Origin of the sequence: Streptomyces olivaceoviridis, assembly GCF_014650115.1 — a bacterium.
Classification (GTDB): Bacteria; Actinomycetota; Actinomycetes; order Streptomycetales; family Streptomycetaceae; genus Streptomyces; species Streptomyces olivaceoviridis.
This window is the reverse complement of record NZ_BMUI01000010.1, coordinates 55654-112512: the sequence shown is the minus strand read 5'-3', so window position 1 is coordinate 112512 and position 56859 is coordinate 55654. Positions and strand designations below refer to the sequence as shown.

Genomic DNA, 56859 nt, shown 5'->3' with positions numbered 1-56859 from the left:
CCAGGACGACGGCCCGGCCGCGACCGACAGCCGCGCCACCCACCCCACGGCCCACTCCCGAAGTGCCGCCGCCCCGGCCCCGGCGCGTGACCAGGCGACCCCGTCCCCGGTCCCGTCGCCGGTGCGCACGGGAACCCCGTCCCCCGTCCCCTCCCCCGTACGCACGACGAGCCCCGCCCCGGTACCGGCCACGCCTTCCCCGGTGCCCGCCACCCCCGGACCGGCCGCCCCGAGCCCGGTGCCGTCCACCGCCGCTCCCGCGCCCCGGCACCCGGCACCCGCTCCGGAACACGCGCGTCCGGCGCCCGTACCGCACCACCGTCACGCCACGCCGGCACCGGTTCCGCAGCAGCACTGAGGCAGGGCCGGTGCGGGGGAGCCGTCGCGCGGCGGCTCCCCCGCACCCGGCTCCGGGAGATCCATGACGACAGCGACACCACCGGCGGCGGCCGTGCCCTGGGAGCGGCCCGCGTCCTGGCGACGCCTGACAGCAGCGCTGCGGGCCCGCCTCCTCGCCCGCACCCGCGGGGGTACGACACAGGCCGCGCCCGGCACCGAGCCCCGTACCGGCGCCCGGACCACCGTGGAAGCCGGACAGCCACCGGGCATCGAGGAGTTGTACCACCACCGTCGGCTGTCCCTGGTGCGCCTGGCGGTGCTGCTGGTGGACGACCTGCCCACGGCCGAGGACGTCGTCCAGGACGCGTTCACCGCGCTGTTCCGGCGGCACGGGCACCGGCTCGCGCGACTGGACGACCCGGAGGCGTACCTGCGGACCAGCGTCGTCAACGCGGCCCGCTCGGTGCTGCGCCGGCGCAGGACCGCACGGGCGCACACCCCCGTCCCGGAGGGACACGCACCCGCCCCCGAGGAGGACGTGTTGCTGCACGAGGACCACCGGGAGGTGCTGGCGGCGCTGGGCACGCTGACCCGGCGGCAGCGGGAGGTGCTGGTGCTGCGCTACTGGTCGCATCTGACCGAGGCCGAGATCGCGACGACGCTCGGTCTGTCGCGCGGTGCCGTCAAGTCCACGGCCAGCAGGGCGCTGGACGCCCTGGGCCGGCGTCTGGAGGGGCTGCGATGAACGAGTCCGGTACGGGGAGCACGGCGACGCCGGTGGAGGAGCGGCTGCGGGCCGCACTGGCCGCGCGGGCGCACTCCGTCGGCCCGGCCGACCTGCGGCCCCTGCGCCCGCCGACCGGGCCGGTGCGGTCCCGGCGGGTCCTGGTGCGCCGGGCGGTGGCGGGCGTGCTGGTCCTGGCCGCCGTGGCCGCGCTGGTGTTCCTCTCGGTGCGCAGGGAATCGGCCCGTCCGGTCGAGCCGGCCCGGTCCCCGCATCCACCGATCGGCACCCCGACCCCCGTCCCCAGCCCGGTGAGCCCGTCCACGCCCCAGCCGTCCCCGAGCGCGCGACGACCATGAACCCACCCGCGCCGCTCCTCCACGACGGAACGCGGGGCGCTGGGCCGGGCGGCATGAGCGGTGGGTGACGGAGCCGCCGCCCCAGAGAAGCCCGCGCCCCGGCCGGCCCGGCGGCAGGAGGTCGCCGGGTCGCCGTCCATCCGGTCATGCGATGACCCGTCCCGCGCACGACCACGTTCCTCCGGCATCGAGGTTGACACCCGGGAAACGACCTTCCTACCCTCTTCCAGGAATTCGAACGATATTCGATATATCGAACAACCGTCTCTACTGCTGCACGGCGAGGCTTGCTCGCGCCGGCTCCGCTGGTTCCACTCATGCACCCGCACCGCACGTATCTCCGGAACGCCACCGTCGGAGCAGCGTGGCGTCCGTTGTCGCAGAGGAGGCTGTCATGTCGGAACTCCCCCGCCGCGATGTCCTGCGGTTGACCGCACTCACCACCGCGATACCGGCGTTCCAGGCCCTGTTCCCGACGGCGGCCGGCGCGGCGACACCCACGGCGGCCGAACGAGCGGCTGGAACTTCCGCAGCCGGCGCCGTACAGGGTCGCCGTCTCCCCACGCCCACGCCCACACCCTCGTCCTGGATCGTCAAACCCTTCGACAACACACGTGTGACGCTCGCACCGAGCCTCTTCACCGAGAACCGCGACCGGGTCCTGCGCTTCCTGCGCGCCTACCCGGCCGATCGCATGCTCGCCGTCTTCCGCACCAACGCGGGACTGGACACCCACGGCGCCCAGCCGCCCGGCGGCTGGGAGACCGCGGACGGCAATCTCAGGGGCCACTACGCCGGGCACTACCTCAGCGCTCTCTGCCTCGCGTACGCCGGAACCGGCGAGCAGGTCTACAAGGACAAGGCCGACTACATGGTCGGCGCGCTCGGCGAGTGTCAGGACGCACTGGCCGCGCTGGTCGGCACGGACGACCCCGCGGCGCCGAGCCGCGCCGGCTACCTGGCCGCGTATCCCGAAACGCAGTTCGCGCTGCTGGAGCAGTACGCCACCTATCCCAGGATCTGGGCGCCCTGGTACACCTGCCACATGATCATGCGCGGCCTGCTCGACGCCTACCGACACACGGGCAGCGAGCGGGCGTTCCGGATCGTCCAGGGCATGGGCGACTGGGCATACAGCAGGCTCGGTCACCTGCCCAGGACCCAGCTCGACCGGATGTGGAAGATCTACATCGCGGGCGAGTACAACGCGATGCCCGTGGTGATGGCCGACCTGTACGCCCTCACCGGCGACGAGAAGTACCTGACGACCGCCAAGTGCTTCGACAACACCTACCTGTTCGAGGCCGCCGTGGACGACCGGGACACCCTCGACGGGGAACACGCCAACCAGCACATCCCCCAGTACCAGGGGTACTTGGAGATCTACGAACAGACCGGGGAACAGCAGTACTTCGCCGCCGCCAGCAATTTCTGGGACATGGTGGTACCGCACCGCACATACGTCGACGGCGGCATGGCGGGTTCGGGGGAGATGTTCGGTGCCCGGGACGTCATCGCCGCGACCATCCAGCGGGACAACGCCGAGACCTGCTGCGTGTACAACATGCTCAAACTGAGCCGAAGCCTGTTCCTCCACACGGCCGACCCGAAGTACATGCAGTACTACGAGCGGAGCTTGTACGGCCAGATCCTCAGCTCACGACGGAACACGTCGAGCGACACCGACCCGTTGCTGACCTACTTCGTACCGGTGAATCCGGGCGCCCGACGGTCCTACGGAAACCTCGGCACCTGCTGCGGCGGCACGGGACTCGAAACCCACGCGAAGTTCCAGGACTCCGTCTACTTCGGCTCCACGGACGGGTCCACCCTCTATGTGAACCTCTACCTCGCGTCGACCCTCGACTGGCCGGAGCGCGGACTGACCGTCACCCAGTCCACCGACTACCCGACCGACCCGGCCGGCACCAGCACCTTGACCATCACCGGGAACGCACGGCTCGACCTGAGGCTCCGTGTCCCCTACTGGGCCGAGCGCGGCTTCACCGTACGGCTCAACGGAGTCCCGCAGCCCGTCGCCGCCGCGCCCGGCACCTACGTCTCACTGAACCGATGCTGGCGGACCGGGGACCGGGTGGAGATCGCCGCGCCGTTCACCCTGCGCATCGAACGCGCTCTGGACGACCCGGCGACCCAGGCCGTCGCCTACGGCCCCGTACCGCTCGTGATCCGGAGCTCGGCCACGGAGTACCAGAACCTCACTCTGTACCGGGACTACCCCCTCAGTCGTGACCTGAGCCGGGTGATCCGCCCCACGGGGGAGCCGATGACGTTCACCGCCAACGGCCTGACCCTGGCCCCCTTCCACATCAACACCACCGCGAGCTACCACATGTACTTCAAGCGCGCCGAACCCGAGATCGTCTTCGGCGCCACGGACACCGGTGTCGAGAACCGCACCAACAGCGCGGGACTGACATTCCTCGACGAGGTATGGGATCGGGGCCCGTTCCGCGACCGGGGCGGACTGGTGCGGGCGGTGACCGACGTCGCCGACGAACGCACCGCCGCGGGTGACCTGACGCGGACCCAGCGCCGGGTACTGATCGAAGCCGCTGCCCGAGCGCAGTTCCCCTCCTGACCCTGTGCGCCGGACGCGCCCTCGGCCGAAGGTCCCGACGACTCGGCCCACGCGTCCGGCGCGGTCGTCCGGGTCGTCGGACGTCCTGCCGCCCAACTGCTCCCGGTACGAAGCCGGCAGAGCGGCACCGCCCCGGATGTTGGTCGCGGGGTCGTCGCCCGCTCGGCCATGGGCGACGCACTCCGGATGCGAGGCGGTGCGGCGCATGGCACATTGGGTGGGAGGGCCGTGCGCCAGGCCCTGTGGCCGCCGGTGCCCGAGGACTTCGGATGACACCGCTCAGCAGGTCATCACTCGTACCGTCGCCGCTGTCGCGGTCACGCCCCGGCTCAAGAACTGTGGGTATGGGTATGCACCGAACGCACTCGCTTCGTTACTCGGCTGCCGCGGCCGGCATCTCGTTCGCCGTCTCCGCGCTCCTCCCGACGCACGCCTACGGCATGGGTCTGCCGACGGCGGCCTCCCCGGCCGCTTCCAAACCCACCATCGTGCTGGTCCACGGCGCCTGGGCCGACGCCTCCAGCTGGAACGGCGAGGTCAAGATCCTCCGCGGTGAGGGCTACCAGGTACGTGCCATCGCCAATCCCCTCCAGAACCTCACCACCGACTCACAGACGATCGCCGACTTCCTCAAGACGGTGCGCGGTCCGGTGGTGCTCGTCGGACACTCCTACGGGGGCAGTGTCATCACCAACGCCGCCGCGGAGACCAAGAACGTCAAGGCCCTGGTCTACGTGGACGCCGCCGCGCCCGCCGTCGGTGAGACCAACGGATCCCTGAGCGGCTCCAACTCGGCACTGAACGCGCCGCCCAGCACGCTGTTCGACACCGCCGCGTACCCTCAGGCGACGTCCGGGGCGAAGAACCTGTATCTCAAGAAGAACATCTTCGTCAGGGACTTCGCCAGTGACCTGCCCACCAACCAGGCCGAGAACCTGTGGGCGACGCAGCGGGCCGCCTCGACGGCCGCGTTCGACACGCCGTCGAAGCACGCGGCCTGGAAGACGATCCCGTCCTGGTACTTCATCAGTTCGGGCGACCGGATCATCACCCCGCGGTCGGAAGAGCGCATGGCTCGTCGCGCCCACGCGAAGACGACCGTCTTCCGGGGCGGGTCACACCTGACCCTGATCTCGCACCCTGACGCGGTGGCCAAGGTCATCAGCACAGCGGCCCGCTCCGTCGGCTGACCCGTCACTCCCACCAGTACGCCCGGCCTCTGGGGGTGAGGACGACCAGGCGTGCCCGGCGCGGGGTGATGACGTCGCGGAAGGCGGGGTCGGTGAGGAGGATGACCGGGGCGATGCTGTGGGGGGTCGGAGTACCAGCGGTGGCTGTGGGAGCAGCCTCTTGCGACGCCGGACAGACGTCCACCGCTCACCGCCATCGACTCCGGGTACCCCCGAGCAGTCCGGATTGCGAGCGATGCTCTCACATCTATGTGAGCTGGGATCGTGGCTAACAGCGGCTAACAGAATGGGTCAAGGTTCGTCCAGCGACGCTGTCCGCGTCCGGTGAATCGGCCCATCGGGGCCCACAACGTAGGACAGGCCGCCGCCGTTCGATCCGATGACCAGACCGTGGACCTTCTGATCCTTGCCTACGTCGGCAACGCCGTACTCCTGGAGTCGCAGAAGAACGTCGCTTGGCGCGTCGAGGAAGTAGCCGTTGCCGACGTCCGCCCAGGTGACGTCGCCGATGCTGTCGTAGAAGGTGGCCAGGTCAGCCGGGATGAGGCTCACTTGGGCAAGCGCGCGAGCCGCGGCTTGATCGGCGCGGCCGGCCGGCCGGACCTCGTTGGTGCCAGGGGGAAAGCCGTGCCGGCGCTCGAACTCGCCTGTGCCCGAGCCGAAGCTCAGCTCATTGGGCAGGTATTCCCACTGGTTCCCGGTGTGCAGCACGTACAGGAATCCCGCAACTACCGCCCCGGACACGGCCCTCATGCCGAGCCGACTCACAGTGTTAGCCATTGCCAGCAGAAATGATCAAAAGAATTTCACGTAAGCCACCTGCGAGCGTACCGGCCGACGCATGGTCACAGGCCGCTGTCAGCGAGTTGGCCCGCACGCCCCTGCCATACGGCGACAGGCGGCCTACAACATCGCGACAGGGCACAAATCGAAAGGATTACGGGAAGAGCAGCGCCAACCGTATGAACCTGTAGGCCACGGGACGGGAAGTGCGCGCATTCCGGCGTAACCTTCAGGCGCTGAGTTCCGGGCCGCGCTCACGCTCATGCCGAAGCGGCTCAGTCGGCGGTAAGCGCACACCAGAAATGGAATTCCTGGTGCTGTACATGGCGACGAGCCCAGAAATCAGTGAAGCCGGACATCAGCCGGGACTTCACGCTGCGGGCGGACAAGCCGCGACAGAAACGCCATACCAGGGAGCAGAGAGCACGTGGCAGTACACAAGAGGCGGAACTTCTTGGGAATCGCCGGAGGTGCCATGGCCGGCACGGCGGTCTACGGAGGGGCGAACCTGCTGGCCGGCGGAGCAACCGAAGCCCAGGCTTCGGAGGACATGTCCGCGCGGCTGACCGGCGGCGAGGGGCACGACCTCAAGGGCGCCTCGACGCCACAGGTCACCGAGCTCAGGCCGTTCAGGGACAAGCTGCCGATCCCGCCCACCCTGAAGCCCTCGAACCGGGGCACCACCGAGGTGCGCCTCGTCGAGAAGAACGTGCGTCTGCACTCGCAGCTCCCCGCGACCCGCATGTGGACGTACGGGGGCTACTTCCCCGGCCCGACCATCGAGGCCCGGCGCGGTCAGAAGGTCCGGCTGGCCTGGCGTAACGAGCTCACCGGCACCATCCCCGTCAAGGGCGTCTTCGTGGAGCCCCAGGGCACGCCGCCGGGCTACCCGGCGCTGAACACCCCCGGTTCGGATGGCGCGAAGGAACGGCCCGAGGTGGCCGCGCTGACCGCCTGGACCTCCGTCCACCTGCACGGCGGCCGGCAGCACGCGATCTCCGACGGCGTGCCGGACTCGGGCGTGACCCGCGGCAGCGCACAGCTCGCCGAGTACACCAACGACATGGCCGCGGCGCACCTCTTCTACCACGACCACGCCATGCCGGTGACCGCCCTCAACGTGATGGCCGGCCTGTTCGGCAACTACATCGTCCGGGACGACGAGGAGGACCGCCTCCATCTGCCGAGAGGCCGGTACGAGATCCCGCTGGCCATCACCGACGTCAACTTCGACACCGACGCCCAGGGGCGGATCGACGGACAGCTCCTCGCGAAACGAGTCCAGACCGAACCCACCGTCCCCGGCGTGATGACGTCCGCGCTGCATTTCCAGGGCCCGTACACCATGGTCAACGGCCGGGTGTGGCCCTACCTCGACGTAGAGGCCACGGCCTACCGCTTCCGCGTGGTGAACGCCTCCAACGCCCGCCCGTACACCCTGGCCCTGGTGGACGAGAAGACCGGCAAGAGCCTCAAGGGCGCGATTCTTGTCATCGGCACCGACTTGGGCCTGCTCGACAAGCCCGAGGTCATCGACGACACCCTCACCCTCACGTCCGGCGAGCGCGTCGACATCGTGATCGACTTCGCGGCCTTCCGCGGCCGGCGGCTCAAGCTCGTCAACGTCGCCCCCGGCGCTCCGGATGCTCCGCCGGCTCCCGCGGACACCCCCGCGCCCGCGGCCGGTGTGCCGTACCCGCAGGTCATGCAGTTCCGCGTGGGCCTCGGCCGGCACCGCGCCTACGCCGCGCCCAAGAGGCTGGACCCCCGGTTCAGGCATCTGAGCGCGTCCGGCATTCCGAAGAACGCGGTCGAACGCTTCGTCCTGCTCTCGCTCGACCCGATGGGGACGCCGACGGTCATGGAACTTGAGGAGGCGCCCGCCGGTACCAAGACCGGCAAGGGCGTCGTGCAGATCGCCCTGCCCGGCGGAACCCGCACCTTCCGCGTCCTGGGCAAGCACTTCGAGGATCCCGCCAACTTCTACGCCGCTTCCGGGAGTTGGGAGAAGTGGACGTTCATCAGCGTGGGTCCGGCCAAGCAGCATATCCAGCATCCGATGCACATCCACCTGATGAACTTCCAGGTCCTCGCACGCCACACGGTCGACGGCACGGCGTTCGACACCGCGCTGGGCGGCACCACCAGGCCGATCGCCGTCAAGGACTCGGTACCGATCGCCATCAGCGAGTCGGGCTGGAAGGACACGGTCAACCTGATGGCCAACTCGATGGTGACCATCGCGGGCCAGTTCGGCACTGAGACCGGCCGGTTCATGTACCACTGCCACATCCTCGACCACGAGGACGAGGGCATGATGCGTCCCCTCGTCGTCATGCCACCGCAGGTGCTCACCTTGCAGAACATGATGCGGAAGATGATGAACGCCCCGGGCACGCCGGACGGCGGCGACCGCGGCATGCCGCCCATGGACCACGGGACGATGGGCTGACAAACAGACGTACGGCGGCCCCCCACACCGCGGCGGGGTCGCCGGGGGTCTCCGACGACCTGCCGGCCCCCGCTGCGCGTGTGTCCCCCGGTCACGGGAGGGGAAGTATCGCCCCAGCGCCAGCGCCGGGCTCACCGTATGTGTGTGCCTGACCGTTCTCGCGACAGGAAAGGTGCCCTCCGGCAAGCCCACCGCAGAGGCCGCCGAGCCCGCCGTCTCGCTCTCGCCGTCTCCGTCGGACGGCTCCCGCGGGCCCGGCCATGCCGGTCCGTCGCCCGCGACGCCGCGAGCCACCTGTCCGCTCGGGCCTGCTCAGGCCTGCTCAGGCCTGCTCATGGGAACCACGCCCCGGTGTGTCGCGCCCCGGAGAGGTTCCGAACATCTTCCGGTACTCCCGATTGAATCGGGACGTGCTTTCGTAGCCGACGCGGTGCGCGATCTCCGCGACGCTCTCCGAACGGGTCCACAGCAGTGTCCGGGCCGTTTGCAGGCGCAGGGTCTTCTGGAACTGGAGCGGCGGGAGGAAGGGCTCATGCCGGCGAGCCGGGCGAGATCGGCGACTCTCAGCGGCTCGTGGTAGTGATCGCGGATCCAGCCGATGGCCCGGGCGATGTGCGGGAGGCCGCTGCCGGCCTGGGCGACCTCGACACGGCAGCCATCCGCTCCGACAGCGTCCACGACGACCGGTGCACCCGCGCCCACCTGCGCCGCTTGGATCGCGGCGGGGGTCTGGAGGTGCCGCATCGCTCCGCCAGTGAAGCTTTCCTGATCCGGAATTCGGTCCGGCAGGAATGTCATCACCCGTCGGCGCGTCACCGAGCCCCACGCCAGTTCCAGCCCACCATCGAAATGCGCGAGCCACCGCGTGAAGTCGATGGGTGACGCGACTTTCGGAACCGGTGGGGAGCACCAATGCAGGTCGGACGCAGGGCGAGGTCGGGGTTCGCACCGGTCACGACCTCTCCGACCTCCCCACAAGCATGGCACGGAAGTTCATGTTCCTGGCACCCGCCTTCCAGAAGGCTCTGCAAGTCACGCGGCGAGCCGGCACGCCGATGGAGCGAGCGCAGCACGCGCGCGGACGCGGACTGTTGGCACAGACGTCACTTGCGGTTAGGCCGTGGCCGATCGGCACCCCATTAGATTGCAAAGGAAGAACTTTGCGATGCCCATGGGAGAGTTTTGTGAACAGAAACGTGCGTGGTATGCGATGGGGGGCGCCTGTCGCAGCGGCGTCCGCGGCCGTGGTGGCGACCATGGTGCTCAACCCCACGCCGGGCGCGTCCGCCAGTGCTCCGCAGAGCACGGCGAAGGCGAAGGCCCCCACTGCGAAGAACGTCATCTTCATCAACGGCGACGGCATGGGTGCCGCCGCACGTGAGGCGGCACGACTGCATCTCGCCGGGCTCCAGGGCCAGCTGACGATGGACCGTCTTCCCGTGTCCGGTCAGCTGACGACCACACCGGACGACCCCAAGGCCGTGGTCACGGACTCCGCGGCGGCTGCCACCGCGTGGGCCACGGGCGAGAAGACGTACAACGGCGCGATCAGCGTCGGCACCGACGGCAACCCGCTCCCCACGCTCGGGGCGCAGGCCAAGGCGGCGGGCAAGTCCACCGGCCTGGTGACCACCGCGCAGGTCACCGACGCCTCGCCCGCGGCCTTCTTCGCCAACACCGCCGACCGCGGCAAGCAGGACGAGATCGCCCGCCAGTACCTCGACGTCAGCAAGCCGGACGTCATCCTGGGCGGTGGCGAGGACTGGTGGCTGCCGGCCGGCACCGCGGGTGCCTTCCCCGACAAGCCCGCCGAGGACACCAGCGAGGGCAGCCGCGGCACGAAGGGCGACCTGATCGCCAAGGCGCAGCGCTCCGGCTACAGGTACGTCACCAGCGCGAAGGACCTGAAGAAGGCCCCCGAGGGCAAGTTGCTCGGTCTCTTCAGCAACGAGGAGATGTTCCAGCAGCGCCCCGAGGGCCAGGGCGACGTGTACGACCCGGCCGTCGACCTCGCCACGATGACCAGCAAGGCACTGAAGACGCTGGACAAGAACAAGAAGGGCTTCTTCCTCATGGTCGAGGAGGAAGGCGTGGACGAGTTCGCGCACAACGACAACGGCACGCGGGTCCTGCAGTCGATGCAGCAGCTGGAGAAGGCCGTCGCCGTCGCCCGCGCCTATCAGGCGACCCACCCGGACACCCTCCTCGTCGTCACCGGCGACCACGAGACCGGCGGCCTGGCGGTCGAGGAGAACGACACCGCGGACGAGTCCGGCAGTGGTGTCTCGGCCGAGGACGGCCCGTTCACGATCCACGGCAGTGACCGGACGTTCACGATCGACTGGACGACGTCCGGCCACACCAGTGTCGACGTGCCCGTCACGGCCGCCGGCCCGCTCGCGAGCCGGTTCACCGGCAAGCACGCCAATACGTATGTCCACGACGTCCTGTCCCAGGTCCTGGCCCCCCGCCACTGACCGGCTGACCGGCTGACCCTGAGTAATACGAGGCTAGTAGTGTCCCTCCGGCATGTTCTCGCCGCACTGGCCGCCGTGCCCGTGCTCGCCCTCCCGGCGACCGCCGCCCAGGCGGCCCCCGCCGACCCCCAGCCCACGGTGCTCCCCCAGAAGACGCACTTCGACCTCCAGGCCCACCGCGGTGGCATCGGCATGACCACCGAAGAGTCCCTGGAAGGCTTCGGCAAGGCCATGCGCCTCGGTGTGACCACCCTGGAGCTGGACACCCACGTCACCAAGGACCAGAAGGTCGTCGTCAACCACGACCGTCAGATCAGCGCGCAGAAGTGCAAGGACACCGCGCCGGTCACCCCGGGTGACCCGATGTACCCGTACGTCGGCAAGTACATCAAGGATCTGACGCTGGCGCAGATCAAGACCATGGACTGCGGCTACCAGCAGCTGCCCGGCTTCCCCGAGCAGGAGCAGATCAAGGGCCACCGCATGGTGGAGCTCAAGGACGTCCTGAACCTGGTCAAGAGCTACAACGCCCGGCAGGTCAAGCTCAACATCGAGACCAAGGTCGAGGCCGGCGCCCCCGAACAGACCGCGCCGCGCGAGCTGTTCGTGCGTCGCGTGTACGAGGAGATCCACGCCTCCGGCATCGAGGACCAGGTCACCATCCAGTCCTTCGACTGGGGCGCCCTGAAGGAGATGCACAAGCTCGCGCCCAAGTACCCGCTGGTGGCGCTGACCAACTACGACTTCCTCCAGGTCGGCAAGCCCGGCGCCTCCCCGTGGCTCGGCGGCATCGACGCCGACGACTACGACGGCGACTTCGTCAAGGCCGCAGCCGCCATCCCCGGCGTGACCGCGCTCTCCCCGGTCTACGGCTTCCCGCAGGACGGCGTCGTCTCGAACCCGGACTTCAGGTTCTACGTCGACGAGAAGATGGTCTCCGAGGCCCACCAGCGCGGCCTGAAGGTCGTCCCGTGGACCTGTGACGACCCCGCCACCATCGAGGCTCTCATGGACATGGGCATCGACGGCATCATCACCAACTACCCGAACCGCGTCCGGGACATCATGGCCGAGCGCGGCATGCGCCTGCCGAAGGCCTACGAGTCAAAGGGCTGACGCCCACGGCCCACTCCGCATACCAGCCCCCCGGAGCACCTTCCCCGCTCCGGGGGGTGTGCGTGTTCCGGCCCGGGCCGGCGGCGGAAGCAGGTACGGGGTGCGGAAGTCCACCGCGTCGGTCAGCATCAGGGCAGGAACCCGCCGGTTGCAGAAGCACGGTGGAACAGTCGTGGGCGGCAAGCCGGGGAGGCCGTGAGGTTCGCCCCCTGAAGCCGGCGGTGCAGCCGGGGTTCGCAGGCCAGGGCCCGGTGGCCGTGCCGGTCGGTCGGTCGGTCGGTCGGTCGAGTCCCACGTCCAGCGCGCGTCGAACGGTTGCCGCCGGCGGCGACCTGACGGCACGGACGTCGGAAACAGGGGTCGGTGAGATCGCCGTTCTGGAGCGCAGCTTCAACCGGATGGCCGACTCGCTCCAGGAGAGCCATGCCGAACTGTCCACCTCGCGGTCCAGGATTCTCGCAGCCGCCGACCAGGCCCGGCGGCGCATCGAACGCGACCTGCATGACGGGACCCAGCAGCGGCTGGTGTCCCTGGTGCTGGAACTGCGGGCCGCCCAGAACGCCGTACCCGTGGATCAACCGGAGCTGAGGGCCAGGGTGGCCCGGCTCACCGAAACGCTGCCGGCGGCGCTCGACGAGCTGCGCGAGCTCTCCCGCGGCATCCATCCAGCGATCCTCTCGGAGGGCGGGCTGCCCCCCGCGCTCCGGGCCCTGGCTCGTCGCACACTGCTTCCGGTCGAACTCGACGTCGATGTCCCCCGGAGACTGCCCGAGCCGGTCGAGGTGGCGGCCTACTACGTCGTCTCGGAGGCGCTGGCCAACACCACCAAGCACGCGTTCGCGTCCTCCGTCCGCATCTCCGCGCATGCCCGCGACGACGCCCTGCGCCTGTCCGTTCACGACGACGGCGTCGGAGGGGCCGTTGCGGGGCGGGGCTCGGGTCTGGTGGGGCTCACCGACCGCGTGGAAGCCCTGGGCGGGACCCTCACCCTCGACAGCCCCAGCGGTCACGGAACGACGCTGGAAGCGCGCCTCCCGCTCGGGTGACGTGCGGCAGCGGGGTGACGTACGACGCCGGCCGTGCCGTCATCCCCGCAGGTCGGGGGCCGCAAGCGGCTCCGTCAACGTTCCTCCGCCAGCGCGCGGCAGCGATGGTCGCAACGATGCACCGCGAGCGGGTACGCGGGGAGGTGCCGGGCCGGGACGGCGCCGTCCGCCGACGCCGCTCCGTCAGGAATCAGATTGTTGAAGCGCAGGACTTTGACGACCATGGGGTGACCGGCCAGCAGGGTCAGCGAGCCCCCTGCCTCGTGGACTCGGCGCGCGGCGGCTGCCAGCGGGCGCACTCCCGCGCAGTCCAGGAAGGTCACCTGTCTCAGGTCTATGACGACCTCAGGATGCGTGCCGCTGATCGCGGCGGTGAGGATGGCGTCCGTGTGGGCGGCGGTGGCGATGTCCAGCTCACCGGCGACATTCATCACCGTGGGCCGAGTTCCGACGAAGACGGTGCAGACGGCTTTCACGAGCGTGTCCCGTTCTCAGAGGGGTTCAACCAGTCGTCGGCTCATCGAGGCGAGCCCGAGTCCGGCCGGATCGGCCGACGCGTCCACGCTAGGAACACGACGACCGCGACGTCATTGCAGCCAGCCCCCACCGCCCACCTCCCGCCAGCCACCAGGCCGTTGCGGGAGACCGTGGAACCGCTCTCGTCTCAGAGCACCCTTCCGGCCGCCCTGCCCCCACGTGCCGGTTCCCGCTGCCCGGCGCGCGGACTTCCGTCACCCCGCCATCCGGTCCGGGGTGCGCAGCTCTCCTCCGGGAGCAGGTGCGCGACCCGCTCGCCGATCCAGTGGCCGAGTGCCTGGTACGCGTCGAAGCGCCGGCTGTCGAACCACTGGTCGCTGGTTCCGTCGTGGGGGAACGCCCGGTTGGCCTGGGCGTATGCGAGGAGTGCGTACGGCATGTCGGGGGTCAGCGTGGCCCGGGCGACGATCAGCCGTCCCCGCGTCCCCAGCCGTCGACCGTGGTCGTCCACCAGTGGCCGCGGGTAGACGATCTCGCCCACGACCACCGCGTCGGCCGAGAGCCGGAGGTCGAGGGCGGCCAGTGGGTTCGGCAGGGGTGGCTGGGCCGGCTGGGCCGGTTGGGTGGGCTGGGTGGGCTGGGAGGGCTGGGCCGGCTGCGCTGTGAGGGGAGGCGCGCTGCCGGGGACGAGCTTCCGCCAGTCCTCGCGCGCGATCCTGATCTCGACCCCGAGCTCCTCCCGGGCCAGGGCGATGGCCTCGGCCAGAGCGGGGGCGAAGGCCCCGGAGCCCCCGCTGGCGTCCACGCACACGGCGGTGGCGACGCCGTGCCGGAGCAGTTCGACCAGGCCGAGGTTCTCGTAGTGTCCGCCGTCCGTGACCAGCAGCATCCGGTCGTCCAACGGGTAGCGGCCGGACACCTCCCGCAACAGGTACGGCAGGCGGCGGATGCCGGGCATCGGGGGCAGCGCCCAGTCGGCGCGCTCGTCCCAAAGTGCTTCGAGAACACCGGGGTTGGGCAGCCAGGTGCCGAGCCGTGCGTTGGAGAGCGCGAACAGCGTCTGGAACGCGCGCGCCTGGCGTCCCATGGCCGAGGCGAAGGCCGCACCGGAGACGGCGACGGCCGACTCGACGGTCAGGTCCTTGCGGATGACCGGTCCGGTGCGGTCCCACAGGACGTCCGTCCGGGCGTACCCGACGTCCGGGCCGCCGACGTAGTCGCATGAGAGGGTGAACGACACAGCGTGCCGCCCCGGCGGTGTGCGGTCGTCGCCGGACAGGTTGGCCGCCGCCGCGAAGACGACCTGGGGGAAGCCGGGGTGCCGCCTGCCGTAGCAGGGAAGTGGCGTCGGCTCGTCGAAGTCGTAGGGGACGGCCAGCTGTTCACCGCCCGTCTCGGTCTCGCGGCGGACGGCGAAAGCGGAGGCCAGCCGGGCGCGGTAGAAGGGGTGGAGACTCGTCCACGTCTGGTCGAGGCTCAGCGCGACCGTGCAGAGGACGACGGGAAGGCCGATCTGGACCGCCACGGGCCAGGTCCGCCCGACGTGGATCGCCCCGCCCAGAACGAGCAGGTAGGCCGCTGCCACCGCGACGAGAACCACCCACACCAGCAGGTACTTGCCGACGACAGGCACGGCGCGCACCAGTCGCGCGCGCTTGGCGGACTCGACGGCGTGCTCGGTGGACTCGATGCGCCGCCATGTGGTGCCGGCCAGCACGGTCAGGTAGGTGAGCAGCCCCACGACTCCGCCGCTCACCGCGGTCGCCGGGGCGTGGAGCGTCCACAGCCGCACCGTCACCCACTCCAGGGCGGGCAGGACGACCACCACGACGGCCAGCAGCAGGCCCGCCACCACGAAGGTGAGGAAGGCCCTCTTCAACACGCTCGACAGGCGCTGCCGGGCGAGGAACAGGGACACCAGCCACAGGAACCACAACACCGCCGCGCAGCACAGGAGGGCCAGGACGGCCCACAGCGCGGGTCCCCGGAAGCCCGGGAGCCGGGTGGGGTCCGCCAGGGGAACGAGGTGGTAGCCCCAGCTCAGGGCGAGCCCCAGGACCAGCACGGTCGCGGTGAGCAGCCCCAGGGAGGCCAGCAGGCCCCGCAGAACGGCCCCGATGGCGGCCAGCCACTGGCCGGTGCCTTCCGCGACGTACTTGGAGTGCCGGCGGGTGTGGTCCTCTTCCGGCGTGCCGGGCATGAACACGTCGCGGGTACGAACCCGGTTCCGGTCCGGCCCGGCCAGCGCCAGTTGCAGGGCACCCGCGGTGTAGCCGCCCCCGGAGACCGACACCAGGTAGCGCGCCCGGCGCAGCTGGGGGCGCAGGGCCTGGAGCGCGCCCAGGGTGACGCACGCCGAGCGGATGCCGCCGCCCGAGACGCAGAAGCCGAGCGCGCCCTGTTCCCGGCCGGGTGGCACCCGGCTGCCGTTCTCCCAGCGCGTCTCCCTGGAACGCGGCGGGTCACCGCGTGCCGTGCCAGGCCAGCGCGTCCGGCCCCACGCCATCACGGGCCAGGGCGCGACGACCTCGGGCCCCTCGGGGCCGGAGCCGGTCGTGCCGCCCCCGTGCCCGTTCCCGCACCCGCATGTCCGGTGGCGTGCGCGCTCCCTTTCGTACCTGCGCCGGGCGCAGCCGTGGAACGCGGCTCGTTTGAGGACGATCCCGACCAGGACCGCGGCGACCGGCACGGTGAGAACGACCAGCAGCCACTTGACCGTCGCGAAGCCCGCCGCCCACGCGAACGCCCAGTCCGCGCCGCTCAGCCCATGGAGGAGCAGCAGCTTCTCGGTCACGGCGCACACACACGCCGCGACGACCGCGCCGATCCCGTACACGGTCAGGCAGCGGTGTCTCATGCGCAAGGCTATGGTGTGGTGGCTCAGCCAGAACGCGAGGACCGCGCTGACGGTGTACGTCCCTATGAGGACGAAGTCGGCCGTCAGTGCCGTACGGAAGTCGGCCGTCCGGTCGCCGACGAGGGTGTGCGCCGCACGCGCGCCGCCGGCCAGTTGCAGTCCCATGTCGTCGACGGCTGGGGCGCGCTGGCGGATCCAGAGCCCCGCGCCGAAGACGGCGAGGGCCACGACGGCCAGGACACCGCCGAGCACACGTGACAGACCGCGCTTTCCGTCGCCCGCCTCATGTCTCACCGCGGGCCCCCGGCCGCGGTCCACGGGGCGAAGGCGTTGTCCACCGACCGCAGGGACGCCCGCAGCCCCGGGAAGTGCCGTAGCAGCACGCTGGTCATGGTGTTGTTCTCGATCCAGTCCAGGCCGGTCGGGGTGTACACCTGCGGTGTGTAGTCCCTGGTGAGGAACCGGTCGCTGTTGAGACGGCGGGAGGCCATCAGGACGAAGACGCGGAAGGCCGTGTCGCTGAACGCGAAGCCCTTGGGGCGGGGTTCGGCGAACAGGCCCACCGAGAGGTCGACGCGCTCGATGTCCCCGTCGTAGACCCGGCGCAGTTCCTCGGCCCAGACGGGGTTGTCCGTGAGGGTGTGGAAGTCCTTGGCGGGGCGCAGGTGGAACTGGCGCCGGAACTCGTTGTAGCGGGGCACCCCCACCTCGCGCGACCGCAGGATGTCGACGGCCCCGAGGTCCATGAGCTTGCCGTCGGGCCGTTGGAACTCCTGGAGGAACCGCGGGTAGTTGTGCAGGGTGACCAGGCCCGGGTGGGAGGTGCCGAAGGAATAGAGCAGGTCGGTCAGGGTGTGCTTGCCGAGGATGTCGTACGCGTGCCACCCCGTCAGTTCCCGGAAGCCGGCCTCCTGGAGGAGCGAGTCGTCGGCGGCCGACCGGAAGCTCCAGTCGTCCGGGATGAGGGGGTGCATACGGTAGACGGCGACGAACTCCTCCGTGAGCGAGTACGGGACGCCGAAGTGGTCCGTGCGCCCGCCCACGATGCCGCTGAGCACCTCGCCGCTGCCGAGACGGCCGAGCAGCCGGTGCAGGCGCTCGCCCAGCAGGCCGTACCAGTTGGTGTGCAACGCGGTGACGGTCGTCGGGTGGCTGAGGACCGCGGGCGTCCATTCCACGGTGTGGATCTTGGCGAGGAGCGCGGCGTTGATCAGCCGTGCCCGCTGGAAGAGCTCCTCGTCGGACCACGTCGGGTAGGCGTCGTGCAACGCGTCGCAGATCGCGTTGTGTTCGAGCAGGAAGACCAGGTGCATCATGGCCAGTCCCACCCAGAAGCCGGGTACTGCCGCCGGGTCCTTGTCCGGGTCGTCCGGGAACAGCGGGCCGTCGGGGACCCGGAGCCTGCCGCCTTGGCCGGTGCGCAGCGACCGCTGCTCGTCCAGGTTGTTCCCGTACAGTTGCGAGGCGTCCCACCAGGGCGAGTTCTCGTTGAGGAAGGTCGGCGGCAGACCGTCGTGCCCGTCGGGGCGGGTGGGGTCCGGGATGGTCCGCGGGATGAGCATCGGTGGTGCGGGCCACGGGTCGTCGTCGGACAGGTCGAGGTGCCAGGGGCGGTCCATGGTGCCCTGCCCGTGACTGACCCAGTCCCTGACCATGAACTGGAGCCAGGCGGCGACCAGGGCGTTGACGGACTCCGCCGGGACGAACGCGTGCCGGGTCAGCAGGGCCCGGCTCACCTCGCGCGGGCTCGGGGAGAGCAGGCCCGGCTCGGGTTCGGGACATGCCCGGTCCGGCGGCACGTTGCGCCCGAAGCGCGAACGGGCCATGCCCATGCGGGGGTCGGCCAGGTCGTTGTAGGTCCCGTCGGCCGTGCGGCACGTGAGGTTCTGCACGTTCGGGGGGCCGACCTCCGGCAGGTCGCGCGACGGGTAGGAACCGGTGTCGAAGAGGTTCTTGCGGCGCAGGTTGTCCCGCAGGCCGACGAGGGTCAGCAGAGCGAGGGGCTTGGGCAGGCGCCGCCAGCCGACCCTCTGGTCGACGGCGACCGCCAGCCGGTCGTGCAGCTGTACGAACCACGGGGCCCGGCCTTGTGGTGCTGTGCTCATGAGGGGATTCCTTCCGGCGTCCCGTCCCGGGAGGCCCGGCGCGGCGGCTGCGGCGTCAGCGGACGTCCGGCAGCCGGCACGGCCACCCCCGGGCGACGAGTGTCAGGGCGACGTTGACCGTCGAGATCGCCGTGGCCGCGGCGGCCATGCGGCGCGGGAGCAGGCCCTCGCGGCCGGCGCAGGCGGCCGCGAGGGCGTCGCTCGCGTGGATGAGCGTGCCGGTGCGCAGTTGCCGGCCGCGTTCGTCCGCGTCCGCAGGGCAGAGCAGTTGGGCGCCGATGACCACGGTGCGCACTCCGAACATGCGGAGCACGTAGACCAGGGCGGGCTGTCCGGGGTCCGCGCCCAGACGGCGGGCCATCACCCGCGGGGTCAGCAGCGCCGCCGCGCCGTTCACCAGTCGGATGACGGCCAGAGAACGGCGCGCGGCCGTCCGCACGTCCATCTCAGCGTCCCTTCCAGGCGGGCGTCCAGGGGACGTTCACGCCTTCGTTCCTACGATATGGGAAGCGGTCCTGATGCGCGCGTCGGGGCCGCGGGCGGTCGCCGGCCCGTCATTCCTCCTCTCCGGGCTCCTGGTGCGGCGTGCCGTTCATGGTCTGTCTGAGCCGCGCGAGCCGCAGGTAGATCGTGCGGCGGGCCCGGTTCTGGTTGCCCAGCGGCCGGTGTTCGGGCAGGGCGTGCCAGGGGTTGAAGGACAGCCGGTCGGCACGGGCGAACTGCTCCGCCGGATCGCACTCCTGCCGGAGCAGGCGCAGGGTGGCCACCGGCACGAACGGCGAGAGGCGTTCGGGCCACACCACGGACGCGTTCTCGACCGGCATCCGGTGGGCGTCCGTCTGCACCTGGACGAGGAAGTCGAAGGAGACGTCGCGTTCCCGCAGTGTGGCGGCCAGACCCTGCGACAGGTAGTCGTCGGGCGGGTGCCGGGGCACCCGGCTGCGGGTGGCCTCGCGGGGCACGAAGGAGTACTGCATGGCCTGTCCCTCCCCGAGGAGGTACGGAGCGCAGCTCCAGTACCGGGCCTCCAGCGGGCTGGTCTGGGTCTTCGCGTACAGCCCCTGCATGATCATGTCGCAGAGGTGCGGGTGGGCGAGGTCGAGGAAGTACAGGACCGGGGTTCCCGCGAAGACGTGCCGTTGCAGCCTGAGGTTCTCGACGACGTCGGGCGTGGTGAAGGTCGGCGCGCTGATGCCGGTGAAGTCCTGGGTCCACCGCTCGTCGTCGAGCAGCTTCTCGCCCTCGACGCCGAGGAGTTTGACGCCGATGCTGAGGATCCCGTTGTCCTTGATGTCGGGCGGCGCGAGGGGGCCGGGACCGGCGAAGCGGGCCCAGGCGCGGTAGGTTGCGGGGGTCCGGAACACGCCGTGCCGCAGGCGTGCGGGCAGGTCGTCGCGGACGGTGAAGTCCGCGTGGACGACCCCGTACGTCTTGGTGTTGCCCGCCCGTTGGGCCTCCCCCGGCCGGTACTGGCGCCGGACGAAGCGGGCCATCTGCTGTGCGATGGCCTCGGCGAACGCCGCCTCGTCCGGCACGGCCCGCTCTTCGGCGAGGCCCAGGTGTTCGTCCCGGCGGCGTACGTTGACGCACCACTGCACGGCGGCCTGGAGGGGACGCAGCAGGGTCCGGTCGAACAGCGGGCGCACGTAGGGGTCGATGCGCCGCTCCAGCAGGACGCACCCCAGGACCGCGTCGTTGAGCCGCTGCCCGGCGTTCACTGCCGCCCGCCCTCGGGTACGGCCGTGCAGAGGTAGTGCAGCGCCTTCAGGCCCGGCAGGAAGAAGTAGGCGCCGCCCTGCACGGTGACGAACTGCGGAAGGCCGATGTGGCGGGTGCGGAAGGGCCTGCCCTGCTCGGTGAAGGTCGTACGGCGTTCCTGGCGCGGCGCGACGATCGGGTCGGGGCCGTCATGGAGTCCGTTGAAGTTCGGGTTGTCGAGCCAGGTGTGCTGGATGAACTCGAACTGGCGGGAGATGTTGGCGTTCAGCGCGAGGAAGTGCAGTCCGTGCGCGTCCGGGCCGTCTCCCGTGCCGTCGGGACCGTAGGGCCGGCCGCGGCGGAGCAGCCGGTGGCGGCGTCCGACGGCGACCGAATCGGCGGAACCGGGGCGGGGGTCGAGGGAGTCCCGGGGGTTGGCCCGGCGGATGTGGGCGCCGAGTGGACAGCGCAGACCGGCCGGGTCCGTGGCGTGGTAGCCGAAGCCGTTGTCCGTGGCCAGCGCGGGGTCGTCGTGCTCGGGGGCCCGGACCAGAGGAGCGCCGCCTGGCCAGCGTCCCACCATGCGCGCGGCGAGCGCCTCCTGCGCGGCGGGGTCGCTGCTGCCGTCGGGGCGGCGTGTCTCCGCGTCGAGGTAGTCCCGGAAGGCCTCGACGTCCTGGCGGAGCTGCCGGAAGACCAGGTAGCTGCCGTTGCGCCCGAAGTCCGCGCCACCCTCCGGGGCGCGGGGCAGCACGCCGAGCGGGTCGTGGCGGGTCGGCAGCAGCGGGCGGTCCGTCAGCAGCCCGTACTCGTTGGGGTAGCCGAGGACGAACTCCCCGGCCCTGACCACTTGTTCACCGTCCGTGCCCCCGTCACCGGCCGCACTGGCCGCGAGCGCGGCCTTGGGCAGCCCCTCGATGAGGGGCTGGGAGATGCCGTCGCGGAAGCCGAAGGGCTCGCGGTCGGTCAGCTCGGCGGTGCCCAGCCGCGCGGTCTCGGTGAACGCGCCGGGGACCAGGACCTCCCGGCGCGTCTCGGCCTCCAGCTGCCGCAGCTGTTGTCCGTCGCGCGCGTAGAGCATCACCAGGACGTGCGCCGGCGGGCCGGCCGGGCCGCCCCACCGCCAGTGCCGGGGGGCGTTCTCCCCGACGTCCCCGAGGAAGCGGCTGCGATCGGGATCGGTCATGCCTACGACGAACTCGTACGGGAATCCGTCCAGTTCGGGGGGCTCCAGTCCCAGGCGTCGCAGGCCGTCCGCGGTGAGGGCCACGTTGACGGCGGTGTCCGGGGGATCGGAGCGGCCGTTCGTCACGCGGGGCGCCAGCCGCCCCAGCGCGGCACGGGCGGTGGCCGCCGGCCCGGCGGTGGCGAGCACCAGGAAGCAGGCCGACGTCAGGGTGCGGTAGCCGCGGGTGACCAGGCCCTGGATGTCGTCGAGTTCCAGTGGCGTCGTCATGGTGTCACCCTTCCTTCGGGCCCTTCAGAACAGGGCGAGCCAGGCCTCCGTCTCGGCGGGGCCGAGGTCCCCGAAGAGGCCGGCCCGGATGCGGGCGTTGGTGTCGAGGTCGTGCGCGGTCGACGTGTCGTACGCGGAGTACCAGACCTGCGTCGGCACCTGGTGGCACCGCAGGTAGTTCTTGAAGGCCTGCTCGTCCCTGGCTCCGTCCAGCACGAGCCAGCGCACCCGCGGATAGCCGCGGCCGTTGCTGAAGACGGCGTTGAGCCCCCAGGCCACCTTGTCGATGAAGTCGTCCATGTAGCTTTCCAGGCTGCCGTCGTAGTTGCTGGCGAAGATCACCCGCCGCTTCCCGTCGATGAACAGCCAGCGCGCGAAGTGGATCGTCTTGACCCCGGCGAGGTTCCCGCGGTCGAAGACGTGGCGGACGCCGTAGTCCACGACGAACAGGACGGCGGTGAGCGTGATCCGCCGGAACGGGCCGGTCTTGACGGAGCCGACGGCGGTGAACGGGTTCTGCGCCACGAAGTCCTCGCAGGCCGCGAGTTCGCGTATGCGGTCGTGGCTCGGACGGGCGTGGTCGGGGACATCGCGGCGTTCGTGCAGCCTGAGCAGGACGACCCAGGCCGGCAGGGCGCTCAGCAGCAGCGGCAGCAGCCCCACGGCGGCCAGCGGAACCCCGACCAGGTGGGCGGCCCGGCGGATGCGCCCGCCGAGCGGGGGCGGCGCGGGCCCGGTGCGGGCCCAGGCCAGGTCCTCTCGGCCGCCGACGTAGTCCTGGACGGCGGTCCTGATCTCCACGGGGCTCCTGCCGGCCAGGGCCGGTCCGTTCCGGTCGAGGAATTCCTCGATCACCTCGCGCAGCAGGGCCTCCTGCTCGATCTGCTGCCGTCCCCTGCCGACGGTGTTGACGTAGAAGGCGGCACAGGGCACCTCATGAGCGCGCAGCCAGTCGATCCGCGCGGCATCCGGGGAGCCCGCTGCCGGATAGCCGGCGCAGTGCCCGAACACCCGGTCCAGGCCGTCGCCCGCCGTGCGGACGAGATCGGCGAGGTGCGCTTCGACGGGCCCGTCCACCTCGCTCATGTACACGACGCTGGGTGGCATGTCCGCTGGGGCGCCGCCGGGTCCCTCGGGGACGAGGACGACGCGTGCGAAGTGAACGCCCGGTATCTCCGCGAAGGGGAACAACTCACCGGCCGCGCTCTTCCGGCCGGCCTCGTGCAGCAGTTCCCGCACCTCGGCGACCCGATCCGGCGGCAGGGCGGCCTGGACGGTGACCGCCGTCTGGTACGGCATCTTCAAGCACCTCCGCCTCCGCTCAGGACCTCGGGTCCACGCGTCGCGGAACGTCAGGCTGGGATCGAGGACTTCACACCTCGATCGAGTGACGGCGCACGGAATCACGTGCTACGACCATCCTATTTCCGCCCGTCCGTCCCCGGCATCCCGACAGCCCCGCGATTCGACAGCCGCACTTTGCGCGCGCCCGAATGGGTATGAGGGGCAGGCCCGCCAAGCCTGTGCCGACCGTGAGACCGGCGAAGACGACGGCCGACCCCGCGGTACCGGCGGCGAGACCCGCCGCTTCCCGCGGGGCGTGCCCCTTGGCCCGCTCCTCGCGGTAGCGGAAGACGACGAACAGCGCGTAGTCGATGCCGACCGCGAGGCCGAGCATGGACGCCGGCGTCCCGGACGTCGCCGACGGGCCGAACGTGCTGGAGAGCGCCGTGATGGCGGCCATGCTGCTGCCCACCCCGGCGAGGGCCGTGAGCGGCGGGAGGCCGGCGGCGGCCGGCGAGCCGAAGGTCACCACCAGGACCACGGCGGCGAGGACCATGCCGATCCTCTCGGAGGAGCCGCCCGGGGACGGCCGGGTGGCCGGCGCGCTGCCGGGACAACGTTACGGCTCCGAACGGCAGGTCGAACGGAACATCCCCGGGCCCCGGGAGTGAACCGGCCACCGCGCCCGTCCGCAGGTCACCCGCGCAGTGCGGCCGGGGTGTACCGCAGTTGGAAGGTGAGGGTGTGACGCGGTCCGCGGGAGCCTGCGCAGGTGCACGGTGTGGGTGGGGTGCCGACGGGCGTGGTCGACGAAGGCGTGGAGGTTCTCGGAGGCCAGGCCGAGGACGAAGGGAGCCGAGGGGAAGGCGACCCACCAGCCCCGGCGTCCGCCGGCTCGTCAGGCGCTCGGCGATCTCGTCCAGCGGCCGGGCGACGTCCGGGGCAGGGCGGGTGTCTCGTCGCCGTAGAGGAAGCAGCCGTTGTCGCCGACGACTTGGAGGAGCCGTCGGTGGAGGTGGCTGCGCACCCCGTACACCCGTGGCCGGGTCGCCGGGGGGAGCGCGTCGAGCGCCCGGTGGACGCGCTGGGCCTGCGTCGCCACCAGGTTCCGCGCTCCGCGAAGTCGGGCATGGACAGGTCGACCAGCGAGATCTGGTGGGCGAGCGCGTACTCCTGGGCGGCCCGGCCGAAGCCGGCGGTGGAGAAGACGGCGTAGCTGTAGTGGTAGCGCGGCCGGGGCCGGCTCGGGTCGGTGCCGTGGACCGACATGACCACGTCCTCGTTGACGTCGTGCGCCGCTCCGTGGCCGTTGCGCACCGTGGGCGGCTTGACGTTCCCGCCGGTGAACTCGGCCTCCACGAACAGCCGGACCGGCAGCGAGAACGGCGGTACGTACCGGAACTCCCCCAGCGCGTCCGCCTGGTGCCGGGCGCCCCTGCCGCGCACGGCCAGCCCGCCGGGCCGTTGTTCGAGGACACCGTGTGCGGGGTTCGTCTCCTTGTCGTCCGCCACGGAGAGCAACTCGTACCCGCTCGACCGCAGGAGCCAGGCGACGGCCTCTTCCAGTAAGTACCCTCACAGGAACCTCTCTTGAACCTTGCCCGGACTGAGCCGCGGCCACTGACACCCCGGTCGGCGGCGGTGGTGGCCGGGGCTCCGGTCACCACCGCCGTGGACCTCGCGGGGCTCCGCGGTCAGTGCAGCGGGACCGTCACCTCTCCCGTGCCCCCGGCGCTCGCTCCGCCGGCGACGCGCACGGTGAAGGGGCGGTCGGTGCCCTCCACGGTGACGCGCAGCAGGTCGCCGTCACGGCGGACGTGGAACACCGCGGCCGTCGCACCCGTCAGGTCGGGGACGGCGACCTGCCGGGTGTACGTCGCCGTGGCCGGCGGGTGGACCAGCAGGACCAGGTCGTCGAGCCAGTCGCCGTCGGGCCGCTGGTCGTCGGTGGCCAGCGGCAGTACGGCGCCCTCGCGGACGTAGAGCGGAAGGCTGTCGTAGCCGTGCCGTTCGGTGCGCCACACCGGGCCGGTGACCCGCTCGCCGCTGAGGAGGTGGGTCCAGGTGCCCTCGGGGAGGTAGACCTCCACCTCGCCGTCCTCGCTGAACACCGGGGCGACCAGGAGGTCGGCGCCCAGCATGTACTGGCGGTCGAGGGGGCGGCAGGCCGGGTCGTGCGGGAACTCCAGGACCATGGGCCGCATCACGGGGACGCCGGTGCGGTGGGCCTCGACGGAGGCGCCGTACAGGTAGGGCATGAGGCGGTGCTTGAGCAGGGTGAACCGCCGGGCGACGTCGACGGCCTCCTCGCCGAACGCCCACGGCACCCGGTAGGACGACGATCCGTGCAGCCGGCTGTGGGAGGACAGCAGGCCGAAGGCCAGCCAGCGCTTGAAGACCGCCGGGTCGGGCGTGCCCTCGAAGCCTCCGATGTCGTGGCTCCAGAACCCGAAGCCGCTCAGCGACAGGGACAGGCCGCCCCGGAGCGACTCGGACATGGCCTCGAAGGACGACCAGCAGTCGCCGCCCCAGTGCACGGGGTACTGCTGACCGCCCGCCGTCGCGGAGCGGGCGAAGAGCACGGCCTCGCCCTGCCCGCGCTCCTTTTCGAGGAGTTCGAACACGGTCTGGTTGTACAGGTGGGTGTAGTAGTTGTGCATCCGCTCCGGGTCGGAGCCGTCGTGCCAGACGACGTCGGTGGGGACGCGCTCGCCGAAGTCCGTCTTGAAGCAGTCCACGCCCTGGTCCAGCAGCGGCTTCAGCTTGGACTGGAACCAGGCGCGGGCGTCGGGGCTGGTGAAGTCGACCAGTCCCATGCCGGCCTGCCACAGGTCCCACTGCCACACGTCACCGTCCGGCCGGCGCACCAGGTGCCCGAGCGCGGCGGCCTCCTCGAACAGCGGGGACTTCTGCGCGATGTAGGGGTTGATCCAGGCGCTGACCTTCAGGCCCTTGGCCTTCAGCCGGGCGAGCATGCCCTCGGGATCGGGGAAGACCTCGGGGTCCCACTCGAAGTCGCACCACTGGTACTCGCGCATCCAGAAGCAGTCGAAGTGGAAGACGGACAGCGGGATGCCGCGCTCGGCCATGCCGTCCACGAACGACGTCACCGTCTGCTCGTCGTAGTCCGTCGTGAAGGACGTGGTCAGCCACAGGCCGAAGGACCAGGCGGGCGGCAGGGCCGGGCGGCCGGTGAGGGCGGTGTAGCGGGTGAGGACGTCCTTCGGGGTGGGGCCCGCGACGACGTAGTACTCCAGCGTCTGGTCCTCGACGCTGAACTGCACCTGCCCGACGGCCTCGGAGCCGACCTCGAAGGAGACCGCGCCGGGGTGGTTGACGAAGACGCCGTAGCCGCGTGAGGACAGGTAGAAGGGGATGTTCTTGTAGGCCTGCTCGCTGCTGGTGCCGCCGTCGGCCTGCCAGATGTCGACCACCTGGCCGTTCTTCACGAACGGCGTGAAGCGCTCGCCGAGGCCGTAGACCTGCTCGCCGACGCCGAGCGCGAGCTGGGTGAGGACGTGGTGGGCGCCGTCGTCGGTGGTGGCGAAGGCGGTGCCCTTGCGGCCCGCCCGGGTCAGTTCCCGCCCGTCCGCGTCGTGGAAGGTCAGCGACCACGGGGCGGCCCGGTCCAGGCGCAGGGTCAGCGGGCCGCTGGTCAGCTCGGTGACGGCGCCGTCGCGGCGGACCTCGCCCGCACCGCCGGGCTCGGCCGCGAGGGCGAAGTCCGGCCCGGGGCGGCGCTTGCCGGCGTGGTGGGTGACCCGCACGCCGATGACGCCCTCGGCGGGTGAGAAGCAGTCGACGGTGAGGAGCGGCGCGTTGAGCGTGTCCCCTCTGCGCGTCACCTTCTGCACGGAGGCATAGGCGGTGAAGCGCTTCGATTCGACGCGCACGTCGCGCGCCTCGGTGGCGTACGCGACCTGGACACCGTCGCGGATGCGCCAGAACCCGTTGGTGAACTTCATGGTCTTCCTCGGGGGAGCGGGGCTGTTCGGCGGGGGCGGCGGAGGCTGTCGCCCGGCGGGTTGATCGTACACAGAAGAAATCGTCGTCACGCGTGCTTCAGGCGGCTACCTGTGCCGTTACCTGCACTTTTTCAATCGAGTTAGCGAATGCCACTTCGCTGCGTGCCCGGATGAACACGCGTGGGGGTCTAGCGTGACACCCGGGATTGACGTATTAGTCATCAGGCCAAACAAAAGCCCCGGCGACGAAGCCGGGCACATGACAGCAAGGGCCGCAGCATGTCGAAGCGCTTCAATCGCATTCCTGAGAGGTCCCCGGTCGCCCGGCGCCGGGGACGCTCCCGCAGGGCCGTGGCACCACTCACCGCCGTGTCGGTCCTGGTCGCCGGGGCGGCCCTGACCGGATGCGGTGAGCAGCGTGACGGCGACGTCTACACCGTGATGAACTCGTCGACCGACGAGACCTACCACCGCTGGGACGCCGAGGCGATGGCCCGCTGCGGCACGCGGCTCGGCGTCACCATCGAGCAGCAGAGCGTCCCGGCCGCGCAGGTGATGACGAAGGCGCTGCGCATGGCGTCGTCGAAGTCGCTGCCCGACATCGTCCAGTTCGACGCCTCGGAGATGCCGACGTTCGCCGAGGCGGGCGGCCTGGTCGACCTCAAGACGCTCGGCCTGAGCACCCGGGACATCCCCCAGGGCATCGTGAACTTCGGCTCCTACAAGGGGACGTACTACGGCGCGGCCCGGTCGGTGAACACCCTGGCGCTGTTCTACAACAAGGACATCCTGGACCAGGCCGGTGTGAAGGTCCCCACCACGTGGGACGAGCTGCGCAAGGCCGCGAAGAAGCTCACCGGGGGCAAGCGGTACGGACTGGCGCTCAGCGCGGGCGGCGCGGAGGACGGCGTCTTCCAGTTCACGCCCTTCATGTGGTCCAACGGCGGCGACGAGACCAGGCTGGACGGCCCGCAGGTCGCCGGGGCGCTCGACTACTGGAAGGCCCTGCTGGCGGACGGCTCGCTGTCGAAGTCGACGGTCAGCTGGACGCAGGCGGACGTCAACGACCAGTTCATGGCCGGCAACGCGGCGATGATGATCAACGGCCCCTGGCAGGTCGAGACGCTCAACACGAAGAAGTCGCTGCACTGGGGCATCGCCAAGATCCCGGTCCCCCGGGCGGGCGCGCCCTCCGTCGGCCCGCTCGGCGGTGCCGTGCTCACCGTGCCCAACACCGGTGACAAGGCCCGGGAGAAGAGGGCGGGCGAGATCGTCGCCTGTCTGGCGAGCCAGAAGGAACAGCTGACCTACGCGCTCAACAGCTGGATGGTCCCGGCGAACGCCAAGGCCGCCGCCGTGTGGCGCACGCGGGTGCCCGAGCTGGACGCGCTCGCCGACCAGGTGGCCGCCGCCCGGTCCCGGACCGCCAAGCTCGGCGCCGGCTGGCCGAGTGTGTCGCTCGCCCTCCAGAGCGCCTTCCAGTCCGCCCTGACCGGCCAGTCCAGCGAGGCCGCCCTGAAGCGCGCCCAGCAGCGGGCCACGAGCGGGAACTGAGGTAAGCCACCATGACCACGTCCATCGTCACCGCCCAGGCGCCCGGGAAGGCGTCCCGGACGGCCGCCACGCCGGACCCGGCCCGGCTGCGCCGCCGCCGCAGACTGGCCCAGTGGGGGTTCGTCGCCCCCGCGGTCGTCTTCATGCTGCTGTTCTTCGGCTATCCGCTCGTCCGCAACGTCGTGATGAGCTTCCAGCACTTCACCCCGAAGACGTTCTTCACCGGGGACGCGCCCTTCAACGGCGCCGACAACTGGTCGCACGTGTTCCAGGACCCGCTGTTCGGCAAGGCGCTGTGGCACACCCTGGTCTTCACCGCCGGCTCGCTGCTCGGCCAGTTCTGCATCGGGCTCGCGCTCGCGGTGTTCTTCAGCCGCCGCTTCCCGCTCAACGGCGTCCTGCGGTCGCTGATCCTGCTGCCCTGGCTGGTGCCCATGGTGGTGTCCGGCATCGTGTGGCGCCGCATCCTCGACCAGGACACGGGCGTCCTGAACTCGTTCCTGGACACGCTCGGCCTCGGCGGCCACACCCCGTGGCTGACCAGTCCCGGCATGGCCCTGCTGTCGGTGATCCTCGTCAACATCTGGATCGGCATCCCGTTCAACATGGTCATCCTCTACGGCGGTCTCCAGGAGATCCCCAAGGAGCTGTACGAGGCGGCCTCCCTGGACGGCGCCCCGGCCTGGCGGACCTTCCGCTCCATCACCCTGCCGATGCTCAAGCCGGTGATCACGGTCGTCCTCGTGCTCGGCTTCATGTCGACGGTGAAGATCCTCGACCTGATCCTCGCGCTCACCGACGGCGGCCCGGCCGACGCCACCCAGACCCTGGGCACGCTGACCTACCAGAACTCGTTCGTCCGGCTGGACTTCGGCGCGGGCGCGGTCGTCGGCAACGTCCTCATCCTTGTCTCCGCGGTGTTCGCGGTGTTCTACCTGCGGGCCAACCGCACCGAGGGGAAGTGACCTCCATGGCCGCTCGTACGCCCACGACATCCGGGCGCCGCTGGGGTTCCACCGTCGCCGGTGTGCTCATCCTGTGCGTGATGCTGTTCCCGCTGTACTGGATGCTCAACACCGCGCTCCAGCCCGCCTCGGGTCTGCTCCAGGTCGACCCGGTGCCCGGCAGCCTGGACCTGTCCGGCTTCTCCAAGGCCCTGGACGACCAGGGCGGTCACCTGCTGACCTCGCTGGTCGTCTCGCTCGGCGCGGTCGTCATCTGCCTGGCGGTCTCCGCCCCGGCCGCCTACGGGCTGGCCCGGTTCGGCCTGCGTGGCTCCCGGACGATCGTGTTCGGCACGCTGATCACCCAGATGGTGCCGGGCATCGTCATCGCCAACGCGCTCTACAACTCGTACGTCGACCTCGGCCTGGTCAACTCCTACTTCGGCCTGATGCTGGCGGACGCCTCGCTCGGCATCCCGTTCTCGATCGTGCTGATGCGGTCCTTCATGGTGTCGATCCCGGGCGAGGTGATCGAGGCGGCGCAGATGGACGGTGCCGGGCCGGTGCGGACGTTCCTGCGGGTGGTGCTGCCGATGAGCCGCAACTCGCTGATCACGTCGGGGCTGTTCGCCTTCCTCTTCTCGTGGAGCGACTTCATGTTCGCGCTCACGCTGAACACCACCGACGACGTCAAGCCGGTCACGCTGGGCATCTACCAGTACATCGGCGCCCACGTCGGCGACTGGGGCTCGGTGATGGCCGCGTCCGTGCTGTCCGCGGTGCCGGCGGCGATCCTGCTCGTGCTCGCCCAGAAGTACATCGCCGCCGGCATCACCGGCGGTTCCGTCAAGTGACCCGCCCCACCGCACACCTGGAAACGGCCTCCATGACTGACTTCCCCGACACCACCGGCTTCCCCGACTTCCCGCCCGGCTTCGTCTTCGGCGCCGCGACCGCCTCGTACCAGATCGAGGGCGCGGCGCGGGAGGACGGCCGCGGGCCGTCGATCTGGGACACCTACAGCCACACGCCGGGCCGGACGGCGAACGGCGACACCGGAGACGTGGCCTGCGACCACTACCACCGCTACCGGGAGGACGTGGCACTGCTGCGCGACCTGGGCGTGGACTCGTACCGCTTCTCGATCGCCTGGCCGCGGATCGTGCCCGACGGCTCCGGCCCGGTGAACTCCAAGGGGCTGGACTTCTACTCCCGGCTCGTCGACGAGCTGCTCGCGGCCGGTATCGAGCCGGCCGCCACCCTCTACCACTGGGACCTGCCGCAGGCGCTCGAAGACCGGGGCGGCTGGCGGGTGCGGGAGACCGCGGAGCGGTTCGCCGAGTACGCGGCCGTCGTGGCCGGGCACCTGGGCGACCGGGTGCCGCGCTGGATCACCCTCAACGAGCCGTGGTGCAGCGCCTTCCTCGGCTACTCCGTGGGCCGGCACGCGCCCGGCGCCCAGGAGGGCCGGGGCGCGCTGGCCGCCGCGCACCACCTGCTGGTCGGCCACGGCCTGGCGGTCGGGGCGCTGCGGGCGGCCGGGGTGCGCGAGGTCGGCATCACCCTCAACCTCGACCGCAATCTGCCGGCCGGCGACTCCCCCGCCGACCTCGCGGCCGTGGTCCGCGCCGACACCCAGCACAACCTGGTGTGGACCGAGCCGATCCTCGCGGGCCGCTACCCGGCCACCGAGGAGGAGACCTGGGGCGAGCTGATCACCGGGGCGGACTTCCGGCGGGACGGCGACCTGGAACTGATCTCCCGGCCGCTGGACTTCCTCGGCGTCAACTACTACCGGCCCATCGTGGTCGCCGACGCCCCGCACCGCGAGGCCGACCCGGCACGGCGGGTGGCCACGGACAACCGCTACGCGGAGGTCAGGCTGCCGGGCGTGCGGCACACGGCGATGGACTGGCCGGTGGTCCCCGGCTCCTTCACCGACCTGCTGGTCCAGCTCAAGGAGCGGTACGGGGACGCGCTGCCGCCGGTCCACATCACGGAGAACGGCTCGGCGGAGGACGACACGCTCTCCGCCGACGGCGCGGTGCACGACACCGACCGGGTGGCCTACCTGCGCGACCACCTCACCGCGCTGCGCGCCGCGATGGACGCCGGCGTCGACGTCCGCGGCTACTACGTCTGGTCGCTGCTGGACAACTTCGAGTGGGCCCTCGGCTACGACAAGCGCTTCGGGATCGTCCGGGTCGACTACGACACCCAGCGACGCACACCGAAGGACAGCTACCACTGGTACAAGGCGGTGATCGCCGCACAGCGGGGGTGACGCGGGTTCAGCTGCGGAGGCGCCGCGCCCCGGCACCACCTGCGCACCCGGCCGGCCGCGCAGGTGGTGCCGTCGAGGGTGAACGACATCGGGGCGGGGTCGGCCGTGGGCCTGATCGGGGGCCGGTGTCGTTCTCGGTCCTGACGGTGACCGTGGCGGACCGGGGAGAGCTGTCGACGGCGCGACAGATCGTGCCGGCGTGTGACGCACGCCACCGGCGGTGACTGTCACACGGCGGCGCGGGCCGGCGTCTCGTGGGTGTGGCGGAGTCGAGCGCGAAGAAGCGGGGGCCGGGCATGGGCGAGCGGGAGACGGGCGGAGCCGGACACCTCGCGGGCGGGGGCCGCGCGGGCTCCCCGACCGAGGCGTTCCTCGCCCACCGCAATCTGCTGTTCACCGTCGCCTACGAGATGCTGGGCTCGGCCGCCGACGCCGAGGACGTCCTCCAGGAGACCTGGCTGCGCTGGGCGGACGTCGACCCGGAGACGGTGCGCAACCAGCGGGCGTACCTGGTCCGGATCACCACCCGACAGGCGCTGGCCCGGCTGCGTGCGCTCGCCCGGCGCAAGGAGTCCTACGTCGGTCCCTGGCTGCCCGAGCCGCTGCTGACCGCCCCCGACGTGGCCGAGGACGTCGAGCTGGCCGACAGCGTCTCGATGGCGATGCTGCTGGTGCTGGAGACGCTCACGCCGACCGAGCGGGCGGTGTTCGTGCTCCGCGAGGTGTTCGGCGTGGAGTACGACGAGATCGCCGAGGCCGTCGGCAAGAGCCAGGCCGCCGTCCGCCAGATCACCCGCCGGGCACGCGCGCACGTGGCGGCGCGCCGGCCTCGTGGAGCCGTCTCCGCGGCCGAGACCCGCACGGCCCTGGAGGCGTTCCGGCGGGCGGTCGCAACGGGCGACCTGCAAGGCCTGCTCGACATCCTGGCGCCCGACGTCGTCTTCCTCGGCGACGGCGGCGGAGTGGCCGAGGCCGCGCCGGTGCCGGTCGTGGGTGCGGAGCGGGTCGCCTCGCTGGCCGCCGGGCTGCGCAGGTTCGGCCCCGCCGCGTCGCTGGAGCCCGCCGAGGTCAACGGCTACCCGGCGCTGCTCTTCCGGCTCGACGGCAGGATCGACACCGTGATCGCGGCGCACCTGGACGGCGGCCACGTCACCGGTCTCTACGCCGTCCGCAACCCCGAGAAGCTGTCGCGCATGGATCGCGAGACTTCCCTGCGCCGCTGAACCGCCTCCCCCTGCTCCACGCCCGTCTTACGGAGTCGTGACGTGCGGGCGCGGCCTCCCGGCCCGGTGCGGCGGCGGGCCTAGCGTGGGGGCATGCGGGTACTGGTCACCGGCGGCGCCGGGTTCATCGGGTCTCATGCGGTCGAGGCGCTGACGGCGCGCGGGCACGAGGCGGTCGTGTTCGACGTGCGTACGGATCCGGCCGCCGACGTGCGGGATCCGGTAGCGGTCGCGCGGGCCGTGGCCGGTGTGGACGCCGTCTGCCATCAGGCCGCGATGGTCGGGCTCGGGGCCGGGTTCGGGGACGCGGCGGAGTACGTCTCCCGCAACGACCTGGGCACCGCCGTACTCCTCGCGGCCATGGCCGAGGCCGGGGTACGGCGCCTCGTGCTGGCCGGGTCGATGGTCGTGTACGGCGAGGGGCGGTACGTGTGCCCGCGCGACGGGGTCGTACGGCCGGGGCCGCGGGCCGTCGCCGATCTGGACGCGGGGCGGTTCGAGCCGAGGTGTCCGGTGTGCGGCGCCGAGCCGGCCCCCGGACTGGTCGGCGAGGACGCGCCGGCCGATCCGCGCAATGTGTACGCCACGACCAAACTGGCGCAGGAGCACCTGGCCGCCGCCTGGGCCCGGTCGACCGGCGGGTCCGCCGTGTCGCTGCGCTACCACAACGTGTACGGGCCCCGGATGCCCCGCGACACCCCCTACGCCGGCGTCGCCTCCTTCTTCCGGTCCGCGCTCGCCCGGGGCAAGGCACCCCGCGTCTTCGAGGACGGACGGCAGCGCCGGGACTTCGTGCACGTCCGGGACGTGGCCGCGGCCAACGTCGTGGCGCTGGAGGCGGGGTCCGCGCCGGGCGCGCTGACCGTGTACAACACCGGCAGCGGCGAGCCGCACACCGTCGGGGAGATGGCCCGCGCGCTGGCCGACGCCCACGGCGGTCCCGCGCCGGTCGTCACCGGGGAGTACCGGCTGGGCGACGTACGGCACATCACCGCCGACTCCTCACGCCTGCGGACCGAACTGGGCTGGAAGCCGGAGGTCGGCTTCCAGGAGGGCATGCGGGAGTTCGCGGCCTCGGGGTGACCGGTGCCGGTCAGGCTCTCGCGGACGCCGCTCGTACGCGTGATCACCCTGGGCGTGGGTGCTGCCGAAGCCGAAGCCGAATGCCTGGCCGCCGCCGGAGACGTACTGGCTAGGGAGCCGCCGGGAGCGTGACCTCGAAGCGGCAGCCGCCGGGGATGTTGTGTACGGTGGCCCGGCCCTGGTGGGCCTCCACGATGCCGCGCACGATGGCGAGGCCGAGGCCCGCGCCGGCCGGCGGGGTGCGGGCGTGGGTGCCGCGCCAGCCGGTGTCGAAGACGCGGGGCAGATCCTCCTCCGGGATGCCGCCGCAGCCGTCCGTGACGGAGAGCACCACGCCGTCGGGCGAGCGCTCGGCGGCGACGGCGACGGTGCCGTCGGCGGGCGTCCGGCGGATGGCGTTGACCAGCAGGTTGCCCAGGACGCGGCTCATCTCCTTGGCGTCGACCTCGACCGGGACCGGCTCCACCCGGTCGCCGACCAGCCGTACGCCGTGGGCGCGGGCGAGCGGGTCGGCTCCCGCGAGGGCGTCGCCGACGAGGTCGTAGAGCGAGATCCGGGACGGGCTCAGCGGGAGCGTGCCGGCGTGGATGCGGGAGAGTTCGAAGAGGTCGCCGACCATGCCGTTGAGGCGCTCGACCTCGGTGCGGATCTGCTTCAGATAGCGGTCGGGGTCGTCGGCCACGCCGTCCTCCAGGGCCTCCGACATGGCGCGCAGACCGGCGAGCGGGGTGCGCAGGTCGTGGGAGATCCAGGCGACGAGTTCCCGGCGTGAGGACTCCAGCAGGCGTTCCCGTTCCCGGGACTCGGCGAGTCTCGCGCTGGTGGCCGCGAGCTCGCGGCTCAGTTCGGCCAGTTCGGCGGTGGCCGGGCCCGCGGGCGCGGCGAAGTCGCCGGCCTCGCCGAACGAACGTGCCGCCATGGCGAGTTCGTGGCTGCGGGCGACGACCCAGCGGCCCAGTATCAGCGCGGTCGCCAGGGAGACCACGGCCGCCATGGCGACGACCGTCGTCACCACGGTCAGGTCGTGGGGGGACAGGAACATCGCCCGGGCGACGGCGAGGGTCCCGGCGAGCACGCCGCCCACGCCGACCGCCGCGATCACGGCGAGGGACACGGTGAGCGAGCGGCGCCGCAGCAGCCGGAGCGCGGCGGCCCCGGCCAGGCCCGTGACGGCGGCCCCGGCGAAGGCGAGCAGGGCGATGAGGACGGTGTCGCGCACGTCAGCCCTCCCCTTCCGCGCCGCTCGGCTCGAAGCGGTAGCCGACGCCCCACACGGTCTGGATCAGGCGCGGCCGGGCGGGGTCGTCCTCGACCTTGCCGCGCAGCCGGCGGATGTGGACCGTCACGGTGGACAGGTCGCCGAAGTCCCAGCCCCACACCTCGCGCATCAGGTCCTCCCGGCCGTAGGCCCTCCCCGGGTGCCGCAGGAAGAAGGCGAGGAGGTCGAACTCCCGGAGGGTGAGCGCGAGTTCGGTACCGTTCTTGGTGGCGCGGCGGGCGGCCGGGTCGACGGTGACGCCGGCCGCGGTCAGCGGTCCGGTGCTCGTGCCGGGCAGCGCTCGGCGGAGCACGGACCGCACCCGCAGGACCAGTTCGCGGGGGCTGAACGGCTTGGTCACGTAGTCGTCGGCGCCGACCTCCAGACCCGTGATGCGGTCGTCCTCGTCACCGCGTGCGGTGAGCATGACGACGGGGACGGGGGCCCGCGCGCGCAGCCGCCGGCAGACCTCCAGTCCGTCCATGCCGGGCAGCATCAGGTCCAGCACGACCAGGTCCGGCCAGTGGGCGGCGGCGCGGGCGAGGGCGGTGGGGCCATCGGCGGCGCGGTCGACCACGTATCCGGCGCGGCCGAGATATCCGGCGACGATCTCGGCGACGGTCGCGTCGTCGTCCACGACCAGGACCCGGGCGGCACCGGGGACGGGCCGGGGAGCCGGTGCGGCGGTGTCGGGTGCGGCCCCGTCCCTGGCTGGGCGTCCGGCGGGCACGTGCGGCTGCTGCATGTCCCCAGCCTCGCACCGGGCCACGGCGGGTGTCGCACCCCTGGCCCGCTCCCGGCCCGGACGTCCGCGTTTCGTAAGCAGCGCCGGCCCGATATGCCCGGTTCCCCTCCGTAGGGTGAACGGCGTGACCCCCTCATCCCCCTCATCGGCGGCGAGCGTGGACGTGGTGCTGCCCTGCCTGGACGAGGCGGAGGCCCTGCCCTGGGTGCTCGCCCGGATCCCGGCGGGCTGGCGCCCCCTCGTGGTCGACAACGGTTCCACCGACGGCTCCGCGGACATCGCCCGCGCCCTCGGCGCGACCGTCGTGCACGAGCCGCGACGCGGTTTCGGCGCCGCCTGCCACGCCGGGCTGACCGCCGCCACCGCCGACGTCGTGTGCTTCTGCGACTGCGACGCCTCCCTCGACCCCGGGCACCTCGTGCCCCTCGTCCGGGACGTCCTCGACGGCCGGGCCGACCTGGTCCTGGGCCGGCGGCGGGCGCGGACCCGGCGTGCCTGGCCCGCGCACGCCCGGGCGGGCAACTTCGCGCTCGCGCGGCTGCTGCGCCGCCGTACCGGGCTACGGCTGCACGACCTCGGCCCGCTGCGTGCCGCCCGCCGGGAGCCGCTGCTGGCGCTCGGCCTCGACGACCGGCGCAGCGGCTATCCGCTCCAGATGGTGGTGCGCGCGGCCGACGCGGGCTGGCGGATCGCCGAGCGCGACGTGCCGTACCTGCCGCGCACCGGTGCCTCCAAGGTCACGGGCACCTGGCGCGGCACCTGGCAGGCGGTGCGGGACATGAGCCGCGTCCTGGCCGAGCCGCCGGCCGGCGGGAGGACCGCACCGTGACCACGCTGCTGGTGATCGCCAAGGAACCGCTGCCGGGGCGCGTCAAGACGCGGCTCACCCCGCCGTTCAGCCCCGCGGAGGCGGCGGAGCTCGCCGAGGCCGCGCTCGCCGACACCCTGCGCGCCGTCGCGGCGACCCCCGCCACCCGGCGCGTCCTGGTGCTGGACGGGAGCCCCGGCCCCTGGCTGCCGCCCGGCTTCGACGTCGTACCGCAGTGCGCGGGCGGGCTGGACCTGCGGCTCGCCGACGCGTTCGCGCGGTGCGCCGGTCCCGCCCTGCTCATCGGCATGGACACCCCGCAGGTGACCCCGGAGCTGCTCACCGTGGACTTCGCGGGGTACGACGCGTGCTTCGGTCCGGCGGAGGACGGCGGCTTCTGGGCACTGGGCCTGGCCGAGCCGGACCCGGCTCTGCTGCGGGGCGTGCCCATGTCGACGCCGTGGACCGGTGCCGTCCAGCGGCGGCGGCTGGTGGCCGCGGGGCTGCGGGTGCGCGAGCTGCCCCGGCTGCGGGACGTGGACACGGCCGCCGACGCGGCGGCGGTCGCCGACCGGGCGCCGCACGGCCGGTTCGCCGCCCGGCTGGCCCGGTGCGCCGCGCACCCCACCGGACCCGGGACCGGCCGATGAGCACCCGGAGCGGCAACCGGGCGGCGAGCGCCCCGCCGGTCCTCCCCTGGGCCGGGGCCGATCCCTACGCCGTCGCCCTGCGCGCCGGGCGCGGCCCGCTGTTCCTGCGCCGGACCGACGGCTGGCTGCTGCCGCTGGAGGTCGAGCGCTGGTGCGCGCGGGCGGACCCGGTCGACCGGGCGGTGCTGGACCGGTGCGAGGGCGCCGTGCTCGACGTCGGCTGCGGACCGGGGCGGCTGGTGGCGGAGCTCGCCGCCCGGGGCCGTACCGTCCTCGGCATCGACGTCAGCGAGGACGCCGTCGACCACACCGTGCGGCTCGGCGGCCAGGCGCTGCGGCGCTCGGTGTTCGAGCCGCTGCCCGGCGAGGGGCGCTGGGGCACCGTGCTGCTCATGGACGGCAACGTCGGCATCGGGGGCGACCCGCGCGCCCTGCTGGAGCGGGTGGCCGGGCTGCTGCGGCCCGGCGGTCTGCTGATCGCCGAGACGGCCGTGGTGGACGTCGACGAACGGTCCGAGGTGCAGGTGGTCGACGGCACCGACGTGGACACGGGCGGCCGTGGTGCCTTTCCGTGGGCGCGGCTCGGCACCCCGGCCCTGCTGCGGTACGCGGACCGGGCGGGCTGGCGCACCGCCGGTCAGTGGACGACCGGCCGGCGCCGCTTCGTCGCCCTGCGCAGTCGCAGCCCCCGCAGCGCCAGCAGCAGCGCCGAGCCGGCGAACAGCACCGCGCTGATCAGCAGCCAGCGGGCGAGGAAGCCGTCCGCCGACAGGCCGGTGGCGGACCGGTAGGGCCGGTCCGCCATGCCGGTGATCAATGGGAACCACACGAGCAGCAGCAGTCCGGACAGGGCGGCCGGGACCCGGACGTACAGGGTCCGCTCCCGCCGCCCGGCGGCACCGAGAGCGCGGACGACCGCCCGGTCCGCCACCGCGTACAGCGGCAGCAGCACGAGATCGTGTAGCAGGGCCGCGCCCACGAGCCACAGCGCCACGGCCCGCCAGTCGCCCGCGAACAGCCGTACGCCGGCATAGCCGGCGAGCGCGAACGAGCAGGCCAGCAGCAGGATCTGCAACGGGCTGCCGAGGGCCGGGCGCGAGCGCATCACAGCTCTCCGAACGTCAGCCGGGCCACCCACTTGGTGTTGAGCACACCGGGCGCCGCGGGCACGATGATCCGCGCCGGACGGCCGTGGTCGGGGGACAGCGCCTCGCCGTTGACGTACAGGGCGAGCAGGGAGCGCGGGTCGGCCACCTGGTTGGCGCGCAGGGCGGCCCGGCGGAAGGCCCCGCGCCGCTGGAGCGACTCCACGAACAGATCCGGCGGGTCGCCGTCGTACCCGACGAGCGCGGCGAGGTCGCGCAGCCGCACCCCGCGCCACCACTGGTCCTCCGTCGACCAGCCCTCGACGCAGGCGATGGGCAACGCGGAGCTGTGCAGCGGCAGCCGGAGCAGTTCGGCGCGGCTGAGGCGGACCGTTCCGGTGCGGCCGGTGACGACGAGCCGCCATGCCTCCTCGCCGGTCTCCGTCGCGTCGATGCCGGCGTAGGCGGCCGTCTTGTTGATCTGGAAGCCGTTCGGCCCGCCGCCGGGGTCGGCACCGCCGTGCGGCGCGAGGAGGGCGGTGCGCCGCAGCACTCCCCCGATGCTCTGGCCCGCGGTGGTGACGAGGAGCAGCAGCGAGGCGCCCCCGACGAACCACAGCGCCCCGCGCCGGGACACGGTCGGCGGCAGCGGGCGGGGGGACACCAACTCGCCCGGCTCCGGCGCGCGGGACACCGGCTCCCCCCGCTCCTCGCGCCGTCGCCGCAGGCTTCGTACGGCGGTCGGCAGTTTCAGCGCCGCGTGCGCCAGGAACGCGGCGAAGAAGACCCAGGCGCCGTAGAAGTGCAGCGGGTAGAAGGAGCCGGGGAAGACGTAGTCGAGCTGGACGTTGAGGACGCCGGTGGTGAACTCGAACAGCCCGCCGCCGACGAGGAGGAGCAGGGAGATCCGCTCCAGGGCGTGCGCGAGCGAGCGGGCCGGGGGCAGGGCGAACAGCCTCGGCACGACCGACCAGAGCTTGGCCAGCAGCACCGGGATCAGGGTGATGCCGAGGGTGACGTGCAGGCCCTGGGTGACCCGGTAGAGCCAGTACGGGTTCGTCGGCCAGGCGAAGAGGTAGAAGCCGAGGATTCCCTTGTCCGGCGTCTGGTCGTTCACCCGTGCGAGGTCCGGGTTGTAGGCGGCGTAGGACACCAGGCCCGTCACGAACAGCAGCGTGATGCCCACCAGCAGCACGATGCCGAGCACCGAGGTGAACCAGGGGCCGCGCAGCGGGCTGCGCCAGAAGCCGGGCGAGGAGGGGAGCCGAGGGTCGTCGTCTCGCATGTTTCGACGGTAGGCCGGAACGCGCGGTGACCGCGTCCGCGACCCATGACGAAACGCTGACGTCGGGCCGCCGCTCCCCTCGTTCCCCCGGTCGCCGCCCTAGCGTTCCGGTGTGACCCAGCCTCCCCTGCGTGACCGGTACGCCGGCCTGCGCGCCGATCTCTGTGCCGCGTCGGCCGCCGCCCTGCTCGTCCTCGTCGCCGTGCTGGTCGGCCGGCACATCCAGGACACCCGGCGCACCCTGTTCGTCCACTGGCCCCCGCTGCTGGCCGACTGGGACCCGCACCTGGGCCCGGGCACCCCGGCCGCCGTCCTGGTGGCGGTCGCCGGGGTGGCGTACGGGCCCTCCGTCGCCGTACGGCTGCCGTGGCGGGGGCTGCTCCTCGCGGCCTGGGCCGCGGCACTGGCCTGGACCTGGTCGCTGGCGCTGGTCGACGGCTGGCAGCGGGGCGTGGCCGGGCGGCTCACCACCCGCAACGAGTACCTGAGGGTGATCGGCCGCTTCCACGACCTGCCCGCCGCGCTGCGCGACTTCACCCACCACATCGTGAGCGGCTCCCCCGACCCCTGGCCCGCGCACGTCGCCGGGCATCCCCCGGCGGCCACCGTCACCTTCGTCCTCCTGGACCGGGCCGGGCTGCGTGGCGGCGGCTGGGCCGGCGCCTGGTGCGTCACCGTCGGGGCGACCGCCTGCGTGGCGGTCCTGGTGGCGGTGCGGGCGCTGGCCGACGAGCGCCTGGCCCGGCGGGCGGCGCCGTTCCTCGTCCTCGCCCCGGCCGCCGTGTGGGTGGGCACCTCGGCCGACGGGTACTTCGCGGCGGTCGCCGCCTGGTCGGTGGCCCTGCTGGCCCTGGCGGTCACCGGACGGTCCGCGGCCTGGGCGGCGGGCAGCGGGCTGCTGTACGGCCTGACCTGCTACCTCTCGTACGGTCTGACGCTCTTCGCGCTGATCGGGGCGGCGGTGCCGGCGGCGGGACGGCGCCGGGTGCGACCGGTCCTGATCGTCCTCTTCCTGGCCGGGGCGGCGGTGGTCCCGACGGTGTTCACCCTGGCCGGGTTCGACTGGTGGGAGGGGTACCGGCTGCTGGTGACGCGCTACTACCAAGGCGTCGGCGGCATCCGTCCCTACGGCTACTGGGTGTGGGCCAACCTGGCCTGCACGGTGCTGATCACCGGCCTGGCCACGGCGGCGGGGCTCCGGCGGACCGGCGTCTGCCTCGTCCGCCGCCGTACGGCGCCCCGGGCGGAGTTCCGGCTCGCCCTCCTCGTGGCGGCGGCTCTGCTTGCCCTGCTGGCCGCCGACCTGTCCGGCATGAGCAAGGCGGAGACGGAACGCATCTGGCTGCCCTTCGCGATGTGGCTGCTCCCGGCCTGCGCGCTCCTCCCCCGCCCACGCGGCTGGCTCACCGCCCAGGCAGCGCTCGCGCTCCTGCTGAACCACCTGCTGCTCACCGGCTGGTGACCGGGCCCGGGGGAACGCGCCGGCCTGCCACCCCGACCCGAACCCGCCCGACCCGAACCCGCCCGGCCAGGTACCCGCCCGGCCGGCCCTGACCGAGACCCCCGGCCGGCCCGGCTCCGTCCGCCGCCGTCCGTTCCCGGCCGGAGACGGTCCGGCCGGGGTTTCCCGGTGGGGTGGGGTCATGCCTCCTGGCTGGGTTGCCTCGTGCGGGAGCGGCGGTACAGGAGCGCCCCGCCCATCAGTGAGGCCAGGCTCGCGACGGCCGCCGCCCAGGGGGTCTCCGCGCCGGTCTGCGCGAGGCTGCCGGGCGGCTCGTGCCGTACGACGGGCGGGGCCGGGTGGGTGGCGGGCGGCTCCTGCGGCCGAGGGGGCTCGGAACGCACCGGCGGAGTGACCGGGGGTTGCTGCGGCTTGGGCGGGGTGGCCCGGCCGGGCTCCTGGGGGTGGTCGCCCGGGACGTTCGCGGACGTGTTGCCGAAGACGGGGTTGCCGACGCCGACCACGTTCACGCTGTTGCCGCTGACGTTGACGGGCAGGTCGACCGGCAGCTGGAGGCCGTTGCCGGAGGCCAGGCCCGGGGAGTCCTGTGTGCGGGCGTGGGCCGTCGCCCCGCTCGGCGCCGCGGGCCGCTCCTTCCCCCCGGTGCCGCCGCCCTGGTTGGCGCACGTGTTGCCCATGGCGGGGTTGAGCAGCCCCGCCACGTTCACGGTGTTGCCGCAGACGTTCACCGGGAGGTGCACCGGCAACTGGATGCCGTTGCCCGAGATCAGCCCGGGCGAGCCGCCCGCGGAACCCTGCGCGGCGGAGTCGGCGTGCACCGGTCCCGCCACTGCCATCGCGCCGGACGCGGCGGCGATGGCGATCACACTGTTTCGGGTAGCCCGTTTCATCGGTTCCCAGCCCTTCCAGACACGGTCGCGGGCACTCACCCGCACCGGAGGAAACGCCGCCGTAAACACGCAAGTTATGGTTTTTCAGCCTTTTGCCCTATACGGCGGCCGACGGACGTCGTCGCGCGGCCTTCGCGCCCGAGAGCCGTACGGGGGTTCGGCAGGGACATGGCCGCGCGCCTTCGGGTACTCGGACGGTGGTCGTGGCGACGCTTGTCGTACCGCCTCTCCCGTTTCTAGGAGCCCTCGACATGACAGACGCAGCAGGCACCGGTCCCGCCTCCGGCGACCGGAGGATCCTGACCAACCGACAGGGCCACCCCGTCTACGACAACCAGAACCAGCGCACCGTCGGCGCCCGTGGGCCCGCGACGCTGGAGAACTACCAGTTCCTGGAGAAGATCAGCCACTTCGACCGGGAACGCGTCCCCGAACGGGTGGTCCACGCCCGCGGGGTGACGGCGTACGGCTTCTTCGAGGCGTACGGCGCCTGGGGCGACGAGCCGATCGGCCGCTACACGCGCGCGAAGCTGTTCCAGGAGCGCGGCAAGCGCACCGACGTCGCCGTCCGCTTCTCCACCGTCATCGGCGGCCGTGACTCCTCGGAGGCGGCGCGCGACCCGCGTGGCTTCGCCGTCAAGTTCTACACGGAGGACGGCAACTGGGACCTCGTCGGCAACAACCTGGGCGTCTTCTTCATCCGGGACGCCATCAAGTTCCCGGACGTCATCCACGCCCTGAAGCCGGACCCGGTGGACTTCGAGCAGAAGCCGAACCGGATCTTCGACTTCATGTCGCAGACGCCCGAGGCCATGCACATGCTGGTCAACCTGTTCAGCCCGCGCGGTATCCCCGCCGACTACCGCCACATGCAGGGTTTCGGTGTGAACACCTACAAGTGGGTGAACGCCGAGGGCAACACCGTGCTCGTCAAGTACCACTGGATGCCGAAGCAGGGCGTGCGCTCGATGACCGAGGAGGACGCGGCCGGCGTCCAGGCAGGCTCCCTCGGTCACGCCACCAAAGACCTGTACGAGGCCGTCGAGCGGGGTGAGTACCCCGAGTGGGAACTGCTCGTGCAGGTCATGGAGGACCACGAGCACCCCGAACTCGACTTCGATCCGCTGGACGACACCAAGACCTGGCCGGAGCAGGACTTCCCGCCGAAGCCGGTGGGCCGGATGGTGCTGGACCGGATGCCGGAGAACTTCTTCGCGGAGAACGAGCAGATCTCCTTCGGCACCGGTGTACTCGTCGACGGGCTGGACTTCTCCGACGACAAGATGCTCGTCGGCCGGACCTTCTCCTACAGCGACACCCAGCGCTACCGGGTCGGCCCCAACTACCTCCAACTGCCGGTCAACCAGGCGAAGAACGCCCACGTGCGCACCAACCAGCGCGACGGGCTGATGACGTACCACGTCGACGGTGCCGGGGAGAACCCTAGCGTCAACTACGAGCCGTCGATCCGGGGCGGCCTGCGCGAGGCGGAGTGTCCGGCGCACGACGAGCAGGGCCCGGAGATCCACGGCCGGCTCACCCGCAAGCGCATCCCGCGTACCAACGACTACCTCCAGGCGGGCCAGCGGTACCTGCTCATGGAGCAGTGGGAGCGCGACGACCTGGTACGGAACCTGGTGGGTCAGCTGTCCCGGTGCGACCGGTCCGTCCAGGAGCGGATGGTGTGGCACTTCCTGCTGGTGGAGAACGACCTGGGGCTGCGGGTCGGCGAGGGCCTCGGCCTCCGCCCGGAGGACGTCGCGGACCTGGAGCCGCTGGCCAGCCAGGACCTCACCGAGGAGGACAAGGAGCGGCTGGCGAACCTCGGCAAGAACCCGCCGCGGAACGTCGAGGGCCTCACCATGACGCACTGCGTCCCGGACGCGCGCCATGAGGTGACGCGGTGACCCGCTGAGCCCGCACCCCTGAGGCGCCGGAACGCCTGGCAGCCGGGAACGCCGGCGGCCCGGAGCGCCGGTCAGCCCACGACGGGCGCCGCCCCCGGCTCGGCCACGAGCCGGGGGCGGCGCCCGCGCGGGCAGTGCACGATCCGGTCGCCGAGGCCGAGCCGATCGGCCTCGGTCAGGAAGGCGGACAGGGGCGAGCGCATCACCGTGTACTCCTCGTAGTGCACGGGCAGCACGGCGCGGGGACCGAGGCGCCGGGCCAGTTCCGCGCCCTGCCGGCCGTCCATGGTGACCAGGAAGCCGCCGGGGAGCGTGGTACCGCCCAGGTGCAGGACGGCCAGGTCGGCGGCCGGGAAGCGGCGGGTGATCTCGTCGAGGCCGTCGTACGGCAGGGTGTCGCCGGAGACGTACAGCCGCAGCCGCGGCGGGCCGCCCGCCGGACCGAGCTCGATCATGCTGCCCATCACCGGGGGCAGCAGCCCCCGCAGCACCGGATGTCCGGCGTGCCGTCCGGGCAGCGCCGTGACCGTGGCCTGGACCGGGCCCTGCCGGAGGGTGAGTCCGCGCCAGGTGCGCAGTCCGGCCACCCGCTCGCGTCCGTGCAGCACCTTCAGGCGGCGCGCGGCGTGCGGGGTGCTCAGCACCGGGACCGAGCGGTCCAGGAGGCGCCGGGACCGGCGGTCCCAGTGGTCCCCGTGCAGGTGGGACAGCACGATCCCGTCGAGTCGGGGCAGGTCCTCCGGTTCCAGCGCGGGCTCGGTCAGGCGCCGGCTCAGCAGGCCCTTGCCGAGGTAGGCGTACTGGCCGAGGTGCAGGAAGTTCGGGTCGGTGAGCAGGGTCAGCGGCCCGTAGCGCAGCAGAACGGTCGCGTTGCCGAGGAAGTGCAGGTCGACCGTGTCGTCGGTGGGTGGGTCCGTGGTACCGGGCATGGTTGCGTCGCCCTTCCGTCCGAGCCGTCGCGGGTACCCGCGCCCTCGCGGGCGTGCCGGGTCCCTCCCGTGCCGGGCGGGTACCCCTGGCGGCGGACGGCATGAGAGGACCTGTTCCGGCCGGTTCCGTCGCCGGACCACCCGCCCCGCGCGCAGATGGCCGAGCGTGCCGCAGCGGTGGGGCCGGGGACCTGGTAGCTCTCGTAGGGCAGCCGCTGCCGTACCCGCTCGACCGAGGGACCCCGGGGAACCGACCGAGACGAGGAGCGATGACGACCACCGTGCGCGAGACCGGAGCCGAGACCGCGCCGCCCAGCCTCCGACTGCCCGGCCTCCTGCTGGGAGTGGGGCTCGGCGGATTCGCCGACGGCATCCTGCTGCACCAGCTCCTCCAGTGGCACCACATGCTGACCAGCACCGACCACGACCACATCGGTGTGAAGTACTACGACCCCCACACCGTCTCCGGACTGGAGATGAACACCGTGTGGGACGGCGTCTTCCACACCGTCTGCTGGCTCGCCGTCCTCGGCGGCCTCGCCGTCCTGTACGCCCGGGTGACCACGGGCCGGCGCGAGGTGTGGGCCTCACGGGTGCTCTGGGGCTGGGTGCTGTCGGGCTGGGGCCTGTTCAACCTCGTGGAGGGCGTCCTCGACCATCACGTTCTGGGCATCCACCACGTCCACGGCGGCCCCTACCAGGTGTGGTGGGACATCGGCTTCCTCGTGCTCGGTGCGCTGCTGCTGGCGGGCGGCCTGCTCCTGCGGCGCGGCGCCCGGCCCTTCGATCCGGCCGCGCCCCGCGCCGCACGGCCGGGACACGCCGTCTGATGGCCGACGGCACCCCGCACCTGCACCCGCACACGCACCCGCATCACGCGGAGGGCGGCGGCGCGTTGGAGGTCCTGCTCCCCGTCCTGGCCCTGGTGGTGTGTGCGGGCGGCTATCTGCTGCTGGCGCGCCGGGTCCGCCGCCGGAACCCCGCACGGGGCTGGAACCCCTGGCGCACGGCCGGTTTCTGCGCGGGCCTCCTCCTGCTGGCGGCGGCGCTGCTGCCTCCTGTCGCCGCCTTCGCCCACCGTGACTTCCGCGGCCACATGGCCCAGCACATGCTCATCGGCATGTACGCGCCACTCGCCCTGGTGCTCGGGGCCCCGATGACCCTCGCGCTGCGCGCCCTGCCGGCACCCCACGCCCGCCGCCTCACCGCGTTCCTGCACAGCGGCCCGGCCCGGCTGCTCGCCCACCCGGTGACCGGTCTGCTGCTGTCCACCGGCAGCCTCGCACCGCTGTACTTCACCCCGCTCTACGACGCCGTCACGGCCCGCCCGGCCGGACACTGGCTGCTGCACGCGCACTTCCTGCTGGCGGGCTGCCTGTTCGCGCACGCCGTCGCCGGGCCCGATCCCGCCCCGGCCCGCCCCGGTGTGCGCGCCCGGCTGGTCTGCCTGGGCTGCGCCATCGCGGTGCACGCGAGCGTCGCACAGCTGATGTACGGCGGCTTCTGGGTCGCCGTCGGCGCTCCGGTCCCCCAGGTCCGGGGCGCTGCCGAGATCATGTACTACGGCGGTGACATCGCCGAACTCCTGCTGGCGGCGGCCCTGGTCGCCACCTGGCGCCCCGCACGCGGCGCGGTCACCAGGCACGCGGTGCGCCCCGCGCGGTAGAGACGCGGCAGGCATGCCGACCGGCACGGCCAGGAGGCGGCACCCCGAACATTCAGGCCCCTACCCTCCCGGGCTCTCCGGCAGACCCCGCCGCGTGTCCGCGGACCGGACCGGACCGGACCGGCACCAGCCCGCGCGGTCCGGGCACAGCCGCCCAGCCCCTGCGTCGTCACAGCGGTGTCGCCGCGTGCAGGACCAGGAACAGGGTGACAGCGGAGCTCGCCGACGACATCGCCGACACCAGCGCCCCGGCGGCGGCGCCCCAGGCGGCCAGGCCGACCGAGGTGAACGCCGACGGCCAGGTACGGGCCGCGGGGGCGGGGGCCAGCAGCGCGGCCACCCGGCGCGGCACGGGACCGGTCGCCGCCAGCGCGGCCACGGTCGGCACCGGTATGCGCGGGGCCAGCAGGGCCGCCTTGCCGATGGCGCGGGCGACCGTGCGCCGGTCACCGACCGCGCGGGCCGCCTCCTCGTCCGCCCACCGCTCGGCCGTGTAGACGACGGCGGTGCGCAGCGGTCTGAGGAACGGGTTGGCGCGGGCCGCCAGGTGCGCGGCGAGCAGGTGGCGGTGGTGACGGGCGGTCAGATGGGCGCGTTCGTGGGCGAACAGGGCGCGCCGCTCGGCGGGCGCCAGTCCGGCCAGCAGGGCCGTGCTGACGACGATCCGGCCCCGGCCCCGGCTGCGGCTCGCGGGGAGGGCGTACGCGTACGGGGTGCCGTCCGGGAGGACCGCGACCGTGGACCCCGGCACCCCGGCCAGCGCGCGGTGGGCGCGGTAAGTGACCCGGTGGTGCCGCCACAGGGTGCGGGCGCAGGCCGCGGCGACGACGGCGAGCGCGGGGATGGCGGCCCGGCCGGCCACCTCGTCGTGCGGGACGGCGGCCCGCACCTCCGGGTCGGACCAGCCGTCCGGCAGCGGGTTGCCGGGCAGTTGGGCGGTGCCGACCACCATGAGCAGGGCCAGGCACAGCGTGCTGCACCCGGCCATGACGACGGCGACCGCGGTCAGCAGCCGGGTCGCGGTGCGCGGGTGCAGCCGGGTCTCGGCGAGCCGGGCGACGGGCCACGCGGACAGCGGCAGCACCAGCGGCAGGAAGACGAAGAGCCCCATGAGCCGTCAGTCCTCCGTGCCGCCGGCGTCCGGGCCCGGGATGTCGAGCAGCGCCCGCAGCACCTGTTCGTCGCCGGGCGGCAGGGCGGTGACGAAGCTGGCGAGGACCGCCTCGCGGTCGCGTTCGCCGTCGAGCAGGCGGCGCATGCGCAGCGCGGCCAGCCGGGCCACGTCGGCCGTCGGCGTCCACAGGAAGGACCGGCCGTGCCGTTCGCGGGAGACGACGTCCTTGGCGAGCAGCCGGGTCAGGATGGTGACGACGGTGGTGTAGGCGAGGTCGCCGCCGAGGCGCTCCTGCACCCAGGCCGCGGTGACCGGTCCGTCCGCCTCGCGCAGCGCGCCGAGGACCTGGCCCTCCAGCTCCCCCTGCCCGCGCCGCCGGGCCCGGCCGTCTTCCCTCGTCATCCGTGGTTCCTCCGCCGTCTTCCCGCGCTCGCTCACCCGCCGTTCCACGCTACTTCACGCCACTGACACTCCCCTACGTGCGGCGCCCGCACCGGTGCGCGATCTCACCGAGGAGGATGCCGACGGCGAGGAGGACGTCGGCGGCGAGGAGACAGGCCAGCGGGATGCCGGGCAGCGGTACGGACCAGCCGGGCAAAGGGACGGCCGCGAGCGCCGGCACAAGGCGGACGGCCGCTGCGGTGCCCTCCGGGCGGGCCTTGCGGGCGGCGGCCACCTGGACGGAGGCGGGCAGCTCGCGCTCGTCGGCCGGAACGGTCGGCTCATGGCCGTGGACGAGTCTCTCGGTCCGGAAGGAGCCCGCGTACAGCAGGCCGGTGACGGCGGCGGTCGGCAGGAAGGGCGCGACGAGCACACCGGCGCAGAAGTGCAGGCGCAGCACGTGGGGGTGCCCGGCGACCGCGGGTGGCGGGGCGGGACGCCTCGGCCGGGGTGGTCGAGGGAGCGGTGGTCGTCAGCGGGCTTCTCCGGGGCTCGGTGCGAGAACCACGGGCAGTCCGGTGGTCGGACCGCGAAAGGGCGGAGTTCTCCGGGGTGTTGGTGACCTGTGCCACAGGAGTCGGCGGGCGGGCATGGCATCCTGACGCGATGGCACCTCCCCGTGATCACGCACCGCTCGCCGAGCGGGTCGAGGAACTCCTCGCCGCCGGCGGCCCCTTGCCCATCGTCGCGGCCGGACAGCCGGTGCTGCGGCGCGGCACCGAGCCGTACGACGGCCAGCTCGGCCCCGCGCTGCTGGCCCGGTTCGTCGAGGCCCTGCGCGTCACCATGCACGCGGCCCCCGGTGTGGGCCTCGCCGCCCCGCAGGTAGGTGTGCCGCTGCGGATCGCGGTCATCGAGGACCCGGCGCAGGTGCCCGAGGAGGTGGCGGTCGCCCGGGGACGGGTGCCGCAGCCCTTCCGGGTCCTGGTCAACCCCTCGTACGAGCCCGTCGGCACCGCCAGGGCCGCGTTCTTCGAGGGCTGCCTGAGCGTGCCGGGGTGGGTCGCGGTGGTGGCCCGGCACGCCGAGGTGCGGCTGCGCGGCGCGGACGAACACGGCCGCGCGTTGGACGAGGTGTTCACCGGCTGGCCGGCCCGGATCGTCCAGCACGAGACGGACCACCTCGACGGCACGCTGTACCTGGACCGCGCGGAGCCGCGCTCGCTGTCCACCGCCGAGGCGGCGCTGGCCCTGTGGGCCCAGCCGACGCCGGAGGCGGCGGCCGAGGCCCTGGGCTTCGAACTGCCTTAGCCTGCCGCTCAGTTGTCCCGGTAGGCCTCCAGCAGCCGCAGCCACACCTCGCTCAGCGTCGGGTACGACGGGACGACGTGCCACAGCCGGCCGACCGGGACGTGTCCCGCGACCGCGACGGTGGCCGAGTGGATGAGTTCGCCGACGTCGGGGCCGACGAAGGTGACCCCGCGCAGGATCTCGTCCTCCAGGTCCACGACCATCCGGGCGCGGCCCTTGTAGCCGTCGCCGTACAGGCCGGCGCCCGCGACGGAGGAGAACTCCACGTCGACGGCGCGGACGCGGTGGCCGGCCTGTTCGGCCTCGGCGAGGGAGAGCCCGACCGCGGCGGCCTCCGGGTCGGTGAAGACGACCTGGGGCACGGCGTGGTGGTCGGCGGTGGCCGCGTGGGCGCCCCAGGGCTCCTCCGCGACCGTGCCGCCGGTGGCGCGGGCGCCGATGGCGGCACCGGCGATACGGGCCTGGTACTTGCCCTGGTGGGTGAGGAGGGCGCGGTGGTTGACGTCGCCGACCGCGTACAGCCAGTCGGTGCCGGTCACGCGCATGCTGTCGTCGACGTCCAGCCAGGAGCCGGGTTCCAGGCCGACCGTGTCCAGGCCGATGTCGTCGGTGTGCGGGACGCGGCCGGTGGCGAAGAGGATCTCGTCGCCCTCGATCCGGTCACCGGCGGAGGTGACGGCCACGACCGTGCCGTTCTCACGGCTGACGGACTCCACGGAGGTGCCGGTGCGCAGGTCGACGCCCGCCTCGGTGAGGGCCTCGGCGACCAGTTCCCCGGCGAACGGCTCCATGCGGTTCAGCAGCCCCTTGCCGCGCACCAGCATGGTGACCCGGGAGCCGAGGGCCTGCCAGGCGGTGGCCATCTCGGTGGCGACGACACCGCCGCCGACGACGATCAGCCGGCCCGGGACCGCCTGGGCGCTGGTCGCCTCACGGCTGGTCCAGGGCTTGACCTCGGCGAGTCCGGGCAGGTCGGGCAGCTGGGCCCGGGTGCCGGTGGACACGGCGACGGCGTGCCGGGCGGTGAGGGTGGTGACCGTCCCGTCGGGTCCGGTGACCGTGACCGTGCGGGGCCCGGCCAGCCGGCCCTGGCCGCGGTACAGGACGGCACCGGTGCCCTCCAGCCAGCCGACCTGGCCGTCGTCCTTCCAGCCGGCGGTGAAGTAGTTCCGGCGGGCCAGCACGGCCGGAGCGTCGAGCGGGCCCTGGACCGCCTGGGCGAGGCCGGGCAGGCGGCGGGCGTCGGCCTGCGCGATGACCGGCCTGAGCAGGGCCTTGCTGGGCATACACGCCCAGTACGAGCATTCGCCGCCGAGCAGTTCGCTCTCCACGAGGGCCGTGGTGAGGCCGGCCGCCCGGGTGCGGTCGGCGACGTTCTCCCCCACGGGTCCGCCCCCGATCACCACGACGTCGTAAGCGATGGATTCCGTTTCCGTCATGCAGTCAGTCTGGTGGGTGGTGTGCGCGGTGGCCACACGGGTACGCGCGCGGAACACGGGCGTGCACGGGTGGAATAGGCGGACCGGCGACTGTGTTTCCGACGTCGGCACACCCCACACCAGGAAGAGGGAATCACGCCATGAGCAGCACTGTGGAGCTGACCAAGGAGAACTTCGACCAGATGGTCACCGAGAACGAGTTCGTTCTCATCGACTTCTGGGCGTCCTGGTGCGGGCCCTGCCGGTCGTTCGCGCCCGTCTACGAGAAGGCCGCCGCGGAGAACCCCGACCTGGTCTTCGCCAAGGTGGACACCGAGGCGCAGCCGGAGCTGGCCGCCGCCTTCGACATCCAGTCGATCCCGACGCTGATGATCGTGCGCGACCAGGTCGCGGTCTACGCCCAGCCGGGCGCCCTGCCCGCGCCGATGCTCGCCGACCTCATCGGGCAGGCCCGCAAGCTCGACATGGACGAGGTCCGCAAGGACGTCGCCGCCCAGCAGGGCCAGGCCCAGGAGGGGCAGGGGCAGGCGCAGCAGTAACGCGTGGGGGGCCGCGGTGACACCGCGTGCGGGACCGGATCAGCTGGACTCGCGCCGGATCACCGAGGCCCCCAGCACGGTGTGCACCTCGGGCTCGCCGCCCGGGTCGCGCACGGCACGGTCGACCAGTTCGGCGAGGTCCTGCCCGGAGGGCAGCTCGATGTGGACCGTGCTCAGCCGGGGCCGCAGCAGCCGGCCCAGCACCAGGTCGTCGGCACCGATCACGGCGACGTCCTCGGGGATGCGGACGCCCTCGTCCTGGAGGGCGCGCATGAGCAGCATCGCGTACTCGTCGTTGTAGGCGAAGACCGCGTCCAGGCCGGACCCGGTCCAGCGGGCGGCCAGTTCGGCGGCGGCCTCCTCGGTATAGGCGAGGGGCAGCTCCGTCACGGTGGCGTCCGTGCCCCGCAGCGCCTCGCGCACGCCGGCGAGCCGGGGCCGTGAGTAGACCTCCAGTCCGGGTTCCCCGGGCAGGACTACGCCGATCCGGCGCCGGCCCCGCGCGTACAGGTGGGCGCCCGCGCAGTGGCCGACGGCGTCGTGGTCCATCAGCAGCGCGTGCGCTCCCTCGACGCGGGCGGGACCGAGGGTGACCACGGCCCGGGCGCCGGACCGCTTGAGGACGGCGACGCCCTGCGGGCCGAGTCCGGCACCGGGCACCAGGACGGCGACCGGCCGCAGCTCCGCCCAGGCGCGGGCGGCCTCGTCACCCTCCAGGCCGACACTGCCGTACTGGACGACGGTGTAGTCGAGACGGCCCAGCGCCCACTGGAGTTCGTTCAGGAACCGGCTGTACAGGGGACCCACCGGGATCGCCGGGGCGGGCATGAGGACCATACGACTGCGTCCGGCGCGCAGGCTGCGGGCGGCGGCGTGGGGGACGTACCCCAGTTCGCGGGCGGCCTCGTGCACGCGCCGGCGGGTCGCTTCGCTGATCCGCACGGCGCTGGTCTTGTTGAGGACGCAGGAGACGGTCGCGCGCGAGACGCCGGCCAGGCGGGCCACATCGGCACTCGTGGGCGTGTTCGGTATCTGCACCATGACAGACCGCATCTTGGCAGAGGGGCGGGGGCCGGGGCCGGGCGGGGCAAGGTGCTTCATCGTTCGACAAAGAGGGCGTCCGCGCGCCGTCCGGCGAACGCGTTCGTGGCGAACGCGTTCGTGGCGAACGCGTTCGTGGCGAACTTGTTCGCGACGAACATGTTCGTTACGGTGATGGACATGAACGCTGCCCCCCGCTCCCGCCGGGAGCGTCCCGCCAAACCCGCCCTGACCCGGGAGGGCATCATCGCCGCCGCCGTCGCGATCCTGCGGGCGGAAGGGCTCCGCAAGGTGACGATGCGACGGCTCGCGCAGGAACTCGACACCGGCCCCGCCTCGCTCTACGTGTACGTCCGCAACACCGACGAACTGCACGCGGCCGTCCTGGACGAACTGCTCGGCACGGTCGATCCGGCCCCTTCCGAGGGCACCTGGCGGGAACGGCTGGAGCGGGTGCTCACCGGCTACACCGCGATGCTCCTGGAGCACCCGACCCTGGCTCGCTCGGCGCTGACCGCGCGGCCGAGCGGCCCGCACTACCTGCGCCTGGTCGAGACCCTGCTGGAGCTGCTCCAGGCGGGCGGGGTACCGCTCGCCCAGGCGGCCTGGGGCGTGGACCTGCTGCTCCAGCACGCCACGGCGACCGCCGCCGAGCACGCCGGGGAGGAGCCCCAGGGCGACTGGCAGGCGGCGGCCCGAGCCCTGCGCGAGGCGCCCGCGGCCACCCATCCGCACATCGCCGCCGGTGCCGACGCGCTGCTGTCCGGCACGCCCGGGGCTCGCCTGTCGTGGGCGTTCCAGACGCTGATCAACGGCATCGAGCGGACCGCCGTACCGAACCTCGAACCGGCCGACGTACAGAACCCCGTGTCGACCGACGTACCGAACCCCGTGCCGACCGAAGGCCAGGAGGCCACGTGACCACCGGTTCCCTCCCCCACCACCCCGTCGCGGTCGTCGGCGCAGGGCTCGGCGGGCTCACGCTCGCCCGCGTGCTGCACGTGCACGGCATCGAGGCCGCGCTGTTCGACCTGGACGCGTCGGCGGACGCCCGGATCCAGGGCGGCATGCTCGACATCCACGACGACACCGGCCAGGAGGCACTGCGGGCCGCCGGCCTGCACGAGGAGTTCCTGACCCGGGTGCACTCCGGCGGCCAGGCCCTGCGGGTCCTCGACCAGGACGGCGCGGTCCGGCTGGCGGAGCCCGACGACGGCACCGGCGGTCGGCCCGAGATAGACCGGGGCGACCTGCGCGGTCTCCTGCTCGGCTGCCTGCCCGCCGGCACCGTCCGCTGGGGCGCCAAGGTCACCGGCGCGCGCCCGCTGGACGGCGGCCGGCACCGGGTGACGCTCGCGGACGGCACCGAGTTCACCACCGATGTGCTGGTCGGCGCGGACGGCGCCTGGTCGCGCGTGCGTCCGCTGGTCTCCGCGGCCCGTCCGGCGTACACCGGTGTGTCGTTCGTGGAGGTGGACCTGCGGGAGGCGGATGCGCGGCACCCGGTGAGCGCGGAGGTGGTCGGCGGCGGCATGCTCTTCGCGCTCGGACCCGGCCGCGGCTTCCTCGCCCACCGCGAGACGGACGGCAGCCTGCACGTGTACGCCGCCGTGGTGGCGCCGGAGGACTGGCTGGACGGCATCGACTTCACCGACACCGAGGCGGCGAAGACGGCCGTGCTGAAGGAGTTCGACGGCTGGGACGCGAACCTGCGGGCGCTGGTCGCGGACGCGGACGGCGCGCTGGTGCCCCGCCGCATCCACGCCCTGCCGGCCGGGCATCGCTGGGAGCGGGTGCCCGGGGTGACCCTGCTCGGCGACGCGGCCCACCTGATGTCGCCGTTCGCGGGCGAGGGCGCCAACCTGGCCCTGATCGACGGCGCCGAACTCGGCCTCGCCCTGGCCGCGCACCCCGGGGACACGGAGGCCGCGCTGGCCGCCTACGAGTCCCGGATGTTCCCCCGCGCCGCGGCCTCCGCGCGGGACTCCGCCCACAGCCAGTCCCTGCTGTTCCGCACGGACGCGCCACAGGGGTTGCTGAACATGTTCGCCGGCCGGGCGGACTGACCGGACGGGACCTGGCTCGCCCTGGCTGGGCGAGTCAGCACGATTGGGCCGGGGCGACTTGGCCGGGCGCGGGGCGTCGGGGGCTCCGCGCGGGCGGGGGTGACTTTGGCCAGGCGCCGGGGGCTCCGTGCGGGCGACGGCGACTCGGCCGGGCGCCGGGGGGTTTCGCGCGGGCGCAGGCGACTTGGCCTGACTGGGCGATCCGGTTCGAGCGGGGTCAAACCGACGCGTGGCCGGGTGCCGGGGCCCCGGGCGGCGGGGGCGACTCGACCTGGCGCGGGGGCTCCGTCCGGGCGGAGGCGGCTCGGCCGGGTGTGACGGTTCTGCGCGGTGCGCGTCGGCTTGGCCGGGCCAGGCCGTCCGAGCCGGTCCGGTTCGGCCGGTCCGGTTCGGCCGGTCCGGTTCGGCCGGTCCGGTTCGGTGATTCCGCGCGGCCGGTTCGGGCGGCCCGGCTCGGTGATTTCACGTGGGCCGGCTCGTTCAGGTCCGGCCCCGGGGACTTGGTCGCTACCCGGCTGCGCGTGAGGTTCCGTACGAGCCCGCCGTACCCCAACGGCTCGATGCGGCTCCACGCCACCACATCGGCTCCGCGGGCGGGGCCGGCCTGTCGGGACGGTCCGGCGCGGCCCGCTCAGCCCTGCCTAGCGCGGCGGCTCCGTGCCGGTCACCCGGGCGACCAGGTCGAGCCAGCCGGATTCCAGGCGTTCCATCGGCATGTCGCACTGCCGGGTCAGGTGGTGGATCAGCGCGGGGTCCAGCGAGGCCAGGAGCGTGTGGGCGAGCAGATCGCAGTCGGCCTTCGGGACGATCTGGCGCAGCAGCATCGTGACGTGCATGCGCAGCGACCCGGCGGCGGGGTGCAGGAGCCGGCGGGTCGGCTCCGGTTGGGCGGCCAGTTGGAGGTCGAGCTGCTCCGCGGTGCGGTACAGCACCGCCACACCGAACGCCCTCAGCCGCTCCAGGGGCGGCGAGCCGGGACCCAGCGGCGGGGGCCCGCTCAGGAAGTCGGCCTGGAGTTGCCTGGCCGAGTGGTCGAGCAGGGCCATCAGCAGCCCGGTGCGGTCGCCGAAGCGGCGGAAGACCGTGCCCTTGCCCACGTTGGCCGCCGCCGCCACCGCCTCCATGGTGACCCCGGCCACCCCGTGCTCCGCGATCAGCCGGGCGGCGGCCTCCAGCAGCCGGGCCCGGTTGCGGGCGGCGTCGGCCCGCAGGAGCGGCACTTCGGAAGCAGGGCCGACCTCCAGCAACTGGGGCGTGTCGACGGGCTCCTCAGGCTTCGGGAAGGGCGGCAGAGCGCTGGACATGTCGACAGCGTAAAGCATCGGGAACAAAACTGGACCGCGGTCCGGTTAGGGTGATACACACTTAAACGGACCCCGGTCCGGATCGTGACAGCGATGTTTCAGCCCCTTGGAGTTCCCATGTCTGTTCGCATCCTCGCGCTCGTCGGCAGCCTTCGCGCCGGTTCGCACAACCGCCAGCTCGCCGAGGCGGCCGTGAAGCTCGCGCCGGAGGGCGCCGAGGTCGAGCTGTACGAGGGCCTGGCCGACATCCCGTTCTACAACGAGGACATCGACGTCGAGGGCAACGTGCCGGCCGCCGCCGCCAAGCTGCGCGAGGCCGCCCAGGCCGCCGACGCCTTCCTGCTCTTCTCCCCCGAGTACAACGGCACCATCCCGGCCGTGCTGAAGAACGCCATCGACTGGCTGTCCCGCCCCTACGGCGCCGGCGCCTTCGGCGGCAAGCCCGTCGCCGTGGTCGGCACCGCCTTCGGCCAGTACGGCGGCGTGTGGGCGCAGGACGAGGCCCGCAAGGCCGTCGGCATCGCCGGCGGCAAGGTGATCGAGGACATCAAGCTGTCCATCCCCGGCTCGGTCACCCGCTTCGCCGAGACCCACCCGGTCGACGACGCCGAGGTCGCCGCCCAGCTGACCGAGGTCGTCGCCCGTCTGCACGGCAACGTCGGCGCTGCCGCCGCCTGAGCCGTACCGCCGCTCCCGTCGGGACCGGCACCCTGCGTTCCCGGTGAGGGCCGGAGCCGCCGCGGCTCCGGCCCTCACCCGTGCCGCAGCCCCTGGTGCCGGGAGCTGCCGCCGAAGCCTCCGGCCCCGGCGGGTCGTGCTCGGGGCGGCAAGGGGTAGACGGCTCGTGACCGCTCATGACCGGTCACGGCCGCCTGCGTCGTGACCGGCCCCCGGACGCCCCATGGAAGGAGCAGGAGGAGCCATGTCCCTGGTCCCCCCGCCGTTCGATACGGAACTCGCC

At 72.6% G+C, this 56859-nt stretch carries 51 protein-coding genes and 2 pseudogenes (2 of these 53 cut by a window edge); 29 read left to right on the top strand and 24 right to left on the bottom strand.

Features of this window, described 5'->3' with window-relative positions; genetic code table 11:
- From IE273_RS20575 to IE273_RS20555, 5 genes are all read left to right on the top strand, one after another.
- Positions 1-358, top strand: partial view of a hypothetical protein gene (locus IE273_RS20575; RefSeq protein WP_189816643.1) — the 3' portion only. 116 nt of this gene lie to the left of the window's left edge; the window shows 358 of its 474 coding nt (coding positions 117-474); the start codon falls outside the window, past its left edge; the stop codon is at positions 356-358.
- Between the two features lie 63 nt (positions 359-421).
- Positions 422-1084: an RNA polymerase sigma factor gene (locus IE273_RS20570; RefSeq protein ID WP_189816642.1), complete on the top strand. Its 663-nt coding sequence runs from the start codon at positions 422-424 to the stop codon at positions 1082-1084.
- Positions 1081-1422 carry a hypothetical protein gene (locus IE273_RS20565; RefSeq protein ID WP_189816641.1) on the top strand — a complete coding sequence of 114 codons (342 nt, stop codon included), beginning with the start codon at positions 1081-1083 and terminating at the stop codon, positions 1420-1422. The genes IE273_RS20570 and IE273_RS20565 overlap by 4 nt, the downstream gene beginning before the upstream one ends.
- A gap of 394 nt (positions 1423-1816) precedes the next feature.
- Positions 1817-4024 carry a beta-L-arabinofuranosidase domain-containing protein gene (locus IE273_RS20560; RefSeq protein ID WP_189816640.1) on the top strand — a complete coding sequence of 736 codons (2208 nt, stop codon included), beginning with the start codon at positions 1817-1819 and terminating at the stop codon, positions 4022-4024.
- Positions 4025-4368: 344 nt separating this feature from the next.
- Positions 4369-5214, top strand: coding sequence for an alpha/beta hydrolase (locus IE273_RS20555; protein WP_229887306.1), 846 nt, complete (start codon positions 4369-4371; stop codon positions 5212-5214).
- Between the two features lie 291 nt (positions 5215-5505).
- On the opposite strand, the gene IE273_RS20550 is transcribed toward IE273_RS20555, so the two are convergent.
- The gene (locus tag IE273_RS20550) at positions 5506-5925 is read right to left on the bottom strand and encodes an SMI1/KNR4 family protein (RefSeq protein ID WP_229887305.1); all 420 of its coding nucleotides are present in this window, start codon (positions 5923-5925) and stop codon (positions 5506-5508) included.
- A 547-nt stretch (positions 5926-6472) separates the two neighbouring features.
- Between IE273_RS20550 and IE273_RS20545 the strand changes: the two genes are divergently transcribed.
- Positions 6473-8449: a multicopper oxidase family protein gene (locus IE273_RS20545; RefSeq protein WP_229887304.1), complete on the top strand. Its 1977-nt coding sequence runs from the start codon at positions 6473-6475 to the stop codon at positions 8447-8449.
- A gap of 322 nt (positions 8450-8771) precedes the next feature.
- On the opposite strand, the gene IE273_RS45190 is transcribed toward IE273_RS20545, so the two are convergent.
- Positions 8772-9275: a helix-turn-helix transcriptional regulator gene (locus IE273_RS45190; protein ID WP_189816639.1), complete on the bottom strand. Its 504-nt coding sequence runs from the start codon at positions 9273-9275 to the stop codon at positions 8772-8774.
- Between the two features lie 430 nt (positions 9276-9705).
- Between IE273_RS45190 and IE273_RS20535 the strand changes: the two genes are divergently transcribed.
- The 4 genes and pseudogenes from IE273_RS20535 (at position 9706) to IE273_RS20525 (ending at position 13088) form a co-directional block, all read left to right on the top strand.
- Positions 9706-10926, top strand: a complete 1221-nt coding sequence (locus IE273_RS20535; protein ID WP_229887303.1) for an alkaline phosphatase — start codon at positions 9706-9708, stop codon at positions 10924-10926.
- 39 nt (positions 10927-10965) lie between these two features.
- Positions 10966-12042 carry a glycerophosphodiester phosphodiesterase family protein gene (locus tag IE273_RS20530; RefSeq protein WP_189816637.1) on the top strand — a complete coding sequence of 359 codons (1077 nt, stop codon included), beginning with the start codon at positions 10966-10968 and terminating at the stop codon, positions 12040-12042.
- Positions 12043-12098: 56 nt separating this feature from the next.
- Positions 12099-12416 (top strand): annotated as a pseudogene (locus tag IE273_RS45185) (hypothetical protein); the annotation flags it as partial.
- A 24-nt stretch (positions 12417-12440) separates the two neighbouring features.
- Positions 12441-13088, top strand: a complete 648-nt coding sequence (locus IE273_RS20525; protein ID WP_229887302.1) for a sensor histidine kinase — start codon at positions 12441-12443, stop codon at positions 13086-13088.
- Positions 13089-13162: 74 nt separating this feature from the next.
- Here the strand turns inward: IE273_RS20525 and IE273_RS20520 are convergent, their stop codons facing one another.
- The 10 genes and pseudogenes from IE273_RS20520 to yicI form a co-directional block, all read right to left on the bottom strand.
- Positions 13163-13564 (bottom strand): STAS domain-containing protein, encoded by a 402-nt coding sequence (locus IE273_RS20520; protein ID WP_189816635.1) that lies wholly within the window; start codon positions 13562-13564, stop codon positions 13163-13165.
- Between the two features lie 188 nt (positions 13565-13752).
- Complete coding sequence (locus tag IE273_RS20515) at positions 13753-16716, bottom strand: patatin-like phospholipase domain-containing protein (RefSeq protein ID WP_189816634.1); 2964 nt, start codon at positions 16714-16716, stop codon at positions 13753-13755.
- Positions 16713-18527 (bottom strand): peroxidase family protein, encoded by a 1815-nt coding sequence (locus IE273_RS20510; protein ID WP_189816633.1) that lies wholly within the window; start codon positions 18525-18527, stop codon positions 16713-16715. Before IE273_RS20510 ends, IE273_RS20515 begins: the two co-directional genes overlap by 4 nt.
- 55 nt (positions 18528-18582) lie before the next feature.
- Positions 18583-18972, bottom strand: a complete 390-nt coding sequence (locus tag IE273_RS20505; protein ID WP_189816632.1) for a hypothetical protein — start codon at positions 18970-18972, stop codon at positions 18583-18585.
- Between the two features lie 109 nt (positions 18973-19081).
- Positions 19082-20245 (bottom strand): catalase family protein, encoded by a 1164-nt coding sequence (locus IE273_RS20500; protein ID WP_189816631.1) that lies wholly within the window; start codon positions 20243-20245, stop codon positions 19082-19084.
- Complete coding sequence (locus IE273_RS20495; RefSeq protein WP_189816630.1) at positions 20242-21681, bottom strand: Dyp-type peroxidase; 1440 nt, start codon at positions 21679-21681, stop codon at positions 20242-20244. The genes IE273_RS20500 and IE273_RS20495 overlap by 4 nt, the downstream gene beginning before the upstream one ends.
- 24 nt (positions 21682-21705) lie before the next feature.
- Entirely contained in the window at positions 21706-22980 is a 1275-nt protein-coding gene (locus tag IE273_RS20490) for a hypothetical protein (RefSeq protein ID WP_189816629.1), read from the bottom strand.
- Between the two features lie 157 nt (positions 22981-23137).
- A pseudogene (locus IE273_RS20485) lies at positions 23138-23575 on the bottom strand (MMPL family transporter); the annotation flags it as partial.
- 86 nt (positions 23576-23661) lie between these two features.
- On the bottom strand, positions 23662-24477 hold the full coding sequence (locus IE273_RS20480; RefSeq protein WP_229887301.1) for a hypothetical protein: 816 nt from the start codon (positions 24475-24477) through the stop codon (positions 23662-23664).
- Positions 24478-24659: 182 nt separating this feature from the next.
- A complete protein-coding gene (gene yicI / locus IE273_RS20475; RefSeq protein WP_189816627.1) occupies positions 24660-26930 on the bottom strand; it encodes an alpha-xylosidase in 2271 nt (756 codons plus the stop codon).
- A 279-nt stretch (positions 26931-27209) separates the two neighbouring features.
- Between yicI and IE273_RS20470 the strand changes: the two genes are divergently transcribed.
- The 6 genes from IE273_RS20470 (at position 27210) to IE273_RS20445 (ending at position 34018) form a co-directional block, all read left to right on the top strand.
- Positions 27210-28484, top strand: a complete 1275-nt coding sequence (locus tag IE273_RS20470) for an ABC transporter substrate-binding protein (RefSeq protein WP_189816626.1) — start codon at positions 27210-27212, stop codon at positions 28482-28484.
- 11 nt (positions 28485-28495) lie between these two features.
- Positions 28496-29449, top strand: a complete 954-nt coding sequence (locus tag IE273_RS20465; protein ID WP_189816625.1) for a carbohydrate ABC transporter permease — start codon at positions 28496-28498, stop codon at positions 29447-29449.
- 5 nt (positions 29450-29454) lie between these two features.
- On the top strand, positions 29455-30282 hold the full coding sequence (locus IE273_RS20460) for a carbohydrate ABC transporter permease (RefSeq protein WP_014676545.1): 828 nt from the start codon (positions 29455-29457) through the stop codon (positions 30280-30282).
- Positions 30283-30314: 32 nt separating this feature from the next.
- The gene (locus IE273_RS20455) at positions 30315-31712 is read left to right on the top strand and encodes a GH1 family beta-glucosidase (RefSeq protein WP_189816624.1); all 1398 of its coding nucleotides are present in this window, start codon (positions 30315-30317) and stop codon (positions 31710-31712) included.
- A gap of 296 nt (positions 31713-32008) precedes the next feature.
- Positions 32009-32935 (top strand): RNA polymerase sigma-70 factor, encoded by a 927-nt coding sequence (locus tag IE273_RS20450; protein ID WP_373309374.1) that lies wholly within the window; start codon positions 32009-32011, stop codon positions 32933-32935.
- A gap of 93 nt (positions 32936-33028) precedes the next feature.
- Positions 33029-34018, top strand: coding sequence for an NAD-dependent epimerase/dehydratase family protein (locus tag IE273_RS20445; protein WP_189816622.1), 990 nt, complete (start codon positions 33029-33031; stop codon positions 34016-34018).
- A gap of 109 nt (positions 34019-34127) precedes the next feature.
- Here the strand turns inward: IE273_RS20445 and IE273_RS20440 are convergent, their stop codons facing one another.
- Positions 34128-35237 carry a sensor histidine kinase gene (locus tag IE273_RS20440; protein ID WP_189816621.1) on the bottom strand — a complete coding sequence of 370 codons (1110 nt, stop codon included), beginning with the start codon at positions 35235-35237 and terminating at the stop codon, positions 34128-34130.
- Position 35238: 1 nt separating this feature from the next.
- On the bottom strand, positions 35239-36021 hold the full coding sequence (locus IE273_RS20435) for a response regulator transcription factor (protein WP_229887300.1): 783 nt from the start codon (positions 36019-36021) through the stop codon (positions 35239-35241).
- Between the two features lie 124 nt (positions 36022-36145).
- Between IE273_RS20435 and IE273_RS20430 the strand changes: the two genes are divergently transcribed.
- From IE273_RS20430 to IE273_RS20420, 3 genes are read left to right on the top strand one after another with little or no spacing between them, the layout of a single operon-like run.
- Positions 36146-36850 (top strand): glycosyltransferase family 2 protein, encoded by a 705-nt coding sequence (locus IE273_RS20430; protein ID WP_229887299.1) that lies wholly within the window; start codon positions 36146-36148, stop codon positions 36848-36850.
- Positions 36847-37479 carry a TIGR04282 family arsenosugar biosynthesis glycosyltransferase gene (locus tag IE273_RS20425; RefSeq protein WP_189816620.1) on the top strand — a complete coding sequence of 211 codons (633 nt, stop codon included), beginning with the start codon at positions 36847-36849 and terminating at the stop codon, positions 37477-37479. Before IE273_RS20430 ends, IE273_RS20425 begins: the two co-directional genes overlap by 4 nt.
- Positions 37476-38270 carry a class I SAM-dependent methyltransferase gene (locus IE273_RS20420; protein ID WP_189816619.1) on the top strand — a complete coding sequence of 265 codons (795 nt, stop codon included), beginning with the start codon at positions 37476-37478 and terminating at the stop codon, positions 38268-38270. Before IE273_RS20425 ends, IE273_RS20420 begins: the two co-directional genes overlap by 4 nt.
- A gap of 313 nt (positions 38271-38583) precedes the next feature.
- Here IE273_RS20420 and IE273_RS20415 read toward each other — a convergent pair whose 3' ends face one another.
- Complete coding sequence (locus IE273_RS20415) at positions 38584-39849, bottom strand: molybdopterin-dependent oxidoreductase (protein ID WP_189816618.1); 1266 nt, start codon at positions 39847-39849, stop codon at positions 38584-38586.
- 112 nt (positions 39850-39961) lie between these two features.
- Between IE273_RS20415 and IE273_RS20410 the strand changes: the two genes are divergently transcribed.
- Entirely contained in the window at positions 39962-41311 is a 1350-nt protein-coding gene (locus IE273_RS20410) for a hypothetical protein (protein ID WP_189816617.1), read from the top strand.
- A 179-nt stretch (positions 41312-41490) separates the two neighbouring features.
- Here IE273_RS20410 and IE273_RS44965 read toward each other — a convergent pair whose 3' ends face one another.
- Positions 41491-42201 (bottom strand): chaplin, encoded by a 711-nt coding sequence (locus IE273_RS44965; protein WP_308437050.1) that lies wholly within the window; start codon positions 42199-42201, stop codon positions 41491-41493.
- Between the two features lie 251 nt (positions 42202-42452).
- On the opposite strand from IE273_RS44965, the gene IE273_RS20400 reads away from it, so the two are divergent.
- The gene (locus tag IE273_RS20400) at positions 42453-44108 is read left to right on the top strand and encodes a catalase (RefSeq protein WP_189816615.1); all 1656 of its coding nucleotides are present in this window, start codon (positions 42453-42455) and stop codon (positions 44106-44108) included.
- Between the two features lie 71 nt (positions 44109-44179).
- Here the strand turns inward: IE273_RS20400 and IE273_RS20395 are convergent, their stop codons facing one another.
- Positions 44180-45037, bottom strand: a complete 858-nt coding sequence (locus IE273_RS20395; RefSeq protein WP_189816614.1) for an MBL fold metallo-hydrolase — start codon at positions 45035-45037, stop codon at positions 44180-44182.
- Between the two features lie 269 nt (positions 45038-45306).
- On the opposite strand from IE273_RS20395, the gene IE273_RS20390 reads away from it, so the two are divergent.
- Positions 45307-45867, top strand: coding sequence for a DUF2243 domain-containing protein (locus IE273_RS20390; protein ID WP_189816613.1), 561 nt, complete (start codon positions 45307-45309; stop codon positions 45865-45867).
- Complete coding sequence (locus IE273_RS20385; RefSeq protein WP_189816612.1) at positions 45867-46703, top strand: cytochrome c oxidase assembly protein; 837 nt, start codon at positions 45867-45869, stop codon at positions 46701-46703. Before IE273_RS20390 ends, IE273_RS20385 begins: the two co-directional genes overlap by 1 nt.
- 169 nt (positions 46704-46872) lie before the next feature.
- On the opposite strand, the gene IE273_RS20380 is transcribed toward IE273_RS20385, so the two are convergent.
- The 3 genes from IE273_RS20380 to IE273_RS45180 all read right to left on the bottom strand — a co-directional run bounded on the left by IE273_RS20380 (position 46873) and on the right by IE273_RS45180 (position 48658).
- A complete protein-coding gene (locus IE273_RS20380) occupies positions 46873-47814 on the bottom strand; it encodes a M56 family metallopeptidase (RefSeq protein ID WP_189816611.1) in 942 nt (313 codons plus the stop codon).
- A 6-nt stretch (positions 47815-47820) separates the two neighbouring features.
- Positions 47821-48219 (bottom strand): BlaI/MecI/CopY family transcriptional regulator, encoded by a 399-nt coding sequence (locus tag IE273_RS20375; RefSeq protein WP_014676528.1) that lies wholly within the window; start codon positions 48217-48219, stop codon positions 47821-47823.
- 73 nt (positions 48220-48292) lie between these two features.
- On the bottom strand, positions 48293-48658 hold the full coding sequence (locus IE273_RS45180) for a PepSY domain-containing protein (RefSeq protein ID WP_189816610.1): 366 nt from the start codon (positions 48656-48658) through the stop codon (positions 48293-48295).
- A gap of 206 nt (positions 48659-48864) precedes the next feature.
- On the opposite strand from IE273_RS45180, the gene IE273_RS20365 reads away from it, so the two are divergent.
- Positions 48865-49509 carry a peptide deformylase gene (locus IE273_RS20365; RefSeq protein ID WP_189816609.1) on the top strand — a complete coding sequence of 215 codons (645 nt, stop codon included), beginning with the start codon at positions 48865-48867 and terminating at the stop codon, positions 49507-49509.
- An 8-nt stretch (positions 49510-49517) separates the two neighbouring features.
- Here the strand turns inward: IE273_RS20365 and IE273_RS20360 are convergent, their stop codons facing one another.
- On the bottom strand, positions 49518-50948 hold the full coding sequence (locus IE273_RS20360; protein ID WP_189816608.1) for a dihydrolipoyl dehydrogenase family protein: 1431 nt from the start codon (positions 50946-50948) through the stop codon (positions 49518-49520).
- A gap of 140 nt (positions 50949-51088) precedes the next feature.
- On the opposite strand from IE273_RS20360, the gene trxA reads away from it, so the two are divergent.
- Positions 51089-51487: a thioredoxin gene (gene trxA / locus IE273_RS20355; protein ID WP_189816607.1), complete on the top strand. Its 399-nt coding sequence runs from the start codon at positions 51089-51091 to the stop codon at positions 51485-51487.
- Positions 51488-51526: 39 nt separating this feature from the next.
- On the opposite strand, the gene IE273_RS20350 is transcribed toward trxA, so the two are convergent.
- Positions 51527-52540, bottom strand: a complete 1014-nt coding sequence (locus tag IE273_RS20350) for a LacI family DNA-binding transcriptional regulator (RefSeq protein ID WP_189816606.1) — start codon at positions 52538-52540, stop codon at positions 51527-51529.
- 44 nt (positions 52541-52584) lie between these two features.
- Positions 52585-52710, bottom strand: a complete 126-nt coding sequence (locus IE273_RS43590) for a TetR family transcriptional regulator (protein WP_229887297.1) — start codon at positions 52708-52710, stop codon at positions 52585-52587.
- On the opposite strand from IE273_RS43590, the gene IE273_RS20340 reads away from it, so the two are divergent.
- Both IE273_RS20340 and IE273_RS20335 read left to right on the top strand, forming a co-directional pair.
- The gene (locus IE273_RS20340; RefSeq protein WP_189816605.1) at positions 52709-53449 is read left to right on the top strand and encodes a TetR/AcrR family transcriptional regulator; all 741 of its coding nucleotides are present in this window, start codon (positions 52709-52711) and stop codon (positions 53447-53449) included. The genes IE273_RS43590 and IE273_RS20340 overlap by 2 nt on opposite strands.
- Positions 53446-54594: an FAD-dependent oxidoreductase gene (locus IE273_RS20335; protein ID WP_189816604.1), complete on the top strand. Its 1149-nt coding sequence runs from the start codon at positions 53446-53448 to the stop codon at positions 54592-54594. Before IE273_RS20340 ends, IE273_RS20335 begins: the two co-directional genes overlap by 4 nt.
- A 641-nt stretch (positions 54595-55235) precedes the next feature.
- On the opposite strand, the gene IE273_RS20330 is transcribed toward IE273_RS20335, so the two are convergent.
- Positions 55236-55916, bottom strand: coding sequence for a TetR/AcrR family transcriptional regulator (locus tag IE273_RS20330; protein ID WP_189816603.1), 681 nt, complete (start codon positions 55914-55916; stop codon positions 55236-55238).
- 99 nt (positions 55917-56015) lie between these two features.
- Here IE273_RS20330 and IE273_RS20325 point away from each other — a divergent pair, with 99 nt between their 5' ends.
- Positions 56016-56576 carry an NADPH-dependent FMN reductase gene (locus tag IE273_RS20325; protein WP_014676457.1) on the top strand — a complete coding sequence of 187 codons (561 nt, stop codon included), beginning with the start codon at positions 56016-56018 and terminating at the stop codon, positions 56574-56576.
- Between the two features lie 244 nt (positions 56577-56820).
- A protein-coding gene (locus IE273_RS20320) for an alpha/beta hydrolase (RefSeq protein WP_189816602.1) crosses the window boundary here: on the top strand, positions 56821-56859 show its beginning. 924 nt of this gene lie beyond the right edge of the window; only the first 39 of its 963 coding nucleotides appear in the window; its start codon is at positions 56821-56823; its stop codon lies beyond the right edge, outside the window.

What these genes read in the sequence shown, in the direction of transcription:
- IE273_RS43590 (WP_229887297.1), bottom strand. Translation starts at nt 52,710, where the DNA reads ATGTCCATCACCGTAACGAACATGTTCGTCGCGAACAAGTTCGCCACG.
- IE273_RS20455 (WP_189816624.1), top strand. Translation starts at nt 30,315, where the DNA reads ATGACTGACTTCCCCGACACCACCGGCTTCCCCGACTTCCCGCCCGGC.
- yicI (WP_189816627.1), bottom strand. Translation starts at nt 26,930, where the DNA reads ATGAAGTTCACCAACGGGTTCTGGCGCATCCGCGACGGTGTCCAGGTC.
- IE273_RS20510 (WP_189816633.1), bottom strand. Translation starts at nt 18,527, where the DNA reads ATGAGCACAGCACCACAAGGCCGGGCCCCGTGGTTCGTACAGCTGCAC.
- IE273_RS20570 (WP_189816642.1), top strand. Translation starts at nt 422, where the DNA reads ATGACGACAGCGACACCACCGGCGGCGGCCGTGCCCTGGGAGCGGCCC.
- IE273_RS20505 (WP_189816632.1), bottom strand. Translation starts at nt 18,972, where the DNA reads ATGGACGTGCGGACGGCCGCGCGCCGTTCTCTGGCCGTCATCCGACTG.
- IE273_RS20470 (WP_189816626.1), top strand. Translation starts at nt 27,210, where the DNA reads ATGTCGAAGCGCTTCAATCGCATTCCTGAGAGGTCCCCGGTCGCCCGG.
- IE273_RS20490 (WP_189816629.1), bottom strand. Translation starts at nt 22,980, where the DNA reads ATGCCGTACCAGACGGCGGTCACCGTCCAGGCCGCCCTGCCGCCGGAT.
- IE273_RS20350 (WP_189816606.1), bottom strand. Translation starts at nt 52,540, where the DNA reads ATGCGGTCTGTCATGGTGCAGATACCGAACACGCCCACGAGTGCCGAT.
- IE273_RS20395 (WP_189816614.1), bottom strand. Translation starts at nt 45,037, where the DNA reads ATGCCCGGTACCACGGACCCACCCACCGACGACACGGTCGACCTGCAC.
- IE273_RS20380 (WP_189816611.1), bottom strand. Translation starts at nt 47,814, where the DNA reads ATGGGGCTCTTCGTCTTCCTGCCGCTGGTGCTGCCGCTGTCCGCGTGG.
- IE273_RS20465 (WP_189816625.1), top strand. Translation starts at nt 28,496, where the DNA reads ATGACCACGTCCATCGTCACCGCCCAGGCGCCCGGGAAGGCGTCCCGG.
- IE273_RS20445 (WP_189816622.1), top strand. Translation starts at nt 33,029, where the DNA reads ATGCGGGTACTGGTCACCGGCGGCGCCGGGTTCATCGGGTCTCATGCG.
- IE273_RS20450 (WP_373309374.1), top strand. Translation starts at nt 32,009, where the DNA reads ATGGGCGAGCGGGAGACGGGCGGAGCCGGACACCTCGCGGGCGGGGGC.
- IE273_RS20390 (WP_189816613.1), top strand. Translation starts at nt 45,307, where the DNA reads ATGACGACCACCGTGCGCGAGACCGGAGCCGAGACCGCGCCGCCCAGC.
- IE273_RS20555 (WP_229887306.1), top strand. Translation starts at nt 4,369, where the DNA reads ATGGGTATGCACCGAACGCACTCGCTTCGTTACTCGGCTGCCGCGGCC.
- IE273_RS20420 (WP_189816619.1), top strand. Translation starts at nt 37,476, where the DNA reads ATGAGCACCCGGAGCGGCAACCGGGCGGCGAGCGCCCCGCCGGTCCTC.
- IE273_RS20400 (WP_189816615.1), top strand. Translation starts at nt 42,453, where the DNA reads ATGACAGACGCAGCAGGCACCGGTCCCGCCTCCGGCGACCGGAGGATC.
- IE273_RS20525 (WP_229887302.1), top strand. Translation starts at nt 12,441, where the DNA reads ATGGCCGACTCGCTCCAGGAGAGCCATGCCGAACTGTCCACCTCGCGG.
- IE273_RS20385 (WP_189816612.1), top strand. Translation starts at nt 45,867, where the DNA reads ATGGCCGACGGCACCCCGCACCTGCACCCGCACACGCACCCGCATCAC.
- IE273_RS20330 (WP_189816603.1), bottom strand. Translation starts at nt 55,916, where the DNA reads ATGCTTTACGCTGTCGACATGTCCAGCGCTCTGCCGCCCTTCCCGAAG.
- IE273_RS20460 (WP_014676545.1), top strand. Translation starts at nt 29,455, where the DNA reads ATGGCCGCTCGTACGCCCACGACATCCGGGCGCCGCTGGGGTTCCACC.
- IE273_RS20365 (WP_189816609.1), top strand. Translation starts at nt 48,865, where the DNA reads ATGGCACCTCCCCGTGATCACGCACCGCTCGCCGAGCGGGTCGAGGAA.
- IE273_RS20545 (WP_229887304.1), top strand. Translation starts at nt 6,473, where the DNA reads ATGGCCGGCACGGCGGTCTACGGAGGGGCGAACCTGCTGGCCGGCGGA.
- IE273_RS20535 (WP_229887303.1), top strand. Translation starts at nt 9,706, where the DNA reads ATGGTGCTCAACCCCACGCCGGGCGCGTCCGCCAGTGCTCCGCAGAGC.
- trxA (WP_189816607.1), top strand. Translation starts at nt 51,089, where the DNA reads ATGAGCAGCACTGTGGAGCTGACCAAGGAGAACTTCGACCAGATGGTC.
- IE273_RS20560 (WP_189816640.1), top strand. Translation starts at nt 1,817, where the DNA reads ATGTCGGAACTCCCCCGCCGCGATGTCCTGCGGTTGACCGCACTCACC.
- IE273_RS44965 (WP_308437050.1), bottom strand. Translation starts at nt 42,201, where the DNA reads ATGAAACGGGCTACCCGAAACAGTGTGATCGCCATCGCCGCCGCGTCC.
- IE273_RS20325 (WP_014676457.1), top strand. Translation starts at nt 56,016, where the DNA reads ATGTCTGTTCGCATCCTCGCGCTCGTCGGCAGCCTTCGCGCCGGTTCG.
- IE273_RS20415 (WP_189816618.1), bottom strand. Translation starts at nt 39,849, where the DNA reads ATGCGAGACGACGACCCTCGGCTCCCCTCCTCGCCCGGCTTCTGGCGC.
- IE273_RS20435 (WP_229887300.1), bottom strand. Translation starts at nt 36,021, where the DNA reads ATGCAGCAGCCGCACGTGCCCGCCGGACGCCCAGCCAGGGACGGGGCC.
- IE273_RS20340 (WP_189816605.1), top strand. Translation starts at nt 52,709, where the DNA reads ATGAACGCTGCCCCCCGCTCCCGCCGGGAGCGTCCCGCCAAACCCGCC.
- IE273_RS20495 (WP_189816630.1), bottom strand. Translation starts at nt 21,681, where the DNA reads ATGACGACGCCACTGGAACTCGACGACATCCAGGGCCTGGTCACCCGC.
- IE273_RS20375 (WP_014676528.1), bottom strand. Translation starts at nt 48,219, where the DNA reads ATGACGAGGGAAGACGGCCGGGCCCGGCGGCGCGGGCAGGGGGAGCTG.
- IE273_RS20565 (WP_189816641.1), top strand. Translation starts at nt 1,081, where the DNA reads ATGAACGAGTCCGGTACGGGGAGCACGGCGACGCCGGTGGAGGAGCGG.
- IE273_RS20360 (WP_189816608.1), bottom strand. Translation starts at nt 50,948, where the DNA reads ATGACGGAAACGGAATCCATCGCTTACGACGTCGTGGTGATCGGGGGC.